The 57,671-nt window shown below is 53.0% G+C and carries 43 protein-coding genes (1 of these 43 cut by a window edge); 22 read left to right on the forward strand and 21 right to left on the reverse strand.

Going from position 1 to position 57,671, the window contains the following annotated elements:
* Positions 1–257, forward strand: partial view of an AAA family ATPase gene (locus tag DYH27_RS07120; RefSeq protein ID WP_013670893.1) — the 3' portion only. Its footprint begins 37 nt before the window's first position; only the last 257 of its 294 coding nucleotides appear in the window; its start codon lies off the left edge, out of view; the stop codon is at positions 255–257.
* Between the two features lie 162 nt (positions 258–419).
* Here DYH27_RS07120 and DYH27_RS07125 read toward each other — a convergent pair whose 3' ends face one another.
* From DYH27_RS07125 to DYH27_RS07150, 6 genes are all read right to left on the reverse strand, one after another.
* Positions 420–947 carry a DUF6646 family protein gene (locus DYH27_RS07125; RefSeq protein WP_025067156.1) on the reverse strand — a complete coding sequence of 176 codons (528 nt, stop codon included), beginning with the start codon at positions 945–947 and terminating at the stop codon, positions 420–422.
* 16 nt (positions 948–963) lie between these two features.
* Positions 964–2,412: a hypothetical protein gene (locus tag DYH27_RS07130; RefSeq protein ID WP_029216328.1), complete on the reverse strand. Its 1,449-nt coding sequence runs from the start codon at positions 2,410–2,412 to the stop codon at positions 964–966.
* Positions 2,413–2,585: 173 nt separating this feature from the next.
* Complete coding sequence (locus DYH27_RS07135; RefSeq protein ID WP_025067155.1) at positions 2,586–3,518, reverse strand: redoxin domain-containing protein; 933 nt, start codon at positions 3,516–3,518, stop codon at positions 2,586–2,588.
* Between the two features lie 118 nt (positions 3,519–3,636).
* Positions 3,637–3,852 carry a DUF6722 family protein gene (locus DYH27_RS07140; protein ID WP_244595156.1) on the reverse strand — a complete coding sequence of 72 codons (216 nt, stop codon included), beginning with the start codon at positions 3,850–3,852 and terminating at the stop codon, positions 3,637–3,639.
* 40 nt (positions 3,853–3,892) lie between these two features.
* The gene (locus tag DYH27_RS07145; protein WP_029754940.1) at positions 3,893–5,569 is read right to left on the reverse strand and encodes an ABC transporter ATP-binding protein; all 1,677 of its coding nucleotides are present in this window, start codon (positions 5,567–5,569) and stop codon (positions 3,893–3,895) included.
* 153 nt (positions 5,570–5,722) lie between these two features.
* Positions 5,723–6,613, reverse strand: coding sequence for an NAD kinase (locus DYH27_RS07150; RefSeq protein ID WP_029216327.1), 891 nt, complete (start codon positions 6,611–6,613; stop codon positions 5,723–5,725).
* Between the two features lie 134 nt (positions 6,614–6,747).
* On the opposite strand from DYH27_RS07150, the gene DYH27_RS07155 reads away from it, so the two are divergent.
* The 5 genes from DYH27_RS07155 (at position 6,748) to DYH27_RS07180 (ending at position 13,084) form a co-directional block, all read left to right on the forward strand.
* Complete coding sequence (locus tag DYH27_RS07155) at positions 6,748–7,317, forward strand: DJ-1 family glyoxalase III (protein ID WP_025067152.1); 570 nt, start codon at positions 6,748–6,750, stop codon at positions 7,315–7,317.
* Between the two features lie 15 nt (positions 7,318–7,332).
* The gene (locus tag DYH27_RS07160; RefSeq protein ID WP_025067151.1) at positions 7,333–8,037 is read left to right on the forward strand and encodes a 2-C-methyl-D-erythritol 4-phosphate cytidylyltransferase; all 705 of its coding nucleotides are present in this window, start codon (positions 7,333–7,335) and stop codon (positions 8,035–8,037) included.
* Positions 8,038–8,429: 392 nt separating this feature from the next.
* Positions 8,430–10,526, forward strand: coding sequence for an ATP-dependent DNA helicase RecG (recG, locus tag DYH27_RS07170; RefSeq protein ID WP_025067149.1), 2,097 nt, complete (start codon positions 8,430–8,432; stop codon positions 10,524–10,526).
* A gap of 274 nt (positions 10,527–10,800) precedes the next feature.
* Complete coding sequence (locus DYH27_RS07175; RefSeq protein ID WP_025067148.1) at positions 10,801–11,805, forward strand: peptidoglycan DD-metalloendopeptidase family protein; 1,005 nt, start codon at positions 10,801–10,803, stop codon at positions 11,803–11,805.
* 253 nt (positions 11,806–12,058) lie between these two features.
* Complete coding sequence (locus tag DYH27_RS07180; protein WP_025067147.1) at positions 12,059–13,084, forward strand: acyltransferase family protein; 1,026 nt, start codon at positions 12,059–12,061, stop codon at positions 13,082–13,084.
* Positions 13,085–13,167: 83 nt separating this feature from the next.
* Here the strand turns inward: DYH27_RS07180 and yfcE are convergent, their stop codons facing one another.
* A complete protein-coding gene (gene yfcE, locus DYH27_RS07185) occupies positions 13,168–13,707 on the reverse strand; it encodes a phosphodiesterase (protein ID WP_025067146.1) in 540 nt (179 codons plus the stop codon).
* Between the two features lie 505 nt (positions 13,708–14,212).
* Between yfcE and DYH27_RS07195 the strand changes: the two genes are divergently transcribed.
* The 3 genes from DYH27_RS07195 to DYH27_RS07205 all read left to right on the forward strand — a co-directional run bounded on the left by DYH27_RS07195 (position 14,213) and on the right by DYH27_RS07205 (position 20,222).
* Positions 14,213–17,401: a SusC/RagA family TonB-linked outer membrane protein gene (locus tag DYH27_RS07195; RefSeq protein ID WP_029216326.1), complete on the forward strand. Its 3,189-nt coding sequence runs from the start codon at positions 14,213–14,215 to the stop codon at positions 17,399–17,401.
* Positions 17,402–17,429: 28 nt separating this feature from the next.
* Positions 17,430–19,190 carry a RagB/SusD family nutrient uptake outer membrane protein gene (locus DYH27_RS07200; protein ID WP_025067145.1) on the forward strand — a complete coding sequence of 587 codons (1,761 nt, stop codon included), beginning with the start codon at positions 17,430–17,432 and terminating at the stop codon, positions 19,188–19,190.
* 102 nt (positions 19,191–19,292) lie between these two features.
* The gene (locus DYH27_RS07205; RefSeq protein ID WP_025067144.1) at positions 19,293–20,222 is read left to right on the forward strand and encodes a DUF7017 domain-containing protein; all 930 of its coding nucleotides are present in this window, start codon (positions 19,293–19,295) and stop codon (positions 20,220–20,222) included.
* A gap of 797 nt (positions 20,223–21,019) precedes the next feature.
* Here the strand turns inward: DYH27_RS07205 and tsf are convergent.
* The 4 genes from tsf to rplM form a co-directional block, all read right to left on the reverse strand.
* Positions 21,020–22,018 carry a translation elongation factor Ts gene (gene tsf / locus DYH27_RS07215; protein WP_004353939.1) on the reverse strand — a complete coding sequence of 333 codons (999 nt, stop codon included), beginning with the start codon at positions 22,016–22,018 and terminating at the stop codon, positions 21,020–21,022.
* 124 nt (positions 22,019–22,142) lie between these two features.
* Positions 22,143–22,976, reverse strand: a complete 834-nt coding sequence (rpsB, locus tag DYH27_RS07220; protein WP_004354039.1) for a 30S ribosomal protein S2 — start codon at positions 22,974–22,976, stop codon at positions 22,143–22,145.
* 340 nt (positions 22,977–23,316) lie between these two features.
* Positions 23,317–23,703 (reverse strand): 30S ribosomal protein S9, encoded by a 387-nt coding sequence (rpsI, locus tag DYH27_RS07225; protein ID WP_004354053.1) that lies wholly within the window; start codon positions 23,701–23,703, stop codon positions 23,317–23,319.
* An 11-nt stretch (positions 23,704–23,714) separates the two neighbouring features.
* The gene (rplM, locus tag DYH27_RS07230; RefSeq protein WP_004354069.1) at positions 23,715–24,179 is read right to left on the reverse strand and encodes a 50S ribosomal protein L13; all 465 of its coding nucleotides are present in this window, start codon (positions 24,177–24,179) and stop codon (positions 23,715–23,717) included.
* A 1,209-nt stretch (positions 24,180–25,388) separates the two neighbouring features.
* Here rplM and DYH27_RS07240 point away from each other — a divergent pair.
* The 6 genes from DYH27_RS07240 (at position 25,389) to DYH27_RS07270 (ending at position 31,197) form a co-directional block, all read left to right on the forward strand.
* Positions 25,389–25,901: a hypothetical protein gene (locus tag DYH27_RS07240; RefSeq protein ID WP_025067141.1), complete on the forward strand. Its 513-nt coding sequence runs from the start codon at positions 25,389–25,391 to the stop codon at positions 25,899–25,901.
* Positions 25,902–26,370: 469 nt separating this feature from the next.
* On the forward strand, positions 26,371–26,709 hold the full coding sequence (locus DYH27_RS07250; RefSeq protein ID WP_007367583.1) for a hypothetical protein: 339 nt from the start codon (positions 26,371–26,373) through the stop codon (positions 26,707–26,709).
* Between the two features lie 214 nt (positions 26,710–26,923).
* Positions 26,924–29,080, forward strand: a complete 2,157-nt coding sequence (locus DYH27_RS07255; RefSeq protein ID WP_025067140.1) for a TonB-dependent receptor — start codon at positions 26,924–26,926, stop codon at positions 29,078–29,080.
* Between the two features lie 196 nt (positions 29,081–29,276).
* Positions 29,277–30,014 (forward strand): DUF4625 domain-containing protein, encoded by a 738-nt coding sequence (locus DYH27_RS07260; RefSeq protein ID WP_013670871.1) that lies wholly within the window; start codon positions 29,277–29,279, stop codon positions 30,012–30,014.
* Positions 30,015–30,152: 138 nt separating this feature from the next.
* Complete coding sequence (locus tag DYH27_RS07265) at positions 30,153–30,620, forward strand: DUF4625 domain-containing protein (protein ID WP_029216324.1); 468 nt, start codon at positions 30,153–30,155, stop codon at positions 30,618–30,620.
* A gap of 115 nt (positions 30,621–30,735) precedes the next feature.
* Positions 30,736–31,197, forward strand: coding sequence for a copper resistance protein NlpE N-terminal domain-containing protein (locus DYH27_RS07270; protein WP_004353970.1), 462 nt, complete (start codon positions 30,736–30,738; stop codon positions 31,195–31,197).
* A 592-nt stretch (positions 31,198–31,789) separates the two neighbouring features.
* Here the strand turns inward: DYH27_RS07270 and DYH27_RS07275 are convergent.
* Positions 31,790–32,944, reverse strand: coding sequence for a DUF4369 domain-containing protein (locus tag DYH27_RS07275; RefSeq protein ID WP_025067139.1), 1,155 nt, complete (start codon positions 32,942–32,944; stop codon positions 31,790–31,792).
* Between the two features lie 423 nt (positions 32,945–33,367).
* On the opposite strand from DYH27_RS07275, the gene DYH27_RS07280 reads away from it, so the two are divergent.
* From DYH27_RS07280 to ispF, 4 genes are all read left to right on the forward strand, one after another.
* A complete protein-coding gene (locus DYH27_RS07280; protein ID WP_025067138.1) occupies positions 33,368–33,985 on the forward strand; it encodes a fumarylacetoacetate hydrolase family protein in 618 nt (205 codons plus the stop codon).
* Positions 33,986–34,316: 331 nt separating this feature from the next.
* The gene (gene porU / locus DYH27_RS07285) at positions 34,317–37,916 is read left to right on the forward strand and encodes a type IX secretion system sortase PorU (protein ID WP_025067137.1); all 3,600 of its coding nucleotides are present in this window, start codon (positions 34,317–34,319) and stop codon (positions 37,914–37,916) included.
* A 125-nt stretch (positions 37,917–38,041) separates the two neighbouring features.
* Positions 38,042–39,208 carry a type IX secretion system outer membrane channel protein PorV gene (gene porV, locus DYH27_RS07290; protein WP_013670862.1) on the forward strand — a complete coding sequence of 389 codons (1,167 nt, stop codon included), beginning with the start codon at positions 38,042–38,044 and terminating at the stop codon, positions 39,206–39,208.
* A 55-nt stretch (positions 39,209–39,263) separates the two neighbouring features.
* Positions 39,264–39,770: a 2-C-methyl-D-erythritol 2,4-cyclodiphosphate synthase gene (gene ispF / locus DYH27_RS07295; protein WP_004353924.1), complete on the forward strand. Its 507-nt coding sequence runs from the start codon at positions 39,264–39,266 to the stop codon at positions 39,768–39,770.
* A 178-nt stretch (positions 39,771–39,948) separates the two neighbouring features.
* Here ispF and DYH27_RS07300 read toward each other — a convergent pair whose 3' ends face one another.
* Both DYH27_RS07300 and DYH27_RS07305 read right to left on the reverse strand, forming a co-directional pair.
* On the reverse strand, positions 39,949–41,223 hold the full coding sequence (locus DYH27_RS07300; protein ID WP_025067136.1) for an NAD(P)/FAD-dependent oxidoreductase: 1,275 nt from the start codon (positions 41,221–41,223) through the stop codon (positions 39,949–39,951).
* Positions 41,224–41,422: 199 nt separating this feature from the next.
* Positions 41,423–42,664: a M16 family metallopeptidase gene (locus DYH27_RS07305; protein ID WP_025067135.1), complete on the reverse strand. Its 1,242-nt coding sequence runs from the start codon at positions 42,662–42,664 to the stop codon at positions 41,423–41,425.
* A gap of 140 nt (positions 42,665–42,804) precedes the next feature.
* Here DYH27_RS07305 and DYH27_RS07310 point away from each other — a divergent pair, with 140 nt between their 5' ends.
* The 3 genes from DYH27_RS07310 (at position 42,805) to DYH27_RS07320 (ending at position 45,579) form a co-directional block, all read left to right on the forward strand.
* Positions 42,805–43,734, forward strand: a complete 930-nt coding sequence (locus DYH27_RS07310; RefSeq protein ID WP_025067134.1) for a carbohydrate kinase family protein — start codon at positions 42,805–42,807, stop codon at positions 43,732–43,734.
* Positions 43,735–43,882: 148 nt separating this feature from the next.
* On the forward strand, positions 43,883–45,079 hold the full coding sequence (locus tag DYH27_RS07315; RefSeq protein WP_029216323.1) for an FprA family A-type flavoprotein: 1,197 nt from the start codon (positions 43,883–43,885) through the stop codon (positions 45,077–45,079).
* Entirely contained in the window at positions 45,076–45,579 is a 504-nt protein-coding gene (locus DYH27_RS07320) for an LOG family protein (protein ID WP_025067133.1), read from the forward strand. The genes DYH27_RS07315 and DYH27_RS07320 overlap by 4 nt, the downstream gene beginning before the upstream one ends.
* Positions 45,580–45,733: 154 nt before the next feature.
* Here DYH27_RS07320 and DYH27_RS07325 read toward each other — a convergent pair whose 3' ends face one another.
* The 7 genes from DYH27_RS07325 to DYH27_RS07355 all read right to left on the reverse strand — a co-directional run bounded on the left by DYH27_RS07325 (position 45,734) and on the right by DYH27_RS07355 (position 57,619).
* Entirely contained in the window at positions 45,734–47,872 is a 2,139-nt protein-coding gene (locus DYH27_RS07325) for a glycoside hydrolase family 97 protein (protein WP_029216322.1), read from the reverse strand.
* 735 nt (positions 47,873–48,607) lie between these two features.
* On the reverse strand, positions 48,608–49,489 hold the full coding sequence (locus DYH27_RS07330) for a carbohydrate kinase family protein (RefSeq protein WP_004354038.1): 882 nt from the start codon (positions 49,487–49,489) through the stop codon (positions 48,608–48,610).
* Positions 49,490–49,496: 7 nt separating this feature from the next.
* On the reverse strand, positions 49,497–50,654 hold the full coding sequence (locus DYH27_RS07335; protein ID WP_025067132.1) for an MFS transporter: 1,158 nt from the start codon (positions 50,652–50,654) through the stop codon (positions 49,497–49,499).
* A 229-nt stretch (positions 50,655–50,883) separates the two neighbouring features.
* The gene (locus DYH27_RS07340; RefSeq protein WP_025067131.1) at positions 50,884–52,572 is read right to left on the reverse strand and encodes a DUF4980 domain-containing protein; all 1,689 of its coding nucleotides are present in this window, start codon (positions 52,570–52,572) and stop codon (positions 50,884–50,886) included.
* A gap of 312 nt (positions 52,573–52,884) precedes the next feature.
* Positions 52,885–54,480, reverse strand: a complete 1,596-nt coding sequence (locus DYH27_RS07345) for a glycoside hydrolase family 32 protein (protein ID WP_025067130.1) — start codon at positions 54,478–54,480, stop codon at positions 52,885–52,887.
* Positions 54,481–54,497: 17 nt separating this feature from the next.
* Positions 54,498–55,892: a DUF4960 domain-containing protein gene (locus tag DYH27_RS07350; RefSeq protein ID WP_025067129.1), complete on the reverse strand. Its 1,395-nt coding sequence runs from the start codon at positions 55,890–55,892 to the stop codon at positions 54,498–54,500.
* On the reverse strand, positions 55,886–57,619 hold the full coding sequence (locus DYH27_RS07355) for a RagB/SusD family nutrient uptake outer membrane protein (protein WP_029216321.1): 1,734 nt from the start codon (positions 57,617–57,619) through the stop codon (positions 55,886–55,888). Before DYH27_RS07355 ends, DYH27_RS07350 begins: the two co-directional genes overlap by 7 nt.
* Between the last annotated feature and the right edge of the window lie 52 nt (positions 57,620–57,671).

Below are 57,671 nucleotides of genomic sequence, written 5' to 3' on the forward strand. Positions count from 1 at the left end.
ACCTTCAGACACCTGATGGAAAGATACTTCTGATAGATGGAGCACGACAAATCGGAAAGTCATATATCATCCGACATATCGACCAGAAGAAATTCAAGAATTACATCGAACTGAATATGGAAGAGGACAAGTTTGCAGCCAACACGCACTACAATGTCCACCAGGCATTTGTTCTGTCCAATGAGCAGACCGTAAACACGCAGGATGGCATTACATATATGCCTGTTTACTACATCATGTGCTTCAAAAACCAATAAGGAAGAGCATAAGCAGGACAGACTCCCTTGGTATCTCCTCTTAATAATATATAAGCACGGCACAGCAAGAAAAGCGTATGTCAAGCTGTCCCATGGCAGGCATCAGATCCTGCGCATTGGACAATTGACATACGCTCGTTTTACACAGCCGGATGTACTGCATCAGAATGTAAGGGTCAGGCCTACAGAGAGGGCCGTCTTCCCCTTATAGACAGGAGCATGGTCGGAGTTCTCGCCGAAAGTCTTGAAAAGGTTCTGGCGCACCTGCGCATAGAGACCGAACGTCTCACTGAAATTATAACGCACGCCGGCCTGCAGACCGCCCGTGCGCAGTCCGATGGATGCACCGGTATAGATGTCCATCACGGACGGCAGCTTCATCACCTCCGCCCAGTGGTAATCACCATGAAGACTGAAGTCGTAACCATCCAGGGCACCGTAATCATCGTCATCACGGTCCTTGAGAGGAATGACCGTTATCTGGCCGCCCAACGATACGAAGTCGCTGATGGCATAATCACTTCCTGCCTCGAAGCCCGACTTGCCGCCGACATTGGCATAGCCGGCATAAACCTTTATGTCTCCATCACCGTCCCAAGCCTGTGCATACACGGAACGGGGCACGCAGAGCAGGCAGATTACCATGGCGAACCACAGAAAGAGGCTGCCGTGTCTGAAAGAATTCTCCATTGTCGTCTTTTCCTTATTATTTAATTGTATACTTTGTGATGGCGAACACCTTACGCCTTTCACCTGTCTTCGAGTTCTTCACCACCTGTGTCCCATAGACAAGGAAGTTGTCTCCATACCAGTACTGCGAGTTGGAATAGCGCATCTTCTTGACATCCTCTTCATCATTGCCGGTCTCTATCATCTCCGACGTACGGTCCTGGATCACCTTGCCGTCAGCATTTCTGAAGAGTTTGGAAACCAGCCGGTTCTTGTCAGCAAAAAGCAGGTTCACATTGTTTCCCTTCATGCTTGCCGAGACAAAACGTTTCACATACATCGGCAATGTGCGCGGATCCATCGGGAAACACTCGTCCCAGAGCAGATTGCCGGCCGCGTTGAATTTCGCCAGGACGGCGTGCGTGTAGGCATACCCGGCAAATGTCGACATGACCATATTGCCCACCATCGTGGTACGGTACACCGGATAATAAGCCTCACCGAGGTAGAAATAATCCTTGCCGTCGGTCATGATGCGGTGCGAGGCCATCAGATAGTCCAGCGCATACTCCTTTCCTGCCTTCTCGGCTTTCGCCTTCTTGCGTTCTATCTTAGCCTGCTTGCGGCTGCTCATGTACTCGGTGAAATTCTTGAGATCAAGGAAATTGTAGAATCGGATGTTGTTGAACTGGTTGTTCTTCAGTTCAGAGAAGAAGATTCCCTCCGCTCCGCCTTTCTTCACTTTCGAGTAAGTTCCCGTGACAAAGAACCTGCTGCCGGCCTTGGAGACAGAAGCCGAGACGATTCGCTCGGGAATATCTGCCGTCAGGTTGTTTGTCCCCAACAGCTTTCCCTGCTTGTCCACACGCACCAGCTGCACATCTTCCCCGGCACGCACCAAGGCGTAGATAGTATTGTCTATCACGGTGTTCTCAAGGATAAAAATATTCTTATCCTTCACTTTCGGGAAGTGGATGTCGGCAAAATTACAGCTCCCGCTCTTCAGGTCGATGATGCCGATGCGGTCCGTTTTCTTCTGCGTCGAACTGAAGACGACGGATCCGTCCGAAATGACAAGGTTGCGCATCGAGCCTTTGCGGGTGTACTCTCCGTCCGTAACGGTACACTTGCGTGTCGCGGTGTTGAAGGCAACAATCATGAACGAACCGTCCCTCTCGCGCAGCACCGTGTAGAGCACGCCGTTCTCAACCACATTGGAATAATAGTACATCCCCTTGTCAATCAGCATGGAGTCGGCACTGACATACTTCATCGCCGTTGAATAATACACCGTCTTGAAACACCGTTTCCCATCCTTGGTGTCCCTGGCAAACGACTGGACTACCAGCCCCTTGTCACCGACAGGCAGCACCAGCTGGTCCTCATAGTCGGCCCGGTACGGATACTCGATACGCCCCGCCACCTGTGCGGTCATACTCACCGACTGCGCAAACAACGCAATCACACTCAACAGAAAAGTTCTCATTGATTTTACAGTTTATTTGTTGGTTTATCAGTTTTAATATATCGGAATGACGTTTCCCAACCGGTCGGGACCTGTGTCCCCGGCCGTTGAGAACATGATTCCCAGAGCCTGGGGATCATGTTCCCAAGCAGCAGGGAATGTTGAAGATATGTCCTGGCGAACGGGCTATCGGGCTATGCCTGGAAAACAATCGTCAGACTTGCCCTGCTCTGGACAGGGCGTCCTTTCTGTTCGGCAGGCTTCCACTTCGGCATGCTGTTGGTCAGACGGACCGCCTGCTCTTTATAGAATTCCATACATCTGTCCAGTACCCGTTTCTGCTTTGCTGCATCCATCTTGAGGAAATGCCTGCTTGTCCCCTTCACATTCGTCACCCTGACGACACGTGCCCCTGTGACGGAGCCGTCCATCTCGACATTGAAGACGACAGTCATCTCGGCATGTACCTTCGAGCGGATGGACTGGATAGTGTGGTACTGCCGCTGTGCGAAATATCCGGCAACGGCTTCCTGTCCGCCGTCGAAACTGGGGAGTACGTCTGTTCTGCTTGTCTGCGGAGCTGGTGCGACGGTCTCCAGCTTTTCCTTCAGCTTGTTGATTTCCACCGTTCCCATGACAATCCGGCCGTCAGGGCCAACGAGATACATCGAGGGAATCCAGTCAATCTTGTACAAGCGGTCAATGACGGTTGCCTTCCTGAACTTCTTCAACTCGCTCACCTGTATCCAATGCATCTGATAGCGGTCCCAGTAGGTCTTCGCCCATGCGTCACGGTCGGTATCGAATGATATGCCGATGAACTGCACGCCATGGTCACGGAACTGCTCGTAGAGAGCCTTCATCGCCGGAATGTCACGCCGGCAGTCAGGACACCAGCTGGCCCAAAAGTCCAACACCACATAACTGCCGCGATACTGGCTCAGCCGTATGTCCTTTCCGTCATACGTTTTCAACTTGAAATCCGGCGCAGGTGTGCCCGGTTTCAGCATATTCACAGCATACCTGGCATCCAGACCCGCTGCCTGCACGGTGTCTGTTGTCTGTGCAGAAGCCGTCGCTGCCGCCATGAAGAGCAGGCAGGCAGCCGCTAAGAATATTCTTTTCATAACTGTCCCTGTCTTTTTTTCTTTTTTGTCCGATCATCTATTAGCAACCAACACAAAAGCACTATGGCTATCAGCAATGCTGTTACAGAAGAATAAAGCAATCCCATACAGTTTCCTCCTATTTCTTGTTATTACGATTAGAATTATTACTTGTACTTGCCTGAATGAAGATAATGCCGATCGCCAGAAGCAATCCTGATATCAGCAACGCCATTATCGACATAAACGGTTCGCCGAACTCTTTGAATGCAGATGTAAGAGCTACCGCCGTCATCAGGTACTTGGCTATATCCAACAGCCAGTCCCCGAGTTTTTCTTTCAGCTTGTCAGTCATGCTGCAAATATACAACCTTATTCTGAATACAGCAAACGGCTTATTGTATTTTTTCTATTGTCAGCGTCTGGTCACAGTAATCTACGACCGCCGGACGGTGGGTGATGAAGATCACCGTCCGGTCGTGCCGGGAGAGTATGTTCTGCAAGAGCTGGCGTTCTGTCTGCGGATCAAGGGCCGACGTAGCCTCGTCAAAGATCATGACACTGCGGTCACGCAGCAGCGAACGGGCAATGGCAATGCGCTGTGCCTGTCCTTCGCTGAGGCCGCCTCCCAGCTCCGAGCAGAGCGTGTCGAGCCCTAAGGGGAGATGGAAGACGAAGTCGGCACAGCTTTTCTCGAGCACGGCAACCATCTCTTCTTCCGTGGCATCCACTTTTCCAAGCAGCAGGTTCTCACGGATCGTACCGCTGAGGAGCGTGTTGCCCTGCGGCACATAGACGAAGTTGGTACGCATGAGCGGTGTCAGCTCCATGCGTTCCTGTCCGTTGTAGATTTCCACCGACCCTTTCTTCGGCTTCAGCAAGGCGAGGAGCATACGCACAAGTGTGGTTTTTCCTGCGCCCGTCTCACCGAGAATGGCTGTGCAGGAACCGGGATAGAAATCGAAGCTGAGGTCTTTCAGTATCTCCCGGTCGCCGTCGTCATAGCGGTAATCCACGTGCCTCAGACGGATTCCGCACGGTCCGTCCAACTCTATCGGCTCTCCCTGTACCTCCAAAGGATCTTCTTCCAGCTCCATCAACCGTTCGGCAGCAGTAAACACGGACACGAAAGCGGGCACCAGCTTCGTAAGCTGGCGGGCAGGACTCTGTATCTTGTTCACCAGCTGCAGGAAGGCCGTCATGCCGCCGAACGTCAGCGAGTGGAGCGACATACGGATGGCAGCCCACGTGAAGGCGACAAGATAGCCGAAAGCGAATCCGAAGTTCAGGACGAGGTTGGAGAAGACCGAAAACTTCGTCCGGCGCACTACCCTGCTGCGGAGTTCGCGCTGTGTACCCTCCAGTCTGCCCACGATCATTTCGTCGCTCTCGAGCGTCTTGATGAGCATCCGGTGCTGGATGGTCTCCTGGAGAACGCTCTGGACCTTCGAATCAGAGTCGCGCACTTCTCGTGTCAGCCGCCTCATCTGGCGCACATAAACCTTGCTGACCAGGACAAACAGCGGTATCATGACGACGATGAGAATCGCCAGCCGCCAGTCCATTGACATCAGATAGAGAAACGCGCCGAGGAACATGGCCAGCGTAGAGATCGAACTCGGTATGGTTTCTGTGAGAAAGTTCACCACATTGGCGACATCAAACTCCAGCCGGTTCAGCACGTCGCCACTGTGGTGACGCTCCTTCCCATGCCATTCCGAGCGCAGGATACGGTCGAGCATACGCTGCTGCATACGGTTCTGCGCCTTGATGCCCAGCAGGTTCCGCACCCATACAGAGGCGATGTTCAAGGTAAAGTCGCAGAGAACCAATGCCGCCATGACGGCTACCGCCTCATAGATACTTCCCTCCACGACATGGGAAGCCACATCAATGGCGTGCTGGACAGCCCCTACCGCAGCCAGCGAGACACCCACACCGAGAATGCCTATCACTGCGTTCAGCACAGCCTGTTTCCTGTTCCCGCGCCACGCAAGCCACAGCCAGCGGAAGATTTCTCTGGTCGTATAATGCGTCCGCGGTATCTGGAAGAGTTTCTTGATCTTGTTCATGATTGCTTTTTCCTGTTCGTCAATGCTTTCCCCGACTTCTTCAACTTCCTTACAGATCCGGCCGCCCGGTCAGAAGGGACAATGCTACTGCCATGCCGCCCGGGAACATCAAGATCGTCAAAGACGGCAGAGCGGGACGGAAGTCTTCATCTTCTATAATCTCCGGACATCGGCCCCCCACATCAGCTTCTCGCGCAGTGTCGAAAAGAAACGCTGTCCGCTTCGCTTGACAATCCGGACTTTATGCGGAGCTTTCCTGATGGTCAGCGTCACTCCCTCCCGCAGCTTCTCCGACCTGCCGTCCACAGCCGCCAGGAAATTATGGCTCCGGCTTTCTACTTCCAGCCGGATTTCACTGTCGTCGCTGATGACAATCGGGCGGATGTTCAGACTGTGCGGCGCAACAGGTGTCATGCTCAGAATACCCGACTGGGGCACGATGATCGGACCGCCGACAGAGAGCGAGTAAGCTGTCGACCCTGTCGGCGTGCTGATAACCAAGCCGTCGGCAAGATAAGTGACGAGGTATTCGCCGTTGACACTTGTCCGGATGGAAATCATCGCCGCATTGTCACGCTTCAAAATGGCAATATCATTCAGCGCATAAGGGCATCCCTCGAGGGCCTCGCCGTCAGCCTCGAGCTGGATCACCGCACGCTCTTCCATCTCCGGCTGGCCCTCAAAAACCTCGTCGAGTGTAGTCCGGATTTCATCTGGAGTCACATTCGCAAGAAAGCCGAGACGGCCCATGTTCACGCCGATGATAGGTATCTGCTTCGCACCGACCCTGCCTGCCGCCTTCAGGAACGTACCGTCGCCTCCCAGCGAAATGACATAGTCGACATCGAAGTTCACTCCCTCGAACACGCCGGCTATGGAGACGCATCCCGCCAGCTTCTGCCGCAGTCCAAGGTAGAGGCTCTGGTCCAGATAGATTTCCGCATCGTGACGGACCAAATATTCTAACATATCCCATATCCGGACAGACTCCAGGACCTTGGACGCATTGCCGAAAACAGCGAAACTCAGTCTCCTTTTTACCATAAAATCGTGCCTTTTTAAATTCTTTTAGCCTGACAAGCTCTACTAAACCATAGATATTTAGTACATTTGCAACATACTTGCATTTGCAAAAGTAAATATTTTAATTGGATTTATTACTTAAAAACAAAACAAATATGGCAAAAGTGTATGAGTTTCTCGCCAACGGCTTCGAAGAGGTAGAGGCATTGGCACCTGTAGACATCCTGCGCCGTGGCGGTGTAGAAGTGAAGACGGTCAGCATAACGGGCAGCCATCTTGTGGAGTCTTCACACGGCGTACCGGTCAAGGCCGACCTTCTTATAGAGGAATTAGGCAATGCCGACGATGCCGATCTGCTGCTGATACCGGGCGGCATGCCGGGGGCAAAGAACCTGAAAGACGACTCCCGTGTCGGGAAAGCACTCCTCCGCCAGTCTGACAGCGGAAGACGTATAGGGGCCATCTGCGCCGGACCGATGGTGCTGGGAGCTCTGGGCCTCCTCAAAGGCAGGCGCGCGACCTGCTATCCGGGCTTCGACAAGTTCCTCACAGGGGCAGAATACACGAACGAACTGTGTACCGTCGACGGAAACATAACGACCGGGAAAGGTCCTGCCGCATCCTTCCTCTACGGCCTCAGACTGCTTGAACAGCTCACATCTCCCGAAAAGGCCGACGAGATAAAGAAGGGGATGCTGATCAACGAGCTGGCAGGCCTGCACTGAAAAGCAACGGACAGCATGAAATATGTCATCATCGTCGCCGGAGGGAAGGGACTGCGGATGGGGGCAGACATCCCCAAACAGTTCCTGCCCATCGGCGGGAAGCCCGTCCTGATGCACACCATCAGCCGCTTCCATGCCTACGACAGGAACATAAGGACCATCCTCGTACTGCCGAAAGAGCAGCACGCTTACTGGCAGGGGCTGTGCAGGGAACATCATTTCGACGGTGAATACCAGCTGGCTGACGGCGGTGCAAGCCGCTTCCAATCGTGCAGAAACGGACTGTCGGTGATTCCTGACAATGCGGAAGGGCTCGTCGCCATCCACGACGGGGTGCGTCCGTTCGTCTCCACAGAGACAATCGCCCGATGTTTCGACAGGGCAGAAAAGACGAAAGCGGCCATTCCCGTACTCCCTGTAACCGACACCCTGCGCTATACCGGCGACCCGACAGGAGGAAGAAACGTACAGCGAGGAGACTACAAAACAGTGCAGACACCGCAGGTTTTCGACATCCAGCTCGTCAAGAGAGCATACGGACAGGACGAAAGTCCTGCATTCACAGATGATGCCAGTGTCGTCGAAAGTCTCGGACAGGCAGTAGCAATGGTGGAGGGAAACCACGAGAACATCAAGCTCACCACGCCGTTCGACCTGCAAGTAGCAAAGACGCTCTTAGCTCTCAACGCATCATTTTCATTTCGAGAGCATGATGACTGATGCCTGAAGCAATGTCTACCGGATGAGAACAACAAGCCGGCAGAGGCTTAAAGCAGAAGCCTATGAGTGAAAGACCAATGCGTCAAAGAGATGCAGAATGCACGGCTGCAAAGCTTGGAAAAGCCCTTCCGGAGATTATCTTCATGGCAGATGGAGAATTATTTTCGTGAAGAAAAATGTTTCTCTTCATGGAAAGAAATATTTTTCTTCACGAAAAGAAATGTTTTTCTTCATGGAAAGAATCCGAAGCAGACAGGTAAATTCCCAAATGGGAGAGAGGGAGGGGCAAGACTGTTCCATTCACATCGCATCATCCAGAGGCATGGACTTCAGGACACCCTTGACATATACCCACAATATATGAATGATGACCTTCGAGTCATGAATTAGAAATGGACATACTATCGCAAGACATCATGTATCTGCAGGGCGTAGGCCCGAGAAAGAAAGAAATTCTGAGCAGGGAGCTTGGCATCCGGACCTACCGTGACCTGTTGGAATACTTCCCCTACAAATACGTCGACCGCACGAAAGTATATCTCATTTCAGAGCTTTCGCCGGATATGCCCTTCGTACAGATAAAAGGCAGGATCATCCGCTTCGAGGAGACAGAGACGGGGAAGCGCAGGAAACGGATCATCGCCCACTTCACGGACGGACACGGCATCTGCGACCTCGTATGGTTCAACGGAACGAAATACGTCTATCAGAACTATCAGCTCAACAGGGAGTATGTCGTTTTCGGAAAGCCAGCCGTCTTCAACGGCAGATTCCAGTTCTCCCATCCCGACATCGACGATGCCGCCCAGCTGCAGCTCAACGACATGGGGATGCAGCCTTTTTACATCACGACCGAGAAGATGAAAAAGGCCGGAATTACCTCACGTGCCATGGAGAAACTGACGAAGACACTCATCGGCAAGCTCAGTGAGCCTTTGGAGGAGACGCTGCCGCCCTTCATCACGAGCCACCTGCACCTCATTTCCCGGGATGCTGCCCTGCGCAAGATCCATTATCCCAGGTCGGTCGACGACACCCAGCGCGCCCGTGTCCGCCTGAAATTCGAGGAGCTTTTCTACGTGCAGCTCAACATCCTCCGCTATGCCAGCGACCACCGACGCAAGTACAGGGGATACATCTTCAACCACATCGGGGCACAGTTCAACTGGTTCTACACCCACAACCTGCCCTTTGAACTCACCGAAGCACAGAAGCGGGTGATGCACGAGATACGTGCCGACATGGCTGGCGGACGGCAGATGAACCGCCTGCTGCAGGGCGATGTGGGTTCGGGCAAGACGCTTGTCGCCCTGATGTCCATGCTCATCGCCATCGACAACGGTTACCAGGCGTGCATGATGGCACCTACGGAAATCCTTGCCGAACAGCACCTTCAGACCCTCAGGGACTTCCTGAAAGGGATGAACCTGCGCATAGAACTGCTGACAGGCATCATAAAGAGAAAGAGACGCCGGGAGGTTCTCGACGGACTGATGGACGGCTCCATCCACATCGTCGTCGGCACACACGCCCTCCTCGAAGACAAAGTGCAGTTCCACCGCCTCGGCATGGCCGTCGTCGACGAACAGCACCGCTTCGGCGTGGCACAGCGTGCCAGGCTCTGGAGCAAAAGCGAGAATCCTCCGCACATCCTCGTCATGACGGCCACGCCCATACCCCGGACGCTCGCCATGACCATCTACGGCGACCTCGACGTCTCCGTCATCGACGAACTGCCGCCAGGCCGGAAACCCATACAGACCCTCCACAAGTACGACGACCAGATGTCGAGCCTCTACAACGGCATCCGACAGCAGATACGCCTCGGACGGCAGGTATATATCGTCTATCCGCTCATCAAGGAAAGCGAGCGGATGGACCTCAAGAACCTCGAAGACGGCTTTTCGGCCCTGTGCGACATCTTCCCCGAGTTCCGGCTCAGCAAGGTACACGGAAAGATGAAAGACAAGGAGAAAGAAGCGGAGATGCAGAAGTTCGTCAGCGGACAGACGCAGATTCTCGTTGCCACGACAGTGATAGAAGTGGGTGTGAACGTACCCAACGCCAGCGTGATGGTCATCCTCGATGCACAGCGGTTCGGACTTTCCCAGCTCCACCAGCTGCGCGGACGCGTCGGACGCGGGGCCGACCAGAGTTACTGCATCCTCGTGACAAGCCACAGGCTGACGAAGGAGACCAGCAGGCGCATCGACATCATGTGCGAGACAAACGACGGCTTCGAAATTGCAGAAGCCGACCTCAAGCTGCGCGGACCCGGCGATCTGGAAGGAACACAGCAGAGCGGCATCGCCTTCGACCTCAAGATCGCCGACATCGCACGCGACGGACAGATTGTACAGATGGCGCGCGAAGAGGCGCAGAAAATCATCGATGCCGACCCCGACTGCCGGAAAAGCGAATATAACTTACTTTGGGACAGACTCAAAGCGTTAAGAAAAACTAACATAAACTGGGCTGCCATTTCTTAATGGAATAATACCAGAAAACGGCTGGGAACTCCTGTTTTTAAGACTTGACATAAATCATCCGCAGCCTGAAAAGCGTAAAACGATTTTGTTAAACAGGCTATAAAAACTGTTAAGCAGCAACTTTTCCGACTTTTTTCCATTATCTTTGCAAAGTCTTTTGGTCAGAATTGTATGCTTGCCTGAAACCAGACAACCCATCGGCCAATCGAAAGGGACATGAAAAGCAGTCCCGTGCCGCCACGGCATCTGAGTTCCGAAATAAAATAACTTGATTATGACTTTTAAAAAGATAGTTAGGACTTTTGCACTTACATCTCTTTTAACCTTGACAGCCCATTCTGCAAACGCACAGGACCTGCTCGCACGCCAGGCACCCATCGACCGCCGTGCCAAGGCACTTGACACCATGGTCATCACCCGACTGCGTGAGGCGGAAGAAATTGAAGAACCCGCATCCGACCTCTATAACGACTGGAACAACAACTACGCACACCGTGGAGGCAATCTCCCGGATGTCTACAAAATCGACCTCCGAGGCTACCATATGCCGACACCGAGCCGCGTCATCACGAGTAACTTCGGCCGTCGCTGGGGCCGCCGTCACCAGGGGCTGGACATCAAGGTCTATATCGGTGACACCATCCGTGCCGCCTTCTCAGGCAAGGTACGTGTCGTGAAATACGATGCCAACGGATACGGAAAGTACATCGTCATCCGCCACAACAACGGACTCGAAACCATCTACGGACACCTCTCCAAGCAGATTGTCTCACCCAACCAGACGGTACGTGCAGGCCAGCCCATCGGACTGGGCGGCAACACGGGACGTTCCACAGGTTCTCACCTCCACTTCGAGACACGTCTGGCAGGTGTCGCCCTGAACCCGGCACTCTTCTTCGACTTCGCCCATCAGGACGTTACCGGCGACTACTATGTGTTCCGCCGCAGCACCGTGGCACAGGAATCTGACCGTGCGACAGCAGCGCGCGGCACTTCTTCAAGCCTCGGCTACTCGCGCGAGAACATCCAGGGAAAAGGCAACCGAAGCTATAGCCCGCGGCAGGAGAAGACCTACAACACCGATTTCTCCAGCCACACGCCACGGACAGAGGCAGCAGCAGACGGCGGCAGAATCACTTATCACAAGGTTGTCAACGGCGAGACGCTGGAGACTATTGCACGGCAGCACGGCATCAGTCTCGAACAGCTCTGCCGTCAGAACCGCTTGGGAAAATTCACCCGGGTGGTAGAGGGACAGCTGCTGGCAATCAGCAAGTAGAAAAGTCGGCAGGCTACGATACGGACAGCTCCGGCAGACTGAGGTCTGCCGGAGCTGTCTGCATTTTACAAAACACCAACATTCATGACAGATCGACACCAGCCGGAAACAATGTCTACAGCTGCCAGAGACTGTACTGCCAAACATGAGGAACAACCTTCCCAGACGTCAGAATGGATACATCTGCTGTAGGCAGACCATTTTATCTCATATAGCCTTTGCCGTTTCCAGGCAAATTCATACCTTTGTCCGCATGATTATCCAAATGCAGAAAGCAAAGCCGCGGATAGAGGAGCTGGACTTCCTGAAGTGTGTGTTCATCACGCTGATGATTGCCTTCCACCTTGTCTATATAGGCAACACCTATCCTGTTGCCAAGCAGCTGGTATATACTTTCCATATGCCGGGCTTTCTGCTGGTGTCAGGCTATCTGTTCAATGTCGACAAACCGTGGACGGCTTTCGGGAAGACCCTGCTGTGGATATTCATCCCCTACGCCATGATGGAAACAGGATATACCGTGATGGCGTCGCTGCTGCCTATCCGGGAGCATATCGACCACCTGACACCTGGGCTGATTGTCGACCACGTCTTCCTCCATCCGATGGGTCCCTACTGGTATCTGCATACGCTGATGCTGTGCGGAGCGTGTTATTATTTCGCTTTCAGAAAGCCTCGGGGAAGATTCGCCCAATCAGTAAGGAAAAAGTCGCGCTTCCCCGAAAGCCTGATGAGCCGGGACAACCAGTGGCTGCTGGGCAGATTCTCACTTCTTGCCTTGTTCCTCTGGCTGCTCTCCCATGGCTGCGGTCTGCTCTCGACAGCCAATGCCGCCTACTTCTTCACAGGAGCTGTCATCCGCCATACCATCGGCGACTTCCGCCGTGCCTTCCCCATAAGCTGGTGGACGCTGCCGCTCCTCATCGTATGGTGTCTTGATACAAGCCATTACCATAAGGAGTCGCTGGCAGGTGCCTGCATCGTCTATCTCGTCGTCTGCTCCCTGCTGTGGATCTACCGGCTGCAACTCCCCCGAAGGCTGCGAAGACTGTCCCTGTTCATCGGGCGCAACACCTTTCCACTCCTGCTCTTTTCCCCTGTCTTCACGATTCTTGCCAAATACTACCAGCCCCTTCTGCTCCGCACAGAGCCTTCCGGTATGCTGTTCCTTGCCGTCAGTGTCGCCTTTGCCATGGCCGGATCTTTCGGGATAACGTGGCTGATGGACAGAATGGGGGTGTCGGGAGTTTTCTTCGGGAAAAGAGGGCTCAACCGGTAAGCCGAAGATTCCGTCCTCCTCTCCAGACACCGGCACATGACAACGGGCCGGCCCGAATGCCCATGCAGGGTGCAAGCTCTTTCTTATATCCTTTCCTGCTTCATCGGTTCCCCGTCCAGCGTATAGGCGGTGAAGACACCGTGCTCATAGGTCATGAAGGTCGGGACATTCCCACCTTTCGGGAATGTGATGGAACCGAGATTGCAGACAAGCGTATTGTCCTGGCGTGTAAGTTCCCAAAGGTGCGTATGTCCATAGACGATCGCATCGATGCTGCCTTTCGGCATCGACACCTTATTATATATATGCCCATGGGTAAGGAAGAGTCTCCTGCCCTCGTCAACAAGCATCAGGTAGTCTGCCATCATCGGGAACTCCAGCAGCATCTGGTCGACCTCCGCATCACAGTTTCCACGTACAGCCACAATGTCTCCGGCACGTCTGTTCAGCGCTTCGACAATTCCCTTGGCATCGATTCCTTCAGGAATGGAATTGCGCGGACCGTAGTTCAGAATGTCCCCGAGAATGCAAAGCATATCGCAATGCGAACGGTCGTAGAACCGGAGCACTTTCTCGAGTGCCGGCAGACAACCGTGGATGTCTGATACCAACAGATATTTCATTTCGTTATGGTAATTGGTTACGCACGCAAAGGTACGGTTATTTTCCTGTAAATCCTTGACGGCTGACGACATATTGTTATCGGACAGGGCACATAGCATCCCTTCCCGACACTTCCTTCACCACAGACTGCTTCCATCCCGACGACATATTGCAAGGGTGTGGACGCTCAACACGCCTGGTGTCCGCCGACAACACTATATGTGACGGGCACCGGCACGTCGGCAGAAGGTGGAAAAACCGGTTCATTCCAGCCACTATATTGCATCCCAAGAAACGAATGACCGACTTATATGGAAAACAGTTGCCGGACAACGACACAAGAACAGCACCGAACGAAAAAGCCACACTGCACATACCGTTGTTCCGTAGATAAAAAAAGGAAATATACTTTTTTTTAAGAAATCATCCGATTTAATTTGTTTGTTTAAAACTTTTAGCTATATTTGCGCCATAAAAGTCTATTACTTATAACCTAACATGATAATAACATAAAGGACCTGCCTTATGAATATGAAAAGACTCATTTTATGTTCCTTGTTCATGCTGTCAGCCATTGTCAGCTTTGCCCAGCAGCTGTTTACATCCAAGGGTGTCGTCGTCGACGAGACCGGCGAAACCGTCATCGGTGCGACGGTGCAGATTGTGGGCGACAACAAGTTGATAACCGTGACCGACACTGAAGGACGTTTCACGCTGGGCAATGTGAAGCCCGGATCGAAGATGGAAATCAGCTATGTCGGCATGAAGACCTTTTCGGGCATCGCCAGGCCCGAGATGAAGGTGACGCTGGTCAACGACAACTCTACTCTGGACGAGATTGTCGTAACAGCCTTCGGAGAGCAGAAACGTTCCGCTTTCACGGGTTCGGCCGCCATCGTCGACTCGAAGAAAATGGAGCACAAGCAGCTGAACAACGTAATGAGCAGCCTGAAAGGTGAAGCTGCCGGTGTCCAGATTATAGACAACAGCGGTGAGCCGGGAGCGACACCCGCCATCCGTGTACGAGGCTTCAGCAGCATCAGCGCTGGACAAAGCCCACTGATCATCGTCGACGGTGCGCCCTATGACGGCGGCTGGAACAACATCAACCCTGCCGACGTGGCCTCCGTGACGGTGCTGAAGGACGCCTCCTCGACGGCTCTCTACGGCGCACGCGGTGCCAACGGCGTCATCATGGTGACGACCAAACGTGCACAGGCAGGCAACGCCCGCATCACGGTCGACATGAAATGGGGTGCCAACACCCGCATCAAGCGAGACTACGATGTCATCAGCAATCCTGCAGAATATTATGAGTATTATTACAAAGCACTGTATAATTACCAGCTCAACGGACTTGGCCTGACACCTGCACAGGCAATGGTAGAGGCCAACAAACAACTTTTGTCTCCACCTAGCGAGGGTGGTCTGGGCTATCAGATTTTCACTATACCTGACGGTGAATACCTTATTGGAGCTGACGGCCGTATCAACCCACACGCAACGCTGGGTCATGTCTTCAACTACAATGGGAAAGAGTACATGGTAACCCCGGACAACTGGGAACGACTGGGATTCCGGCATGGGGCAAGAAAGCAGTACGACATCAGCCTCACCGGCGGCAGTGACAAGATGCAATACTATCTTTCTTTAGGCTATCTGGACAATGAGGGCATCGCCTACAACTCAGACTTCAACCGAATAACGGTACGTGCCAAGGCCGATTACGAGGCACTCAAATGGCTGCGCGTAGGTACGAACGTGAACTTCAGCCGCACGAAGTACCATTCGATTACCTCTGACGACAACGGCCTCTTCTATCAGATCAACAACATGGCTCCCATCTACCCTGCATTCATCCGTGATGGTGCGGGCAACATCATGACCGATGAGAATGGGCCGATGTACGATTACGGAGATGGTTCATTGATTGGATATGCACGCCCCATCCTGCCCAACAACAATCCTCTGCAGGAGAACAAGCTGAATACAAGCAGCAGTAAAAACAATATGTATTCTTTCTTCGGATATGCAGACATCATGCCGATTGACGGACTGAAGATTACACTGAACGGAACCCTGACAAGCTATGATTCGCGCGGGACAGATGCGACACAGCCATTCTATGGATATAGCCGCACAGCCTACCCGACAGGTTTCGTGTCAAGGTCAAGCGACCAGACATACTCTTACAACTTCCAGCAGCTTGTCAACTACCACCATGAGTTCGGACACCATCACATGGAAATACTCCTGGGACATGAGTTCTATCGCAGCCGTTATGAGAACCTGTTCGGTGCAAAGACCGGCATGGCATCTTACTTTACCAACCAGACACTGGCGGGAGCCATCAAGCTGGACACAACAGGAGAAAGCGGAAACAGCGCATACGAATCAGAAGGATTCTTCGCCCGCGGGCAGTACGATTACGACCAGAAATACTTCGGCAGCCTGTCTTACCGGCGTGATGCTTCAAGCCGCTTTGATCCAGACCATCGATGGGGCAACTTCTACTCGCTTGGCGGTGCATGGATCATCACAAAAGAAAAGTTCATGAAGCCTCTCCGCTGGCTGAACATGCTTAAGCTGAAAGCCTCTTTCGGACAGCAGGGCAATGACAACATCGGCGACTTCCACTATATTGACACTTATTCCATCGTGAACAACAATGGTAAAGTCGCTCTTGTACTGAACGAAAAAGGCAATCCTGATATCACCTGGGAAACCAACAACAATTTCAACATCGGTTTCGACTTCGAGCTTTTCAACAGCCGTCTACGTGGAAGCGTCGAGTACTTCTACAAGAAGACAACAGATATGCTCTGCTTCGTTGAAGCCCCGAATTCGGCAGGCTACAAGGGTTCCTACGACAACATCGGTGACATGGTGAACAAGGGACTGGAGGTGGATCTCTCCGCAACCGTCCTGAAGAAAAAGAACATCAGCTGGGATGTCAACGTAAACGCAACAACTTACAAGAACGAAATCGCAAAACTGGCCGATGCTCTCAAGGCCGATCTGGTCGTAGACGGACATCCCGGCTATGTCTCCGGAGACAGACTGTATGCAGAGGGACTTCCGCTATACACATGGTATATTCGTCGTTATGCAGGATTGTCAGAGAAAGGAAAGTCCATGTGGTACTATACGGACAATGACGGTAAACTGCAGAAAACAGATGTTTATGGAAACGCGACCTACTATAACTGCGGCAGTCCACATCCCGACCTCTATGGCGGTTTCGGGACGACGCTGAGCGCATACGGATTCGACCTCTCCGTGTCTTTCAGCTATTCTCTTGGCGGAAAGGCCTATGACTTTGGATATGCGAGCCTGATGGGTGTTCCTATCGGAACATCTGGAGGATGTGCCATTCACAGGGATGCACTGAACGCATGGTCGGCAGACAATCCGACAAGCGATATTCCCCGCTGGCAATACAACGATCCGAATACGGTATCGACAAGTGACAGATTCCTGGTCAGTGGAAGTTACCTGACTTTACAAAGTATCAACTTCGGCTATACGCTGCCTGACAACTGGATCCAACGCATAGGTCTGTCCGGTATCCGTGTCTATCTGGCAGCAGACAATGTCTACTATTGGAGTAAGCGGAAAGGCTTCGACCCACGCGGCTCCTTCTATGGAAGCAGCAGCACAGCCGACTACAGCCCGACACGCACGGTTTCAGCAGGTATAAAGCTAACTTTCTAAGATCACACCAACTAAAAATCACAGAATTATGAAACGCCGTATATTAAACTATATCATACCGTTGGCCATGGCAGCAATGCTGCCTGGACTTAGCGGGTGCATTGACTCCGTCGACCCTTCATCAACATTGACATCCAAACAAGTGAAAGACCTTACTTCTTCCCAACAAGGTCTGCTGAATGGAATCGTCTCTTATATGATCAAATTCGGCTCCTGGGGAGACGGCAGTTTACCTCTGAACGACTGGGGTTATCCCTGTCAGATGTTCTATCGGGAAATCCTCGGTTCCGACATTCCCGTCTACAACAGCAGTTACAGCTATTGGCCGGCTGTCGAGAATGGCAATGATTCACGTTACAAGGCTTATTATACTTACGATTATTATTACAGCCTCATAGCAACCTGCAACAATGTTACAAGTGTGATCGACCCTGCCACAGCCTCACCGACATCGAAAAACTATCTGGGCATCGCCCTGGCATACCGTGCCATGGCCTATCTGGACATCGCACGCCAGTTCGAATTCAAGAAGACAGGTATCGCAAGCCTGGATGACAAGGCAGAGAAAGACAAGATATGGGGGCTTACCGTACCTATCGTTACGGAAAAGACAACCAAGGAAATGCAGCGCCACAATCCACGTGCCCCTTTCTATACGATGTACCGCTTCATACTGACCGACCTCAATCATTCCGAAGAGTACCTGAAAGACTACGTGCGGCCGAACAAGAAGATGCCTGACCTTAGCGTTGTTTATGGACTGAAAGCACGGCTATGGCTGGAACTGGCGACCCGTTTCGACAGGTCTCCTGCCGACCTCAATACGGCCGTGGCTGCAGAAGATTCCACAAGTATCACATACGACAGACTGGGTGTGAGGACAGCCCGTGAATGCTACGAGAAGGCACGCAGCTACGCACGGCTGGCTTCAAATGGCTACAGCCCTGTCACGGAGACGGAATGGCATGATCCAAAGAAAGGCTTCAACACACCTAACCAGGCATGGATGTGGTGTCTCGGCTATAGTACCCGAGAGGAACTTACATATATGTATTATACGTTCACAAGCACCGTGACAACAGAGACTGACTGGGGCCTGACACGTGCATACGGGGCTTATCGCATGATAGGAAGCTGGCTTTACAGTCAGATAGGCCAGGCGGACTGGCGACGCTATTCGTGGGTGGATCCCAATGCAGCAGGGACACATGATGGATATAAGCAGTACGACTCTCTTACAATAGCAGGGCATAAGGTACCGTGCTCCTTGCTGAACGAGGAAGAATGGAAAGAACTTCCTGCTTATGTGAACACGAAGTTCCGACCCGCAGACGGTAACAGAGTCGATACTTATGCAGGGCAGTTCATAAGTCTTCCATTGATGCGTGTAGAGGAAATGATGTTCATCGACATGGAATGCACGGCCCACCTTGATGGTGTCGCTGCCGGTGTCGCTGCCCTCAACTCATTTGTCAACACCTATCGATACACAGACAACTCCTATCGGCCCAACGCCACGACCATGGAAGAGTTCATCAAGGAAATGATGATTCAGAAACGCATCGAGTTCTGGGGAGAAGGCATTACCTATTTTGATTACAAACGACTTGCATTACAGGTCAGACGTAAGGATAACACAAACTATGAGCCCATTGCACTCATCAACTCAAAGCCTGGTTATGTCTGCCCATGGATGAATTTCTTCATTCTCGAATATGAGTCACAGAAAAATGTTGCCTGCAAACCGAACCCGGATACCTCCGGCAGCTTGACAGTAACGAATCAATAACAACCTGAAGATTTGACCAGCCAAATCGGTAAATAAAAGACAGACCCTGAAGACGAGCATCTTGCTTCGGCCTTAGGGTCTGTTTTCTTTATTCTGAATGATATGGAGATAAGAGACATCTTTGAACTTCGGAAACAGGGACGGACAGAGGAGGCATACGCCGCCATACTGCCGATGTATGCCGCACACAAGGGACACTACACGACGATAGCCATGTTCTGGGTGGGCGTGGACATGATGAAGCTCCGTTACCAGCAGCGCAGGCTGGAGGAGGCATACAAGATATTCAAGAGCCTCATGAGGCTCTACCCTACGATGGACGACAGAGACCTGAAAGGACAGAGTGCCATGATGCGTGCGGCCCTGCTTGTCTTCGACCACCACCCGGGCTTCTCCATGCTCGACTTCATCACGCGGTGGGACATCACACGGCTGACGGAAGACGACTGGACAAGAGGGCTGAGCAACGGACACCCCGTTCCCTCCATCGGAATGCGCATCGTCGGGAAAGTATTCAAGGAGGTAGAGGGCCGGCCGACGGTCGACATGGCACTGAAAGCGGCACCGATACTGGCCGAAGCACTGAAGCACAGTCCTTACAACATGAACAACCAGCGTTACAAGGCAATGGTCTACCGCATCATGGGCAAGAAGGACAAGGCAATCAACATCTACATGCACCTGATCAGCAAGCACCGGCAGTCCTACCTCTTCCACGAACTGTCTGAACTCGTCGATGACGAACGCTACAAAACTGCCCTGCTGTGCAAGGCCATCACATCACAGAAGGAAGAGAAGTTCCGGCAGCGTATGCGCTTCACCCTCGCCGGACTGCTGTTCGGAAAAGACAAACACCGTGCCCGCTACGAGCTGGACAAGTGTATCGCCGTCCGCAGACAGCTGGGATATTCCATCACATGGGAGATGCAGAACCTGGCGGCAAGTCTGGCAGAAGTCAGCCCCGTAACGGATGCTGACGAGAAGAGCTTCTACAGAGAGCAGGAAGCAGTTCTCCGTGAACTCATGCGGTGATGTTCCCTCCGGCTGTCATCAATCGCTGCACGGATACAGCAGCCGGAAACCGGGCACGGGGCATATAAGGTATGTCCTGGAATCTCCGCATCGGACTTATTCTATACAGACATGGGCACTTTGTTCGCCTTTGCCCAGACCCGCAATGGGAACTATCATTTACACACACTGATTCTTTACTGTCAGCGTATCGAGGGTAAACACTGATGGTGTTGACGGTGTACACCAATGGTGTCAAGGCTCAGTACGGATCACGTTAAGCATTATAATTTGCAGATGATAATCTTCAGGTGAATAGAAGTAGTTTGTTATTCCTGAAAATAAGCTTTCTGAATAAACATCATAACCCCCCGATAAAGAGTCTGCTGCAGAAGAATATACTTTAGAATCAAACATAGTCTGCCATTTATCCACGGCAGATGCGCCTGTGATCGATCTGCTGTGAAATTATTTTCCTGTCACTACCGTCACTCAGCAAACACACATAAAATACTAATAAACAATGTGTTAGTGAAGAGTGTTAAAAGTGACAGCAAATGAGAAATAAACTTTTTCAGTAAATAGTTGGTAATTCTGTCCTCATTGTCAGCATCCTTCCACTCTAAACTTTAGAAGATTTTTTATAAGTAGAATAAGGCTACCCACGAAAAATCTACTGTCCCGCATCTTCTGCCCGCCCGGGAGACCAAAACTACAAAGGCGGTTCTCTGAAACCGCCATAACAGAGAAGAGCCGCAGAAGCCTGACGGCTTTCCTGCGACTCTCCATATCCTTAGTTCTAAAGAAAAGTCTCCTGCTTATTCAGCAGCAAGTGTGAAGCGCTTGTAGGCAACCACCTTGAGGTCCTTGCTCTGCGCCTTGAGCCATTCGCCGACACTCAGTTTGTCGCCGTCGCCGAACTGGAACTCCTGATCGATGAGGCAGTTCTCCTTGAAGAACTTGTTGAGACGCCCCTTCGCAATGTTCTGGATCATGTTCTCATTGAGGTTGGCAGCCTTCTCGGCAGAAACGGTCTTGCGGATCTCCACAGCCTTGTCAGCCTCCTCACGAGTCAGCCAGCCCTTTTTGATGTTCGACTCGATGTGGTCGTCGCTGTCGACGAGGTTGGCATTGATGCCTGCCTTCTTGATAGCAGCAACAACAGCCTTCTCAACCTGCTCTTCCTTGGTCTTCTCAACAGCAACCTTGAACTCCTCGTCCTTGACAGACTGCGGAACAGACGCCTCGTCGAGTGCTACCGGCTTCATGGCAGCCACCTGCATAGCCACCTTGTGACCGGCCTCTTCGTTGTTCTCGTTGAGCTGAACCATCGTAGCAAGGGTGTGCTTGTTCATGTGATCATAAACAGAGACGTTGCCGCCCTCCAGGAAGTTGTAGCCATCAAGTTCCATCTTCTCACCCGTGACACCGGAACGCTGCTGGACAGCAGTAGCGGCATCCTCGCCGTTGGCGAGCTTCAGTGCCTTCACCTCGTCGAGGTTCTTGCACCTGGCGGCAACAGCAGCATCCAGAATCTCCTGGACGAGTGCGATGAAGTCCTTTCCGTTGGCAACGAAGTCGGTTTCGCACTTGACAGCAACCATAGCTGCAAAGCCGTCAACCTGCTTGACGAGCACACAACCGTTGGATGTCTCACGGTCAGAACGCTTGGCAGCAATAGCCAGACCACGCTCGCGGAGCAGATCCTTAGCCTTGTCGAAATCGCCTTCAGCCTCTGTGAGAGCCTTTTTTACATCAGCCAGACCGGCACCGGTCATGGCGCGGAGCTTCTTGATATCTTCAATAGATACAGCCATTTTCTTGTTTTCCTTTCTAATGTTATTAAATGTCGTGGGCGTTGATGAGGGATGATGGGCTCCGTGCGTCATGATGACATGGAAGCTCATTAGCACTCACCAGCGCCCACTATGTTTTCAATTGTTACTCAGCAGCTGGTGCTTCTTCCGCAGCCTTCGGAGCTTCTTCTGCCTTTGGAGCCTCTTCAGCCTTGCGTGCAGCACGCTTCGGCTTAGCCTCTGCAGCCTCTTCAGCCTGCTCTGCAGCAGCCTTCTCGTCAGCCTTCTCTGCCTTGCGCTCCTCAAGTCCCTCTGCGATGGCATCGCAGCAGGCGGCGAGGATGACCTCTACGGAATCCTTTGCGTCGTCATTGGCAGGGATAACGTAGTCGATGTTCCTTGGGTCAGAGTTGGTGTCGACGATGCCGAATACTGGAATACCCAGACGGTTGGCCTCCTTGACAGCGATGTGCTCCTTCATAACGTCTACCACGAAGAGGGCAGACGGCAGGCGGGTCAGGTCGGCGATGGAACCGAGGTTCTTCTCCAGCTTGGCACGCTGGCGTGAAATCTGCAGCAGCTCACGCTTGGAGAGGTTGGCGAATGTTCCGTCGTTCATCAGTTTGTCGATGTTCGTCATTTTCTTCACTGCCTTACGGATTGTAGGGAAGTTGGTCAGCATACCGCCGGCCCAACGCTCGTTGACGTATGGCATGTTCACAGCTGCAGCCTTCTCGGCTACAACTTCCTTAGCTTGTTTTTTAGTAGCGACGAACAGGATCTTCTTACCGCTTCTGGCAAATCCTTTGAGTGCCTCTGCAGCCTCGTCGACCTTGGCTACGGTCTTGTGAAGATCGATGATGTGGATGCCGTTGCGCTCCATGAAGATGTAAGGAGCCATTGCCGGGTTCCACTTGCGACGGAGGTGGCCGAAGTGGCATCCTGCCTCCAGTAACTGGTCAAAATTTGTTCTTGACATTTCGTTTGTTTTTGTTTGTTTACTTTCTTTTTAATTCTTTCTTGGCGAATGAGCTTCGCCAGGCCTGTTAGAATCAACCGGCGGGTAGTCCCCCGATCAGGAGTCGCGCCGGTTTAGATACTAAACCGTTTGATTTGAGATTTGAGATTTGAGATTTGAGGTTTGAGGATTGAGATTTCCATTGCTGAATCAGCTGATACTGTATCGCAACGCTCAAATCCTGATACTCATTTTTAGCATTCAAAACTCAAAGCTCAATGTTCAAAGTCCAAAGTTCAATGTTCAAACTTCAAAGCTCAAACTTCAAAGCTCAAACCTCAAACCTCAAACCTCAAACCATTTATCGCTTGCTGAACTGGAAGTGAGCACGGGCCTTCGGCTGACCTGGCTTCTTGCGCTCAACCTTACGGCTGTCGCGTGTCAGGAATCCGTGGTCCTTCAGATTCTTCTTGTCTTCAGCGTTGATCTTGACCAGTGCACGAGCGATGGCGAGACGCAGAGCCTGGCTCTGGCCTGTGAAGCCGCCACCATCGAGGTTGGCCTTGATGTCATACTGCCCCTCTACACCAAGCAACTGCAGCGGCTGCTTAACCACGTACTGCAGGATAGCTGATGGGAAGAATTCAGTTAAGTCTCTCTTGTTGATAGTGATCTTGCCGGTACCTTCAGAGAGGTAAACGCGCGCTACTGCGCTCTTACGGCGACCAATTGCATTTATTACTTCCATCTTTCTCCTTATTATTTATACTGGTTAATATCAATTGCCTTTGGCTTCTGCGCCTCGAGACCGTTGAGTTCTGTCCCCTCGATAACATAGAGGTTATCCAGCAGGTGACGACCCAGGATTCCCTTCGGCAGCATACCCTTTACAGCGTGGCGGATCATCTTGTCGATGCCGTTCTTGCGCTTGCGGAGCTGTTCTGGAGTGTTGAAACGCTGACCGCCCGGGTAACCAGTATAACGTGTGTAGACTTTATCCGTCTCCTTCTTGCCGGAGAACACGACCTTGGCTGCATTGATGATGATTACATTGTCACCACAGTCTACGTGTGGAGTGAAAGTCGGCTTGTACTTTCCGCGAAGCAGCTTGGCTACCTTAGAGCAAAGGCGACCTACAATCTGATCGCTGGCATCGATAACGACCCACTCCTTCTTAGCTGTTTCCTTGTTGACGGAAATAGTCTTGTAACTTAAAGTGTCCATTCTTAAAAATTAATAATTTTACTACTAAAAAACGTTTTCTTTTTACGGCTGCGCTTGACCTAACCATGCTGCCCGGCCAAAGACAGCACTATTAACACAGACCGTACGGGGGTTCTAAGTGTACCCCACCATAATAATCGGACTGCAAAGGTACTCATTTCCAACCTCATTCTATAAGGAGCAAGGGACCGACGTTTGCTTTTTACGATTATTTAACAGAACTGCCCAGGCGGCCTTCCAGAATCACTCCTATGCTGAACGTCACCGACAGGCTGGACTTTCAAGTCCGACGGCTTAATCCGCTGTAGGGCGTTACGACGGCCTGCACGCCATTCGATATGCAGTGTTTTTATCGGATGCTGACATCCATCAGCATAGAGGAAACGGCAGACACGGAAGAAGAAATAACTTTACAATTATTATTACCAATACGGCAGACAATCCTCTTCAAGACCGCTGCAAGAAGTGCAGGAAACCATCACTGCATCGCAACCGGACCCTACCTGCATTCCAAGCAACGCCTGTTTGCGCTTCAAGTAAGGCCTGACAGCACGTCAAGTAACGCCCGTTTGCAATGCAACCAGGCACCTTTTCCAATAGAGGTCGCAGCCGACTGATTGACAGCATCTTACAGGAAGCACAAAACGGGGAATCTTCTCGTCTCCCATCTGTTCTTTCCATTTCTGCGGGAAGCATAAGCGAAGCCGGCCTGACGACGTTGAAGAAAGTAAATTATCAAGACAAAAACAAAAGAATATCCACCTTATTTATATAACATGCATCCAAGCAGAAACGAATCGACGTGGGAAGTAAGACCGCCAAGGAAGTGGCTTGCGGGCAAAGGAATTGATGAGCTGTAAGGTAGGCAGGTTAGGGAAACCTGTCCCAGTCAACCTTTCCGTTCTGCCTCAAAGCTATCAGTACAGCGCAGAACAGGAGGACCAAACCTCGTTGTTAAATTTAGTTAATCAATAGAACATTCATTACCGTCTGTAAAAAAAACTGCTATATTTGCAATATAAAACATTACGGAAAGAAATCTTCTCTCACCGAAGTCTGTCGATTTAACGCTTAGCGGTAACAAAGAGGGAAAGGGATTTTCATTGCTCTGGCGACATTGAATATCGGCTGCCAGCGCAAAGCTCCGGGTGACAGAATCCTCAGAATATGCAGATACGGAAAACCGAACAACTTAAAAGATATGTCATTATGAAAATGAAGAAAGCACTTATTCTCGCACTGCTGACAGTGCTCACCGCCACGGGCTATGCACAGACAACCAAGTTTGCCATGACAGTTGGAACTGACCTGGGACTTGCCGGCAAGAACTACAAGATCGTCACGCCCAACGTCTCTGCAACTTATGACCTTACACCCAAGCTGTCGGTAGGAGCGAGGGTAGAAGACGCCATCACCCTGGCAAAGATACAAGGTATCAAGACCTACGACTACCTTGCGACGCTTGGCGGACAGGTAAGCTATGACGCATTCCGCATCCTCACGATGATAAACGTGCAGCCTCGCCTCATCGTCGGCCACACGATCGGCGGCGGGCACGACAGAGGCTATATGTACTGTCAAGGCGGTATCTACCTGAAAGCAGACAGGAAGAACGGCGTGATGTCGGAAATCGGTTTCGGCATCCGCCACAACAATTACCGCGGAGACCTGTACAAGGACAAGACCTCCTTCTTTGTTTCTTACGGTTTCGTACTGCGATAAAGAATATGGAGTGTTTCCTGCAATCGTGAAAAGCGTCTCTGTCATCTTTTCCGCACGATCCTCCCCAAAGTGACGGGAAAGAGACCGTATTGAATTAGAAGCAAAAAGTCCGGCCGACAGCTGTTCTCCCTCGGGGAGCATTGCCCGGTCGGACTTTCCTGGTTTATATCTGTTGATGACTGCATTGATGGCGGAGGAATCCTGCCGATGCTGCAAGTCTCTACGCTGTGCCGGGCTGCCGGCCGTATCATTCCGGGGCATAATCCTGTCGGCAACAACACAGACAAAGGACGGAAACAACAGTGTCAGTATCCGGTGCGGCCCTATGTTCTGTCCCGGGAAAGGCTGAGGACTGCGGGACGGGAAAGACTGTACCCGCTTGTGTTAATAATATCAAAAAGCAGTCCCATTATTTGCTTTGTGGGAAAATAATAAATATCTTTGCCAAGAAGTAAAAAGGATTTTGTAAATGACCAGGCAGAACCGGAAAACAAGACATACGCTTATAGCGTGGCTGCTGTTGGCACTTTTCATGCTGCCGATGGTTGTCAAGTCTGTACACGTATGCCAGGTGGAGACGGAGCTTTCCGCCGGCCATCAGACTTCCGGACAGCACAGCCAGAGCCACAATGCCGGTAGCTGTGCCATCTGTCATTTTGCCTTTTTCAATTACATGAGAGCTACGGACATCCGGCTGGATGCGGTAGCTGTCATCTTCTTCGGCTTTCTCTTCCTTTCCGCCGTTACACCTTATCGGCGTCCGGAGGTTGAAGTCACGAGTCTCCGTGCTCCTCCTGCCGACTTTTAGAAGACAATTCCCATATTGAGGAATCGTCTGACACTGATGCAGTCAAAGGAGTCATGGCGGTGTAGTGTGTCCTTACAGAAAGGAAGACCATGCCGTATCCACACCATGGAACCATAACACTGCACCACGTCATCAGCTTGTCGCACAGCCATCTACGTGCCTGTGACAAGCATACAGACCCGTCATTTCATCAAGAATTCATAAACACATGGTAATGAATAAGGCTATTGGGGCTTTTGTTCTTTCGTCTGTGTGTGCGGTTGCCAGCGCAGGCAATCATCTGTCAGCAGCAGTTCCCCAGCTGAAAGGGAATGATGTCGACAGCAGTATCGTCATGCAGGACGTAACCGTACTGGGCAACAGGCAGAAAGACCTTCAAATGCGTTCGTCCGTCAATACCATCAGCATTGACAGGCAGTTTCTGCAGAACAACTTCGCAGGCAGTCTCATGCAGACGCTCAGCAACATCCCCGGCGTAAAGGCGATGAGCATCGGCTCCGGGCAGTCGAAGCCGACGATACGCGGCCTGGGCTTCAACCGTATGGTTGTAACAGAGGACGGCATCAAACACGAAGGGCAGCAGTGGGGCGACGACCACGGTCTGGAAATAGACCAGTTTGCCATCGACCGTATCGAAGTGACCAAAGGACCGGCCGCCCTGCTTTACGGATCGGATGCCATCGGAGGGGTCATCAGCCTGTACGGCAACTACATCCCGACTGCGAAGTTCCAGGGAAGCGCATCGCTGTTCATGCGCAGCAACAACGAGTCGGTCGGTCTATCAGCCCGTCTGCAGGGTGCCGGAAACCATTTCTACTGGAAAGCCAACGGGACATTCATCGACTATGCCGACTACAAAGTGCCCACAGGCAGCATCCAGTACTATTCCTACGACATTCCGCTGCATAACCACCGGCTCCGCAACACGGCCGGCTTTGAACGCGACGGGAGCATGACGTTCGGTTACAGAAGCCACAACTTCCATACAGAACTGAAGCTGTCGGATGCGTACAGCAAGAGCGGCTTCTTTGCCAACGCACACGGACTGGAGGTGAGACTGTCGGACATCGACTACGACAGGTCGCGCCGGGACATCGACCTTCCTTACCAGAGTGTGAACCATCTGAGGGTCATGAGCCATACGGTCTACGAACAGGGAAGTATTGCTTTGGAAGCCGACCTCGCCTATCAGAACAACCATCGCAAGGAACTTTCCGAACCGGTGTCGCATGGCTATATGCCGGTTCCGTCCAACAGCCTGGAACGTGAGTTCAAGAAGGACACCTATACGGCCAACCTCATTGCACGGCTGTCTCTGGGAAGCAGGCATACACTCACCGCAGGCTTCAACGGCGAGTACCAGCACAACCGCCGTTCAGGCTGGGGCTTTATCATGCCGGACTTCGAGACGGCATCATTCGGTACATACGCTTTCGACCGGTTCACGGTCAGGAAAGACCTGATACTGAATGCCGGCGTACGGTACGACCACGTCAGGACAAGCATCCACAGCTACAGAGACTGGTTCAAAACGCCCGTCAGTGCCACCGACTCCGTCTTCAAGGAACGTTCGGAGGATCTCCGCCGTTCGTTCAACAGCCTCACGTGGTCGGCCGGCGTGAACTATTCTGTCGGCCAGTGGATTCTGAAGGCGAACGTCGGAAAGAGCTTCCGTGTCCCGATTCCGAAGGAACTGGGCACTGACGGTGTCAATTACCACATCTTCAGATACGAAAAAGGGAGTCCTGGTCTGAACCCGGAAGAATCCTACCAGCTGGACGCAGGCATCCACTGGGGGAATGACAGGGTGACGGTTCAGTTCGACCCGTACCTCAATTATTTCCCGAACTACATCTACATGAATCCGACTCCCGACTACTACGAGGGTCTGCAGTGGTATTATTACACGCAGAGCCGTGTCATCCGCTGGGGCTTCGAGCTGCAGACAGACTGGAAGATACTCCCCTCTCTGGATGCAGAACTGAAAGGTGAGTATCTCTATGCCGAACAGCTGTCTGGAGAAAAGAAAGGGTACACGCTCCCCTTCTCGACCCCCTGGTCGGCAGATGCCACCCTGAAATACGGATTCTGCCGGAAGAAAGCCGGTAATGAAGGCTTCGTGGCACTCAACCTGCACGTTACCGGCAGACAGAACCGCATCGTTCCGCCGGAGAAGCCGACATCAGGTTACTACACCATCAACCTCAATGCAGGAAAAGACTTTGCCTTCGGAGACAAGAACCTACGCCTGACCCTCAATGCGGAGAACCTCCTCAACCGCAAATACTACGACCACACGAGTTTCTACCGGCTCATCGACGTGCCGGAACCGGGACGCAACGTGGCGTTGATGGCGACTTTCGAGTTCTGAAGCATACGATTCCCGGAAGTGGAACAAGATATAACACTTGATCTTACAAACCAACCTGAGACTGTCGAGGAATCATCATGGTGGACGGGGCACATCGCTCCTGTCACTGTGATATCCTCACAGCCTAGACAAAACGAAACGAACAGTGAACTTATATTCAAACCAAGGCGGAAGCCTTCAAAAAACAAATCAAACAATGAAAAAGCTACTTTTTACGGGTGCTATGGCACTCCTGAGTGTGATTGCACTGGCATTTACGTCGTGCAGTAACGATGATGACGATCTGTTACAGAGCAACATCGAGTTCAAGAACGTAGAGTTCGGGCACAAGAACAGCAAGACCGGCACGATCGGCGATGACCTTCACCTGGAATGCGACATCAAATCAGGCTCAAAGATACAGTCCGTTGAAGTCGTACTCACCAAAGACGGGAAGAATGTCATCAAGAAAACCTACACCGACAGCAAGTACGTCGGCGTGCTGAACACCACGTTCCACGAGCACATCGACCTCCCCGAGACACTCGCCGAGGGCAAGTACCAGTGCTTCATCATCGTCAAGAATGAGGAGAAAAAGATTGACTTTGTCAGTGCGGAAATCACGTTGAAGAAGAAAGCCGTTGACCCCAAAGCACCGAAGATAGCCAATCTCAAGGTAGACAAGATGGAGAGTACGGTGAACGGAAAAGTCACTTTCACGGCCGACATAGAGACGGTCGCCAAAGTGAAAGAGATTGAAATCGAGTTCCACGGTGACAAAGAGAAGGAAATAGAAGTGGACGATCTCAATGGGAAAACGGGCAAGCTGACCTTCAAAAAGGAGGTGACGATTCCCGCTGAATGCAAGGCTGGAAAGTACCACATCCACTTCACTGTGAAGGATGCAGAGGGTCGTGAGACGACAGAAGAGATCGAAGGCTTCACGATCAAGTAACCGACAAGAAAACAACCACACAGCGTAGGAAGATGCGTCAGACGGACCAGCCGGCTGCCTTGCGCATCCTCACCAGCCTCCGCTCCAGCCCATAAACAACTGCCCCCGGCAGCTTCCTACGCAATAAACGAACAAACGATGAAGAAGATTCTATTCAGTCTGGCAGCCGCAGCAGCACTGCTCCTCACGGCCGCCTGCGGCAACGATAACATAGCAGATGATATGCCTGTCATCACCGATGAGGGCATCACCGCCAACCCGGTAGACTGCCAGGTGTACAACCGTGGGGACAAGATTCCTTTCCGTTACCGCTTTACCGACAACGAAGAACTGGGCAACTACAACATCGAGATACACAACAATTTCGACCATCACACCCACGGTACGCAGGCCTCATCGTGCAGCCTGGACCCTAAGAAGAAGGCGGTGAAGCCCTGGATCTACAATCAGGACTATAAGATTCCACATGGCTTGAAGGCCTACGATGCCAGCCAGGACATACAGATTCCGAAGGACATCGACCCCGGCGACTACCATTTCATGATCCGCCTGACCGACCAGAAAGGCAACCAGCAGCTCCGGGCCATGGCGATAAAGATAAAATAAAACCGATGCAATAAAGACAAAATAAAGGTTAAAACATTCTTGTTTTTAATTTCAAATGTAATATCTTTGCACCTCGGGAGTTAAATAAGCATTTACAAGCTAAAACAGTATAATTATGAAAAAAATCATGTTAATGGTAGCTGCCTGCGCAGCTATGGTAGCCTGCAACAATGGCAAGACTACTGCAAACAACGAGAGCAAGGACAGTACACAGGACTCTTCCGTAGCAGCTGACTCAGCTGTTTACGAGGGCATGACCCCTGCTGCCGACGTTGCCGGCATCAAGTACCGTGTCGCACTCGCACAGGATTCTACAAACGGTTTCAGCGTATCAGAGTCTTACATGAAGTCGGACACCGAGGCTGATACCACTTACAACTATACAGGCAAGTACCAGATTGTCAAGAAGGATGTAAAGGGCAAGAGCAACACTTACTATCAGTTCGAGCTGGGCAAGGACAACAAGACCAACTTCCTCGTCGTGAACGACTCGACGCTCCGTCTTGTCAACTCCGACTTCGAGGAGCCGGCTGTCAACTCGAAGGACATGAACTATGACCTGAAGCTGAAGAAGTAAACAACAGCCGGTCAGAAACCGGCCGGAACACAAAAAGACAAAAGGCCTGCCAGGGTTTCACACCCTGTGCAGGCCTTTTGTCGAATCAGTAGATATTTTGTTGGGGCTAAATTCATTCGATCTATAAAAAAAGTTCCTCTAAAATTATAGTGGTAGGATGTTGACAATAAGGATAAAAACCGACGATTATTTACAACAAAAGTTTATTTTTGATTTGCTGTCACTTTTAACATTCTTCATGAACACATTGTGTATTAGAAAGTTACATATTCTCAAAGAGTGACAGTAGTGACAGGAAAATGAATTCATAGCCGATCCATCACAAGCGTATTTGCTATGGATAAAGGTTAAAACAATGGTATTCCCCCTGAAGCTCATCCTTCCAATAGCTGACACAGTCCGTACTGAGTCTTGACACCCATGGTGTTAAGCAAATCCTCACCACATATCCCTGTTGGACAAAGGGAAGCGAGGGCAATCCTTGCCACCTCCATTCCTCTGCAATAAGACTACGGACAGATTTATCAGAAAGTACAGGGAGCTTCCTCACGATCATCCCTGCACTTCCTTCAGCACAGGAGGCGGACGACCTTTACAGCAGTTTCGCTATCTCCTCGTCAAGATTCCTGATCTGCGAAGGATTCTTCACGATGTTGTTGCCGCGGTCGATAAGATAGATGATCGGGAACGCCTGTGCCGGAGCGGTATATGCCTGGCTGATACCCGTGTCGTCATAGACGTTGATCCAGGGGAGACTGGCCACCTGCTCCTTCCAGAAATGTGCGTTGTTGTCCAACGAGACCATGTAGATTTCCAGTCCGCGGTCGTGGTACTTGTTATAGAGGTCACGCATCTTCATGATGTATTCCGTCGACCCCTTGGCGGCAAAGACATGGAAGTCGAGCAGTACAACCCGCCCCTTCAGGTCTGTCAGATGCCGTTCGATGCCATGGTTGTCACGCAGCGGAAGGTCTATCACCCCCAGCTCCTTGGCCTCCAGTTCCACCGGTCTGTTCTGTGCCTTTACGATGCGTTCGTCTTTCATGCCCTTGATCGTGATGTTGTGCAGGTTCTGCGTACGTTCGGTACCGGGATAATAGGTGTCCCAGCTCGTTGCAACGGCACCGAACACCTTGTTGTCGTTCGCGTCCTTGGCAGGATCGAAGATCAGACGGGCCTGGTTGCCGACGGCAATGTACTGGAAGAGGGCAAAATAGCTGTAAGCACGCATCGGCTCCTTGAAGATATAGTTTCGTGACACGTCCCGCTTGTAGTCGGTCAGCATCACGTTGATGATCGAGTCGGCCAGTTCGGGACGTTCGGCAAGAATCGTCTGGCAACGCGCCTGCAGGCCGATCTGCTTCAGAGCCAGTTCCTTTATCTTTTCATTCTCGTAAGAGCCTTTCACTGTGTAATCGGTAGCCATCTGTGGATAGGAGGCTTTCACCTCGACTGTCTCCGTCGAATCGATGCCGATGTTGATGATCTGTCCTGCTATACGCAGCCGGTAGAACTCGGGATTGTCCATCTTGTCACCTGCAAACGAAAAACTCCCCTTTTCATCGAGCTTGACAGAGTCGACGGTCGAGAATCCATCCAGTCCGTTGTGTTCAAAATAGAGCACAGAGTCCTTGGCATTTGCGACGGAACCCGTCACGTGGAACTGTTCTCCTGTACAGCCTGTCTGTACCGCCAGTCCTGCAGCCACTGCTCCAGCTGCCAGTATTCTTCCGATAGAATGCTTCATTGCCTGATAGATATTACGTTTTTGTTTATATGCTTTGTGCAAAGGTAACGTAAATTGATAAAACAGCAAAGCAAATGCCTCCAAATATCGTACGAATCCAGATAAACTGCCGAACTTTCCCATCTCTGTTCCGACAAAACATACAGATTTCCCGACAGTCCGGAGCGCATTGTACCGGTAGACCGGCCTGCCGGGTATCGACAGAACGTACACAACGAACTGGCTGTTAACAATATACGTCCCTTCCACTTGCTTTGTCACATAAAATTCGTATCTTTGCAGTGACAAAAGGAAACGGACGGGTTCCCCCTTTGCAAGACACAGGAGGCTGTCGGCCCGGGGAGTACAGGGTGCAGCTTCCGCAGACTTCGGAACAGCCCGTCATGGTTTCAACAGACACGAATCATTAAAAGAGAACACCGGATGAAGATTTTCGCTGTCGGCATGAATTATGCCGGGCACAATAAAACACCGAACGAAACGTTATCAGGAAAGGAGATGCCTGTCATCTTCACCAAGGCAGATTCCGCCCTGCTGAAAGACGGGAAGCCTTTCTTCATTCCTGATGATCTGGGAACGATAGAGTACGAGACGGAACTTGTCGTGCGCATCTGCCGGCTGGGAAAGACCATTCCCGAACGCTTCGCCCACCGCTATTATGATGCCGTGACAGTGGGTATCGACTTCACGGCACGCGAACTGCAGCAGAAGCTGAGGGAGCAGGGAATGCCCTGGGAGCTGTGCAAGGGCTTTGACGGTGCAGCCGCCCTGGGCAAGTGGATATCGAAAGACAAGTTCCTCGACATCCAGCGGCTGCGCTTCCGGCTGGCCGTCAACGGCCGGACGGTACAGGAAGGGTGTACGGCCGATATGCTGTATAAAGTAGACGAAATCATCAGTCATGTCAGCCGGTATTTCACCCTCAAGACAGGCGACATCCTCTATACGGGCTGCCCGTCGGGCTGCGGTCCGGTCCATATCAACGACCATCTGGAAGGGTATGTGGAAGACAGAAAAGTCCTCGAGTTCAACTGCAAGTAAACGCACCAGGCTGTATGGGCAAGGCATAGACGGACAGGGAACATTGTTCCCGACGGTCGGGAACGGCATTCCCAAGCCTTGGGAACAGAAGTACCAGGCCTTGGGAACAGAAGTACCAGCGTCCGGGACGAAGCCTCCGGCAGCCGGACAGCCTTCAGCACAGCCTCCCTGCCGGCAGACGTGCGTCCCTCTACGCCATACACACAGGGGATGTCCGACCGGTCACCGGACGCAGGCCCATGCCGTTCTGTCAGGTCCGGGGACGCCTCAAGCCAGGCAGTACGGAATCTGCATGGATGTAAACAGACACAGAAAGGAATACTAACATAGAATGACAAAAGTATCGAACAAGCTGATGACGAAACGTTCAGCAATACTCTGCCTCCTGACTCTTCTGGGCTGTATAAAGCTGTCGGCCCAGCAGCAAAGGTTCTTTAACCTGACGGTTGAGGACGTGAAAATCGACTCTGTATTGCCGCACTTCCATTATGCCATTCCTGTGGGTGAGCAGTACGCCGACTCCGTCTACGAGCTGGAGATACGCTACCCGGAGTTCATGGACATGAGCAAGACCGACATCGAGCGATACAATGCACTGACTGCCGTCATACCACCCTCACTGCCCGAGATTCACCGCCAGATGACGGTGGAACGCAAAAAAGGCGTACTGGAAATCTCGCTCATGCCCATCGTACAGCGCAACGGCAGAAAGCAGTTTCTCATCAGTTTCATGATAGCGCTCACCTCCCGGCCTAGAACGAAGATCGCCAGAGGGAGAAAAAACATTGCCACCCGTACAGGCGTCATGCAGCCAACTTCCGCTGCCAGCCGCTATGCGGAGCACTCCGTCCTTGCCAGTGGCAAGTGGGCAAAGATACGCGTTCCGTCCAGTGGGGTGTACCAGCTGACACCGGAACTCATCCGCCGTGCAGGCTTCTCACACATAAATAAGGTGAAAGTCTATGGCTATGGCGGCAACCTGCAGGACGAAGTGCTGACAGCTGATTTCATCACTTCGCACGACGACCTGAAGGAAGTCCCTACCTATGACGCAGGCGGCAGGCGGCTCTTCTATGCCCGCGGCCCTGTCAGCTGGGAACAGAACACATCGTCCAGGAGAATCCGGAATCCTTATTCTGATTATGGCTGTTACTTCCTGACAGAGGACGACAGCGGCACACCGGCCGTCATTGCAGACAGCACGGAGTTCCTCAACAGCTTCTACCCCGCTGCCGACGACTATCACAGTCTGCACGAGGTGGACGACTTCAGCTGGTATCACGGCGGACGGAATCTCTTTGAGAAGACACCGCTGAAGCTGAACGAGAGCAAAGTCTTCACCTTGGCCAACAAGGCACATACCGCAGCCGGCAGGCTTACCGTAGCCATCACGACAGGCACCTATGCCTCGACGGTGAAGCTGGAGGCGAACGGCAGAGACCTCGGTGAAATAAGAATAGCACCCCACGACTCGTTCGACAAGGGTTATGAGGAGGTAAGAAGCTATGCACTCGACAACCTCCGCGCTGTCGACAGCATCAAGATTACGACTACAGCAGGCGGTCCGGCACGGCTCGATTACATCGCCATGACCTATCCGGCACCAGCACCGGCACCCTCGTTGAAATCGAACTTCCCGGTACCGGAATACGTCTACAACATCACCAACCAGGACCATCATGCAGACGGACCGGCCGACATGGTCATCATCATTCCGGCAAGCCAGAAGCTCTTGGAACAGGCCGAACGGCTGGCCGACTTCCACCGTACGCACGACAACCTTACGGTACGTATCGTTCCGGCTGACGAACTGTACAACGAGTTCTCCAGCGGAACGCCGGATGCAATGGCCTACCGACGCTACATGAAGATGCTCTACGACCGTGCCTCCGGCGGCAGCCTGCCGAAGTCGCTCCTGCTCTTCGGCGACTGTGTATGGGACAACCGAATGCTGACCCCTGCGTGCCGCCATCTCAACCCGGACGACTACCTGCTGGCTTACGAGAGCGAAAACTCCTTCAGCGAGACCGACTGCTATGTCAACGACGGATGGTTCACCCTCATGGACGACGGTGAGGGCAGCGACCTCCTGCGCCGTGACAAGGAAGACCTCGGAGTGGGACGCTTCCCGGTGACGACTGTAGCGGATGCCAGAACCTTGGTGGACAAAACCATCCGCTATGCCGAAAACAAGAACGGCGGCAGCTGGGAAAACACAATCATGTTCATGGGTGACGACGGCAACAACAACTTGCACATGACAGATGTCAACGAGACCGCCGAGACCATCATGGCAGCCTATCCCGACTATCAGGTGAAGAAAGTGATGTGGGATGTCTACACCCGTGTGTCGTCTGCAACAGGCAACACTTATCCCGAGGTGAGCAGCATCATCAGACAGCAGCAGGCACAGGGAGCACTCATCATGGACTATGCCGGCCATGGCAAGGAGGATCAGATCTCCCATGAAGCGGTGCTCCGGCTGACCGACTTCGCCGGCTTCACCAATGCCAACCTGCCGTTATGGATTACCGCCAGCTGCGACATCATGCCTTTCGATGCCACCATGCCGACCATCGGCGAGACGGCCATGCTGAATGCGAAGGGAGGGTCGGTGGCATTCTGGGGAACGACCCGCACGGTATATGCCTACTACAACAAAGCCATCAATACGGCTTTCCTCCGCCATGTGCTGAGCTTTACGGACGGCAGACCGACCAGCCTGGGCGAGGCCCAGCGGCTGGCAAAATGCGAATTGATCAATGCCAACAGCGACCTCACGCCGAACAAACTACAGTACGCTCTCCTGGGCGACCCGGCACTCTCGCTGAACCTGCCTACCCTTCAGGTCAAGGTGGAGACCATCAACGGACAGACACCGGAAACATCCAACCCGATAGCTCTCAAAGGCGGTTCCATCGTGAAGGTAAAAGGCTATATAGCCAAGGACGGTGAGAAACAGACCGACTTCAACGGACTGCTCACAGCTACCGTGCGTGACACAAGGGAACTGATTACCTGCAAGAAACAGGAAGAGACGGCCGAAAAGGCTTTCAAATTCTACGACCGGCAGAAAGTGTTGTACAACGGAACGGACAGCATCCGCAGAGGTGAGTTCACCTTCACCTTCGCCGTACCGCGCGACATCAATTACGCCCCGGGCACCGGACTGATGAACTTTTCTGCCATCAATGAAAATCACACGCTCATGGCCCAAGGGCACGAAGAGGGCTTCGGCATCGACGGATCAGAGACTGTCTACAACGACTCCATCGGTCCGTCCATCTATGCTTACCTCAACACACCGTCGTTCGTCGATGGCGGAGAAGTGAACTGCACACCTTACTTCTTCGCACAGATTACCGACAAGGACGGCATCAATGCGTCCGGCAACGGCATCGGACACGATATGCAGCTGACGATCGACGGCAAACTGACGCAGACCTATGTCCTGAACGACAACTTCCGATACGACTTCGGCAGCTATACATCAGGCTCGACAGGCTACAGTCTGCCGGAACTCTCCGAAGGACACCACACCCTCCAGTTCCGTGCATGGGACATCCTGAACAACCCATCGACCGTCACCCTCCACTTCAAAGTCGTCAAGAGTCTGGCCCCGGAAATCTACAGTGTCAACGCATCGAAGAACCCGGCTACCACGGAGACGACCTTCATCGTGACACACAACTACGTCGGCTCCGACGTGGATGTCGACATCGAAGTCTTCGACATGAGCGGCCGTCTGCTCTGGCACCGGGCTACGTCAGGAGCGGCATCAGGCAATGCCATCACGGCCGACTGGGACCTGACGGTTGACAGCGGGACACGCCTCCACACCGGGGTCTATCTCTATCGTGTGCGGATCAGCAGCAATGGGGCCACGAAGGTGTCCAAAGCCAAGAAACTCATTATCCTGGACAATAAATAATGTATGGCTGACGTTACAGTCCATGAGATTATATCGAAGGCGAAAGGCTCTCTATGCCTCCCATCCTTGGTACCGTCTCATGGATTTTCATTTAGCAACAATCAACAAGCAACCCAACGTAAAGAATGAATAAGACACTTCGTATCGCCATCCTTTCAGTGACGGTACTCTCCGCTTCCACAGCCTTTGCACAGGACAGCAAGAAGGAGATGTTCAATCCTGTCAATACGGCAGTGACCTCGCAGACCATCGCGCCTGATGCCCGTTCGGCAGGTATGGGTGATGTCGGTGCAGCCACCGACCCGGACGTGAACTCACAGTACTGGAATCCTGCCAAGTACCCTTTCACCATTTCCCGTGCCGGTGTTTCACTGAACTACACGCCTTGGCTGCGCCAACTGGTGAACGACATCGACCTCGCTTACCTTGCCGGTTACTACCGCATCGGCGACTACAGTGCCGTGTCCGCCTCCATGCGTTACTTCTCCCTGGGTGAGGTGACGACCGACGACGGCAACATGACCATCAATCCCTACGAGATGTCATTGGACGTGGCTTATTCCCTGATGCTCAGCGAGCACTTCTCGCTCGGTGCCGCTGTACGCTGGATCTATTCCGACCTTACCTACAGCTACAAAGACGACACTTCACCGGGTTCTGCCTTTGCTGCCGACCTGTCGTGCTATTACCAGAACTACATCAACATCGGTGAGCGGGAGTGCCAGCTGGGACTGGGCATGAATATCTCCAACATCGGATCGAAGATTACCTTCGGCGGCGACAACCGGTCGGAATTCATCCCGACCAACCTCCGTCTGGGTGCTTCGCTGATGGTTCCCATCGACGAGTTCAACCGTTTCACGATTGCCGCCGATGCCAACAAACTGCTTGTTCCGACCTATCCGAAGCGCAATGCCGACGAGTCGCAGGTCGATTACGACAACCGCCTGCAGAAGGATTACTATGATGTCTCGTCCATATCGGGTATCTTCAAGAGCTTCGGTGATGCGCCCAACGGGTTCTCCGAAGAGATGCAGGAGATACAGTGGAGCGTCGGTGCGGAATATACCTACAATGACAAGTTCTCTCTCCGGGCCGGTTATCACAATGAAAGTGAGAACAAAGGCAACCGCAAGTACTTCACCGTCGGTGCCGGCTTCAAGATGAACGTCTTTTCTCTCGATGCTGGCTACGTCATCGCGACAGCCAAGAACAACCCACTCGACCAGACCCTCCGCTTCTCTCTCTCATTCGACATGGACGGCATCAAGGACCTCTTCAAGAGAAAGTAAAGTCTCCCACTACCGCCCATCATCGCCTATCACAGCCCATCACCCCCCAATCCTCATGCAGAATCCCCAATCCCCTTCTATCCCATCCTTCCGCGTCGGAATGGGATACGATGTACACAGACTCGTTGAAGGACGCGACCTCTACCTCGGCGGCATCAAGATCGAACACAGCCTCGGGCTGCTCGGTCACAGCGATGCCGACGTGCTCATCCATGCCATCTGCGACGCACTGCTCGGAGCTGCCAATCTGCGCGACATAGGCTATCACTTCCCCGACACAGCCGCTGACACGCTGGACATGGATTCGAAAGTCATCCTCCGGAAAACCATCAGGCTTCTTGCAGAAAAGGGGTTTCGTGTGGGCAACATCGATGCTACCGTATGCGCTGAACGGCCGAAAATCAATCCGCACATCCCGGCTATGTGCAAATGTTTAGCTGAGATTATCGGCTGCGACCCTGATGCCGTCTCCGTCAAAGCCACCACCTCCGAGCGGATGGGCTTCGTCGGACATGAAGAGGGGATGGCGGCCTATGCCGTCTGCCTCATCGTGAAGGACTGATCCGAAATAGACGACAGGCATTTCCAACAAGAAGGCAGACATCCTACCCACAGCAGCCCCCTTCTCATTCTTTTCCCGATAAGGGAGAGGACGAGAGGGGGGCTGCTGTGGGTAGGATGCCTGCTTTTTGTCTTTTTGTTTCCTGTCGGGTCTGCCGATCAGCCGGCACGGCATCCTGCTATCCTTTCGCTTTCAGGATCAGCCGGAGGCTCTGTTTGTAATTCAGATAGTTCCACACCCAATTGAGCAGGATGAACGCTTTGTTCTTCACGCCGAGGATGGAACGCAGATGAACGACGAGCCACAGCACCCAGGCAGCAAAGCCGCCGAACTTCCGGCCGCCGATTTCCGCAACGGCATGGTTACGCCCGATGGTCGCCATCACACCGAGGTTTCTGTATTTGAAGGGCTTTCCCGCCAACCCTTTCTGTGCTGCCTTGAGGTTTTCCGCCAGGGTCTTTGCCTGCTGCATGGCCACCTGTGCCAGCTGCGGATGGCCGAGCGGATAATCCTCATCGCCTTCTATCAGGCTCTGGTCGCCGATGGCAAAGACATCCTGCACACCCTTCACACGGCAGAACCGGTCGGTAAGAATCCTGCCCGCATGGCCGAGGCTCTCCGCCGGCAGGCCCTCAATCGTATTCGCACAGATGCCGCTCACCCAGATAACCGTCCGGGCAGGAATCTCCAGACCGGCACTCGTCTTCAGAATCCCATCCCTGTATTCCGTCGCAAACTGCGGCTGACGGATGTGTACGTGCAGTTCCTTCAGGTCGCGTTCGGCACGTGCCGACGAGACCGGATCCATAGCGGCAAGGAGACGCTTGCCCGCATTGACGAGGTAGATGTGCATCTGCGAGGCATCAAGGTCGGGATAATCACGTGCAAGGATGTTCTTCTTCATCTCCGCCACAGCCCCCGCAATTTCTACCCCCGACGCACCGCCTCCGACGACCACGATGTTCATCAGCACCTGTCTGCGCACAGGGTCTTCCTCCGTCTCTGCCTTTTCAAGGTTACGCAGGATGGTGTTGCGCAGCCGCATGGCCTCGCTCACAGACTTCATCGGGAGTGTGGCAGCCTCAATCTCCTTGTTGCCGAAGAAGTTTGTCCGGGCACCTGCCGCCAGAACAAGGTAGTCGTAATGGATGTCGCCTACGGAAGTCGCGATCTTCTTCCCGGCTGCATCCACCGCCTTCACCTCTGCCATACGGAAGAAGAAGTCTTTCTGTCCCTGGAAGAGCCGACGGAAGGGGAAAGAGATGCTGCTCGGTTCGAGACCGGCCGAGGCGACCTGATAAATCAGGGGAGGGAATTGGTGGTAGTTGTTCTTGTCGACCAGGACCACCTGGAAGTCACTGCCGACCAGCTTGAAAGCCAGTTCCAGTCCCCCCAGTCCGCCACCTACGATGACGACCCTCTTCTTGTCTGTGTGTTCAATGTTTGCTTTCATTATCCCTGCGATGTATTATATGCTGTTTCTATTGTATGTGTTCTACCTGAAGACACAGAAAATATTGTGCCAAAGACTTTACCTGGTACGGATGTTCCCGATGGGTCGGGACCATTGTTCCCAGGGGCTGGGAGTGCCGTTCCCAAGGCTTGGGAACACTGTTCCCAGGGCCAGGGAACTGTCTGTGCTGTGCAGCGGCTCACTCATAGACCAGCGTCGTCAGCCGGTCCTGCGGGAAGAGTTCACGTGCCACGGCCTGCACTTCATCTGCCGTAACGGCATCAATGTCACGGAAAAGAGCCGTGATATCTTTCTTCCAGCCATAGTGCAGAAAGCCCTTCCCGAAGTCAAGAGCAAGGTTTTCCCGGTTGTCGCAGGCAATGCCGACCTGCCCCTTTATCTGCTGCCGGGCCACAGTCAGCTCGTCATCGGTAAGAGGAACAGACATGAAGCGGTCGAGTTCCATACGGACAAGGCGCATACACTCGTCGACATCGCCGGCATCACAGCCGAAATAGATGCTCCAGACACCTGTCGTGGAATAGTTCACCATCGTGCTCTCCACCGTATAGACAAGTCCCCGCCGCTCGCGGAGTGCGAGGTTCAGCCGTGCGCTCATGCCCGGTCCGCCGAGGATGTTGTTCAGCAGATAGAGCGCCATGCGCCGCCGGTCGTGTACACAGTAGGCCCGGTTGCCGGTCATCACGTGTGCCTGGTGGGTGTGCCTGTCAATCCTGACAGTCTGCGGGTGGTAGACGTTCAGGTCAGGGAGGCCTGCCTCTTTGACACTTCCGGAACCGTCGGCCCCGGTCACATTTGTGCCGTTCTCCCTTGCCAGGAGGCGGAGAAGCGCCCCGAAATCAATGTCGCCGTAGACAAAGAAGACCGTATTCTCCGGACGGTAATGCCTGTGGGTGAAACGCAGCGCATCCGCCGTAGTGAAGGTCCGGACACGGTCTGCCGTCCCAAGAATATTGTGGCCCAACGGATGCCCGCGGAAGACGAGGTTCTCGAAGTCGTCGTAGATCAGTTCCGCCGGACTGTCGTTATACGACTCTATCTCGTCGCAGATGACTTCCACCTCCTTGTCGATTTCCTTCTGAGGATAGACACTGTGGAAGACGATATCCGTCAGCAAGTCAACCGCACGGCCGACATGGTCCTTCAGAATAGACGCATAGTAAACGGTATCGGTCTTGGTAGTGAAGGCGTTGAGGTCGCCGCCCACCTCTTCGAGACAGTTGATGACATCAAGTGCCGAACGCCGCACCGTTCCCTTGAAGGTAACGTGCTCGCAGAAATGGGCCATGCCCTCTTCACCGGACTGTTCGCTGGCAGAACCGGCGTTCACCTGATAGCCGCAATAGACCACCGGAGACGCTGAAGGTAGAGCGATGATGCGCAGTCCGTTGCCGAGGACTGCCGTCTGGTAATTTGTCATAAGATGCAAAATTAAGAAAAAAGAATGAAAGGGCGCAGACTTTGAAGTCCAAACAAAAAAGAACATGATTCTTTTTGTAGTCCGCCCAATTTACACTATATTTGCACAGTAAAACCAGGCATAACATAAGTCACGATAAAATGCGGAAAGTTATTGGTATCGGCGAAGCCGTACTGGACATCATCTTCAAAGACAACAAACCCGTCGAGGCGGTTCCCGGAGGTTCTGCCTTCAATGCCATCACGTCGCTGGGACGCTGCGGGATCAGCACATCGTTCATCTCCGAGGCCGGCAACGACCACGTCGGGAAGTACATCATCGAATTTCTGAAGAGCAACGGCGTCAATGCCGACAATGTGACGACTTTCCCCGACTCCAAGTCGCCCGTGTCGCTGGCGTTCCTCAACGAGAAGAATGATGCCGAGTACATCTTCTACAAAGACCATCCCCACGACCAGCTGGAATTCACCTATCCCGACATACAGCCCGATGACATCGTGCTCTTCGGATCATTCTATGCGGTAAACCCGGTCATCCGGCCGCAGCTGGTGGGACTGCTCGACTATGCACGGTCGCATGGAGCCATCATCTACTACGACGTCAACTTCCGCCCGGCTCACAAGGACGAAGTAATAAGAATCACGCCTAACCTGATAGAGAACCTCGACTATGCCGACATTGTCCGCGGCAGTCACGAAGACTTCGCAACGCTCTACAAGAAAGAGGATGCCGACAAGGTCTACAATGCGGAAATCTCCTTCTACTGCAGGCAGTTCATCTACACCCACGGCAGCCAGCCGGTAGAGGTGCGTGGCGGCAGGGACATGAAAAAGGCTTATCCCGTACCCGACACGAAGGTTGTCAGCACGATCGGTGCCGGCGACAGCTTCAATGCAGGCTTCATCTTCGGTATGCTGAAACAGGGCATTACCCGATCCGACCTTGAACGGGGACTGACCGGGGAACAGTGGGACAGCCTCATCGGCTGCGCCCTGTCGTTCTCGGCCGACTGCTGCAAGGACATCTTCAACTACGTCAGCAAGAAATTCGGGGAGAAAATGAAGAAGTAGGAATTATGGGAAGCCAAAGGAGTCAAAGCCAATGGTGATGCGGGATGTAGATGCAACAGGAATATACGGCAGATGGACCCATGCCCTTTGCCTCCCGATAAACCCTTCAGTTCCTCCTCCACAATAAAGAACCAAATCCAATATAAAAATGATAGAAATTGCCAACAAAGTTTATTACGTAGGTGTCAACGACCGCAACAAGGCGCTCTTCGAGGGATTATGGCCGCTGCCCTACGGTGTCAGCTACAATTCTTATCTCATTGACGACAAGAAGGTATGCCTCATTGACACGGTAGAAGTCGACTTCTTCGTCCAATTCATCGAGAACCTCCGCGAAGTGTTGGGCGACCGGCAGATAGACTATCTGGTCATCAACCACATGGAACCTGACCACTCCGGTTCGCTGGCACTGCTGCGGAAGTACTACCCGGACATCCAGGTCATCGGCAACAAGAAGACCTTTGACATGATGGCAGGCTTCTACGGCATCAAGGACAACACGATAGAAATGAAGAACGGCGAGGAACTGTCACTGGGCAGTCACACCCTGCAGTTCTTCATGACACCGATGATTCACTGGCCGGAGACGATGATGACACTCTGTAAAGGTGATGTGTCGCACCTCTTCACAGGCGATGCCTTCGGCTGCTTCGGCGCATTGAACGGCGGTTTCATCGACCAGGAGATTGATACGGAATGGGCATGGCTGGAGATGGTGCGTTACTATTCCAACATCGTCGGCAAGTACGGAATACCGGTCCAGAACGCATTGAAGAAACTCGCCGGCATCCACATCGACTACATCTGCTCCACCCACGGACCGGTATGGCACAAGTATGTGGACAAGGTCATCAGCCTGTACGACCGTATGTCGAAGTACGAAACAGATCCGGGACTGGTCATCTGTTACGGTACGATGTACGGCAACACAGAGCGCATGGCAGAGCAGATCGCCCGTTCGGCATCCCTCGCCGGCGTAAAGGACATCCGCCTGTACAACGTCTCCAAAACCCACCACAGCTACATCCTGCAGGACATCTTCCGCTTCCGCGGGCTGATTGTGGGCGCTCCTACCTACAATGCCGGACTGTACCACGAGATGGACGTGCTGCTCCAGGAGGTCGCCAACCGCGACATCAAGCACCATCTCATCGGCTGGTTCGGCTCTTACTCGTGGGCTTCAAAGGCGGTTGCGGCCATCGGAGAATGGAACGAGAACCGTCTCCACTTCGAGAAGGTGGGCGAACCGGTAGAGATGAAACAGGCTCTCACGCCGGAGATCAAGGCCGAGTGTACACGTCTGGGGCGTGAGATGGCTGCCAGACTGCTGGAGGAACCGGCATGAACGTCGCTGTATTCTGCTCGGCGAACAACGACATCGCCCCCGACTACTTCCGTGCTGCGGAAGAACTGGGACGATGGATCGGCGAGAACGGACACACCCTTGTCTACGGCGGCGGCAATAGCGGACTGATGGAATGTATCGGAAAGGCGGTGCATGAAGCCGGCGGACGCACCATCGGTGTCGTTCCCCGTATCATGGAGGAAGGACGCAGAGTGAGCGACTATGTGGATGTAGAGATTCCCTGTGAAGACCTCAACGACCGCAAAGCCATCATGATGGAGCGGGCTGATGTCTTCCATGCGCTACCCGGCGGCATAGGAACACTCGACGAAGTGTTTACCGTCGCAGCCTCGGCCACTATCGGCTATCACCGGAAGAAGGTTGTCCTCCACAACGTAAAAGGCTTCTGGGACAGTCTTGTTCTTCTGCTTGACGACCTGCAGAAACACGGTATGATCCGTGGCGATTACCACGATTTCATCGAGATAAAAGAGCCATAGCACCATCTGTCCCAAGGCGAGACAGACCAGACAAGTCCGCCGGTCCTGACCGTCCGGGACGGCATCGCCCTTCATAAGAACCGTACAACGGAAATCCCCCCTCCACCTGGCTTTTCAGGTGGAGGGGGGATTTCCGTTGTATAGAGCCGGCCTTTTACAGCGCCTTCAGGCTGATGGCGAAGCCACCGCCACGTGCTTCCCAGAGCTTGAGCACATCGCCCTTCTTCACCGTACGCTTGGTGATGGTGTATGCCTTCGGGTTCTTCTCGTAATCTGCGCCTTTGGCATCTGCATAGACTGTCGCCTCGTATCTGCGGCCCTTGTCGAGGAAGTCGAGCCTGACCGTACTCTGGTGAGCAGCCAGTCCGGTCTTGCCTCCTATGAACCAGTTGTCAGTCCCCTTGGCCTTACGGGCTACGGTAATGTAGCGTGCCGGTTCGGCCTCAAGATAACGGCTGTCGTCCCAGTCGCAGGCTACATCCTTGATGAACTGGAAGGCATCGTTGTACTTCTGGTAGTTCTCCGGGAGGTCGGCAGCCATCTGGAGCGGACTGTACATCGTCACATAAAGGGCAAGCTGTCCGACAAGCGTGGTGTGTACATAGCTCTTGTTGTTGCACCAGGTCGACAGCTGCGTCTCAAGAATTCCCGGCGTGTAGTCCATCGGACCGCCCTGCAGACGGGTGAACGGGAGGATAACAGTGTGGTTGGGGTCGCTGCCGCCGAATGCTTCATACTCCGTGCCCCGCGCCGACTCGTTGCCGACGAGGTTAGGCCATGTACGGCAGAGACCGGTAGGACGTGTCGCTTCGTGTGCATTCACCATGATATGATGCCTGGCAGCCTCCTTGACGACACGGAGGTAGTGGTTGTTCATCGACTGTGAATAGTGATGATCACCGCGCGGGATGATGTCGCCTACATAGCCGGTCTTCACGGCATCATAGCCGTATTTGTTCATCAGATTGAACGCATCCTCGAGGTGACGTTCATAGTTGAGCGCACTGGAAGAGGTCTCGTGGTGCATGAGAAGTTTCACACCCTTCGAGTGGGCATACTCGTTCAGACCCTTGAGGTCGAAGTCAGGATAAGGCGTGACGAAGTCGAACACATCCTGCTTCCAGTGGCCGAACCAGTCCTCCCAGCCGATGTTCCAGCCTTCCACAAGCACCTCCTGCATTCCGTTGGCAGCAGCGAAGTCGATATACTTCTTCACGTTGGCAGTGTTCGCCGGATGGCGGCCGTTGGGCTTGGCGTGCGCATAGTCGGTCTGCCCGAGCTTCACGGAACTGAACTCATCCGTATAAGCCCACGGCTTGCCGCCTGCTATCATCTCCCACCACACACCGCAGTACTTGGTGGGATGAATCCAGGAAGTGTCCTCGATCTTGCAGGGTTCGTTGAGGTTAAGAATGAGGTTGCTTGCCAGCATATCCCGTGCATCGTCGCTTACCATCACCGTACGCCATGGGGTCTCGCAAGGTGTCTGCATAAATCCTTTCAGACCTGTCGCATCAGGCGTGAGCCACGACTCGAAGGTCATCGTTTTGTCGTCGAGGTTGAGGTGCATAGTAGCATAATCAGCACATGCCGCCTCGTGGATATTGATGTAGAGACCGTCGGCAGACTTCATCTGCAAGGAGGTCTGTACACCCGTTTCCGAGAACACGTCTACAGAGGAGTTGCCCCAGTTCACGGCATCATGGAAGCGCGAACGAATCTCCGAGAGCTTCGACTCCTGTGTCTCCTGCTCCTGCGTGTCATAGTCGCCGGGAAGCCACCAGGCTGTGTGGTCGCCGGCCATGGCAAACTGCGTATGCTCCTCTTTGATGATAAAATAGTTCAGTTCGGGCTGCTGCGGGAACTCATAGCGGAGTCCCATGCCGTCGTCATAGACACGGAAACGGATGATGATGTTGCGTCTGCTGGAAGGCTGGCTGAGGTCTACCTCCAGCTCGTTGTAGTGGTTGCGGATGGTAGCCGTCTCGCCCCATACCGGCTTCCATGTCTCGTCGAAAGTAGTCATCCGGGTGCCGGTCTTCTCAAAACCGTCCATGAGGCTGGTTTCCCTCATGCCCTTGCTGGCATGCCTGTCCTTGGCCAGTTCAAGTCCTAAGTGTGAAGGTTTCACGACAGCCTTACCTTTGTAAGTCATCTCGTAGGTCGGCACGCCGTTCCCTGTCAGCGAGAAGGTAACAGCGATATTGCCGTCGGGAGACTTCACGGTCTGCGCATCGGCAATGCTTGCCATCCCCATCAGTAGCCCCAGAAGGGCAATGTAGGTTTTCTTCATTGTTCTGTTAAAGTATAATATGGATACCAATGTTTAAGTTCGATGATATGCAAAGTTAATAAAAAATCACAAAAAAGAAAAAGAAACAGCCGTTAAGTTATCTTTTTCAGAAAGATTAGGATTTCAGGGGATCATCTCCCATCATTGCTTCCCTCTCCCCTCTCCCAAGCCCATCACTACCCATCACCGTCTATCATCGCCTATCATTGCCCATCACCGCCCATCATCTGCCAAGCCACCAAGACTTCCAACGGTGACCAAGGACTTACGATTATTAATAGCGACAGGACCGAACCGGCCTCCCCTGCAGATGTGCTGAGGCCTGCCACGCATTGTGCTGACGGTGAACACCAGTCGTGTTGACGGCCCGCTCCTCATAATAACATTGCCGGGACGGGAGCAGCTTGTAGCCGGAGAAGAGCTGTGCCGGCACAACCAGTCTGGTCAGGGGGGCCGAAACAATGCTGAATTGTCCGTTTAAAAAAGATTACGCATGAGAATTATACCGTTTAAGTTCTGCCGGACGGCATTAGAAGGAAACATATTGCCCGTTAAATCTTAACTGACAGCACACGAAAAAGCCCGGACTGACCGCTGGAAGAACGTTTCTTCCGCTGTCAGCCCGGACCGTGCATGTTTATCCTAAAACATCTTTTACCCGATGGCTATTGTTTGTCTGTGTCGAGTTGTTGTTATCCCACCGGACAGACAGCTGCATACAGTGGCAGCACTTTTTTACTTGATTCTGTCGATCAGTTCCTGCGGCAGCTTGGGCATGGCACCGTTCTGCGTGCAGACGTAGGCACTCACCTCTACGGCCAGCTTGTGAGCTTCAGGGATAGGCATGCCGGCGAGGATGGCGGATGCAAAGGCACCCGTGAAGGAGTCGCCGGCCCCGACGGTATCGGCTACCTCCACCTTCGGGGTTTCCTGATAAGACTGCAAGTTGGGAGCAAAGACATAGGATCCGTTCACGCCGCAGGTAAGTACGAGCATATCAAGGTTGTACTTGCCCAGCAGCAGCCAGCACTTGTTCTCCATGTCGAGTCCCGGATAGCCGAAGAGCCGGCCGATCGTCACCAGTTCCTCATCGTTGATCTTGAGGATGTCCGCCTGGTGGAGCGAGTGGGTAATCACCTCTTTCGTATAGAAGTTCTGGCGCAGATTGATGTCGAAGATCTTCAGGCAGTCCTTCGGCGTAGCGTCCAGGAATTTCTGGATGGTCTGCCGGCTCACGCTGCTGCGTTGTGCCAGAGAGCCGAAGCATAAGGCACGGCAGTTCCGGGCCGCTTCTTCTATCTCGGGCGTGAAGGGGATATTGTCCCAGGCGACGCCCTCTTTGATGTCGTAGGTAGGGACACCCTCGCCGTCGAGTTCCACCTGCACGGTACCCGTCTGATAATCTACCTCGGGCATGAGGTAGCGTACCCCTTTCTTGTCGAATTCATCGAGTGTCTCCTTGCCGAGTGCGTCATTGCCGACGGCACTGATGGCAAGCGACTCATGACCGAACTGTCCGGCGTGATAAGCGAAGTTGGCAGGTGCGCCGCCGAGTTTCTTTCCTTCCGGAAGACAATCCCACAATGCCTCTCCGAGGCCTACGATTACTTGTTTCATATTGGCTTTATTTGTTCATTTTAGGAATGTACGTAAACAGATAGCATACGCCGACCGCCATTACAATGACAGCTCCGATCTGTCCGATGGCATCGCTGGCAAAGCCCATGAGGAGCGGGAAGACAGTGCCGCCGAAGAGTCCCATGATCATCAGTCCGCTCACCTCGTTCTGCTTTTCCGGCACACTCTGCAACGCACGGGCGAAGACCATCGAGAAGACGTTGCTGTTGCCATAACCGACCAGGGCAATAGCCACGAAAAGGACAGCTTTCGACGTTCCTACCGCCATGCCGAGCATGGAAAGCGCCATCATCGTAACGGAGATGATGAAGAACACCCTGTTGTTCATCACGCGCAGGAAGAAAGAACCCGTCAGACAGCCGAGGGTACGGAAGATGAAATAGAGCGAAGTGGCGAAAGCAGCGTCATTCAGCGTCATCCCGAGACGCTCCATGAGAATCTTCGGAGCGGTGGTGTTCGTACCGACATCAATCCCCACGTGGCACATGATACCGAGAAAACTCAGCAGGACAATGGGCTTCCCAAGAAGGCTGAGACACTCCGTGAACGAGCTTGCCTTGCCTTCTATAGGTTCTTCCTCAATAGGGGTAGAGAAAAGCAGGAGGCTGGCCAGGACACCGATGACGAGGTAGATGGGAAAGAGGACACGCCACCCGAGGCCGAAAGCCGGAATGCTTGCCTGTGCTCCCCACATGGCAAGATAAGGTGCCATGAAGGATGCTATCGCCTTCACGAACTGCCCGAAGGTAAGTGTCGATGCGAGGTTGCCGCCTTTCATCACCGTTGAAACCAGCGGATTCAGCGATGTCTGCATCAGTGCATTGCCGATACCGAGCAGCGAGAACGACACGAGCATCAGTCCGTACGACTCGCCGAAGACGGGCAGGAGCAGTGAGAGCAGTGTGACGACAAGGCTGAGCAGCACCGTCTTCTTGCGTCCGATCTTGTTCATCAGCATTCCCGTCGGGACGGAGAAGATGAGGAACCAGAAGAAGACGAGTGACGGAAAAACATTGGCGGTGGAGTCTGTCAGATGCAGATCGTCCTTTACATAGTTGGATGCAATACCCACCAGATCGACAAAGCCCATGGCAAAGAAGCAGAGCATGACAGGCAGCATTGCGAGTTTATTGGTTTTCGACATAACGTTTAAATTTTTAGTTTGTTTCGTATTGATTGTATGATTGTCGGCGGTCATGAGTCGGTCAGCCTGTTTTGACTGTCGCGTCCAGACCGTCTCCGTTTCGGTTGCAAAGGTAGGCCTTTGCGGTGGAAGCGGCTTGGAAATTCCGTTCATTCAACGCAACAAATGTTACGCGGTTGATTTTTTACAGCTGAACGAACGGAATGCGATATGCCGGCAATGATGCCGGCTACTTCTTCAGGGCATGGACTGTTACCTTGCAGCCTTTCGCCGTAATCCTGTCGTAGGGCCTTGACGGAAAAACAAGGTTGGTCATCGCCATCCTGCCCTCCCCATCGAAAGCCTCGATGCTGCAACGGTCGATGAAGATCTGCAGCGTCTTGACCTTTCCACAGGTCGGCGCAACAGTCGTCGCTTTGAAGTCGTTGTTGAAATCAGCCTGTCCACTCGCATTGCGGTCCATGCTGAACGTGCCGTTCTTGCCGTCATACGCCATCACCACTTTCTCTCCCTTATCGTTGCTCAATACGATGGATGCATTGTCCCTGATACCTGTCACCTCCAGATAAGCGGCAGCCTGCAGTCTGCCGGAAGGCTTCTTTTCAAATGCCGCATAGACCTCCGGAGCCGGTTTCACGCTGACATAGTCTTCCCCCCCATAGCTGAACAGACCAAGTTCGCGCGGCAGACCGTTGGCAGACCGGTACTGCTGTGTCGGCACCTGATTGGCATACTGCCAGTTGCTCATCCATGGAAGGACGACAATCCGGCCGTCAGGAGCATTGCTGAAAGACACTGTCGCATAGTGGTCCTTGCCGTAGTCCATCCACTTTGTCACCTCCGGCTTTGACTCGCAGGTGAACTTATGGCCGTCGAACGAACCGACAAAATACTGGGTGGCACTGCCGCCGAACGGTCCGCCGGGGTTGATGTTGCAGACAAGGACCCACTTGCCGCTCATCTTCAAGAGGTCAGGACACTCCCATACGCCCCCATGATTACCGTATCCTTCACCGAAGCTGCTCTCGTATTTCCAGTCCTTCAAGTTCTTGGAACTGTAGATGTCCATCTGCTGTCCGGCAGCAAGGATGAGAATCCACTGCTGCGTCTCTTCGTGCCAGAAGACATTGGGGTCGCGGAAATCGGGTACATCACTTGTAATGACAGGATTGTCAACATACTTCCTGAAAGTCCGCCCGTTGTCCGTGCTGTAAGCGATACTCTGTGTCTGTGCAGCCCCGGCCGATGTATAGAAAGCGACGACAGCATCCTTACCGAATCCTGCTGTATTCTCCTTGTCCACCACACAGCTTCCACTGAAGACAGTCCCAAGAGCATCTGGCCGGATAGCCTCTCCCTGATGCTGCCAGTGTATGAGGTCGGGCGAAGTACTGTGCGCCCACGTCATGTTCTCCCACTGTGAACCGTATGGATTATATTGGTAGTAGAGATGCCATGTCCCATCCTTATAGAACATACCGTTCGGGTCGTTCATCCAGCCGTAAGCCGGTGTATGATGGTATTCAGGGCGGAACTTCTCACGGTTCTCCGTATCGAAGAAACTCGTCTCCTTGATTTCTTTCCAGCAGGCAAAGTCACGGATAAGTCCCGTCGTACGCCTGTCACCGGTAAACTGGATGTCGAGCAGAACGTCACCTCCGAACTCGCTTACATCCAGCGGAACGGTGTAGTCGGTCTTGTTGACTGCCAGTTTGCAGTTGAGTTCCTTGACCACCTGGTTGTCTTTGATAATCCGGATATGTGCGAGACCCTCGTCTTCCTCCACAGGGAGGAGAACAAACTTCTCGGCAGTCTTCACCCGCTTCATAGCGTGGTTCTGACTTAAGAATGTCTGTGCGTGCATAAGCGTCGTACTTGTAAGCAGGCAGACTGCCATGCTTCTGATCTTTCTGTTCATTATAGGTCGTTTATTGAGTAATTCTGGTTTTCTGTCGGCAAAGATAAGCATTAATCAGACAGATAGGTTGCAAAAATCGTTCACACAGTGATAAGTTTTGTTACATTCAACAATACTGGCACTGTACGAACGATTCTTCCTTGTCTATCCATCCAATATCCTGACACGCCCCAAGACCTCTCCGAGACAGCCGGACAGACTCTGAATGCATCCGATATGCCTATCAGTAATTCTGCTTTCCCAAGCCTGAACAATGGACATCGTGTCTTCTTTGCCGATGAAATGGATGTTTTTGTTACTGGTTCATCGGGGTTAATACCGGCTCACGGAAAGATTGCTGACGGTGATGCTGCCACCATAGTTGTTGATGCTCCAGCAGTTCTTCTGTATTCCGTAGATGCGGTTGGTGTAACAGCACATGTCGTTGATATACATCACGGCGATGCTGTTGTCTGTGCAGATGGTCACATGATAGACGTTGTCAGCAGGCCGGGTGAAGTTATATCCATCGATTCCAGCGATGAAACCGCGTCCGGCCTTGCCCTCTTCTTCGAAGTTGACCTTGCGCACCTGGTCGTTCTCTGGGTTGACTACCATGGAGTAATACTTCTCCGAGTCGCCGCCACGGACGAAAGACACGCCGAACTTGTCCGTGTTGCCGGAAGTCGTGACGGTAAAGGAAATCCTGTTATGATAGCCCAGCCGGCTGAAGAGTAGGTAGGAATCGCCCGAGAGCTTATAGCCTCCGTCAATGCTCTCCACGCCCTTTTCACTCTGTGCCATCACCTTCGTTTCCTGCTTCTGGCTGTATTTTCTGCCGACAGCCTCCACTTCCCCAAGCGTCAGCGTGCCGTCAGCGTGCTGGACAAGACGGTGGACGACAAGATTGCCCGCCCATTCAGGTTCGCCAGGCGCAGCGCCGACAGCCGTATTGTCCTTGCCGGGGCGGGTAGGACACCAGCCCCAGATGTAACGGTTCTGACCGTCGCCGGCGGTCTTGCCGGCGTAGAAGGCACGGCTGTCGAGGAAGCCCTCGTGGCTGTCGGGCCACAGACCGGCATCGTTCCGGGTGCAGGCTTTCAGCTCTTCAAGGCTTTTCCCCTTGAAATACTGTACACGACGGATCGCAGAATGCTTCTCACTGTAGACGAGATACCACCAATCGCCCATCTTGAAGACATCCGGGCATTCGTAGAAACGGTCCCACATCATCGTCATGAAGGTACCGGCACTGGTCCATTGCCTGAGGTCCGGCGAAGTAAACTCGGCCAGATGCCCTTTGCTGCCCTGCTGTGTCGCCACCAGCATGTGCCAGAGATTATCGTCGCCCCTGAACACGAACGGATCACGAAAGTCGTTCTTGCTGTATCCGTAGTCGTCACCCTTGAGCCGGAAAGTGCGGTTCTTCGTCCATGTCTTGAAGTCGGCCGACGTCGCCATCATCACCATCTCCCCGTTGTCAGCCGCCGTCGGCTGATAACGATGCCCGGTATAGAAGGTATAGTAAAGTCCGTCAGCATCGTTGTAGACCGTCGACCCTGTACCCAAAGCGGCATCCTGTTCGTTGATGCCACCGCAGTGGATCAGCTCGCCGAGCGACTGATAGCTGGCGGCATCCTTTGTCTCTACCGCCCAGATGGGGTGATAAGTACCCGCCTGGTTGGGGCGGAAATCCTGCAGATAAAGCACCTTGAAGTCCTTAGCCTTCGGGTCGTAGAAAGGCATCGGGTCGCCTACATAGCCTACGGCAGGCTTGTAGTAAGTCGTCTGTGCCGGTTCATCCGTCGACTGGAAATAGTCTGTCGTGTTCCAGTCTTTTTCTTCAGCGACAGTCGTTTCGTCGCTGCAGCCCGCCAAAGGGGCTGCCAATGTTGCGGCAAGAGCGAGTGAATATATCATTGTTTTCATTTGCTTCTGTTCTGTTGTTAATTGTTCATAAGGTAGTTGAAGGCGTTCAGGGTCATCCTGGCGATGTTGTCGTGATAGTAAGAAGCCACGTCGTCAATACTGTACCAGTCGTAACAGCCGGAGCCGATACAGAGTATCTTTCCCTTTGTCCCGTTGGCCGAGAACTCCCATGCCACTACGGCACCGTCACCGCCGTAAGCAATGTCCTGTGCGCCGGTCTCTGCACGCCACTTGCCGTAATCAGCGTAGCCTCCCCAGTCGGCACCGATGTGCCACTGGGCAGTAGAGTTGGTGATGCGGTAGCCGGCATCACAGGTATAGACCACGTTCGGCTCGCCATTCTTCATGACGAGGTTCTGGAAGAGCGGGTGATTCGTATGTCCCTGGATGAAGAAGTTCCATGGGCCGTTCACCTTTTCGGCATCCGCCTCGTTCTGCCCCCAGCAGTTGTTCGGAACAGCGTTGTTGGCGACAGCACCGATTTCCGCCGGCATATTCGTTGCATAACGGGTGAAAAGGAAGGAGCCGCCGTTGTTGTAATAGTCGCGCAATGCTACAGCAGCATCGACAGCTTCGGGGGCAGAATGCTCGAAGGCTTCCTTGCCGTCGACACCGCCGTCCTTGTGGTAATGCCACCAGATGACCTTGCATGCGCTGAGATCGACAGTACCGTTCTTGATGTCCTTGAACGACACGTAGAGTGAGTTGGGGATGTTCTGCAGCATCCATTTGCAGGCGGTCAGTTCCTCCGGGTTGAGGTCGTTCATCGTAGAAGCCAGTCCTACGAACACGGCCGACGGCTTGCCGATAGCCGTTACGGTCACGGTATAAGTGGCAGAGGCGGTGTTGTTCCTGACCGTATAGGTCACAGGAGACGTGAAGTCTGTGGCAACGCCTGATGCGGGGCTGACAGTCGCATGGGCACTGAGCGTCAGCGTAGGCGTCAGCGCATGAAGGTCGAGCGTGTTCGGGACATAGACGGCAATGGTCTTGTGTGTCTCGTCGATCACTCCGTTGTAGATGCCGTTGATCTTGAACGACGTGATCTTGGCTTCGTCACGCATCACCCTGAGTGTCCAGTCGAGGAACACATCACCGTTCCTGACGCTCAGCAGCTGGGGTGTCGTCATGTTGAGCTTGTCGCCCTCCTTGATGTTACTGACCGCTCCGCTGCTCAATCCGAGCCGGCTGACCGTCATGTTCGAGATGTCGTAAGTCTCCGGAACACGCACGGTAATCGTGCGGGTCGTCTGGTCGACTGTTCCGGCATAAGTGTCCAGTGCGACAGTATCCACCGAACAAAGTCCATTCAACTGCAGGTCGGAAACATTGTCATCGCTGCAGCTGCCCAAAGCCAAAAGGGCGATGAGACCGATGAAAAGTGTTGTTATCTTCGTCTTCATGATTACCATTCTCCTATGTTTTGTGTGTAATGTCCGTTGGAAGCCGCTATCTGTGCATAAGGGATGGGCAGGTACTCGTTCTTGTTCCTGGTGAAGTGGGCACTGCTGTAGATGGAGCAGTTGTCAGCCTCTTCGGCAAAGTACTTGTTCAGGACGGTCGCAGCCTCACCCCATCTTACGAGGTCGAAGAAGCGTTCCGACTCCATTCCCATCTCCAGACGGCGTTCCATCTTGACGATACGGAGGGCTTCCGCCTGGTTGTATGTACCTGTATACGGTGCGATGTTCAGCCTGACACCGTAGTCCGTCTGATAGTTGCTGATAGCCCCCGTGCTCTGCTTGGCACGGTTGCGGATTTCGTTGACGAGGCCGATGGCTTCGTTGATACGTCCGTCGTTCAGCTGTACCAATGCCTCCGCACGTTCCAGAAGCACGTCGGCATAACGGAAGACGATGCGGTTCTCCGATGTGCCCCACCATGCACCCTTCTTCAGATAAGGACTTTCAGGGTCTACATTCTGCTTCAGGGTGACATAGTAGCCGTAGAGTCCGTTGCTCCGGCTCCATACGGCACTGCGGTCCATGATGTACTTGGCATTGAACTCGTAGGGCAGTCCGGGGATGCCGACCGTCAGGAAAAGGCGCGGGTCGGCATAGTCGGTTGTCTTGTCATAGTCCTTGTTATTGAAAGTACCGATATAAGGATGCCCGTCAGCATCCGTACGGTAAGCGTTGACAAGATTCTGGCTGGGCTTGTAGAAGTCGCAGCCACCGTCCGTCACACCGGGGATGTTCGGCACGATCAGTCCGTAACTCCAGTTCAGATTGCCGTTCTTCGTGCCGTCATTGATGGAATATTGCATAGCCCACAGGCTCTCCTTTCCGTTCTCAAACTGCGGCTCAGGACGGAAGTTGTTGTGGAAGTCGCTCTCCAGACCATATCCTCCGGCTGCGTAGATGGCAGGATCGCTGAATTCGACAGCCTTCTGCAGGTCCTCCTTGGAAATGGCGGTCACCTCATTCGAGTTCTCGTCGTCCTGATGGTAAGCCTTGTACATATAGACCTTGGTGAGGAATGCCGCAGCGGCGGCCTTCGTTGGACGCCCCTTGTCTGCCTGACGGACAGGCAGCGTCTTGTAGGCTTCCATCAGGTCGTCGATGATCAGCTGCCAGCCCTGGTCGTTCGTATAGGCACGGTTGGAGAGCGTGTTGTACTGCTCCGTACTCAGGGTAGCATCCATGATGAACGGTATGTTCTTGTACAGACGCTTCAGAAGGAAATGCCCGTAGGCACGGAGGAACTTCATTTCGGCCAGACGTTCCGCCTTCTGCGGATAGACGGCTGCATCGGTCTGGTCGAGCAGTGCAATGGCCGTATTCACACGTGAGATGCAGTTGTACAGCCGCTGCCACATATCGCTGATGTTCCAGTTCGTCGTCAATACGCCCTGCTCCACCTCCAGCTGATGGAACACGTCGCCGTCGCTCGTGCCGTTGCCGCCCTTGTAGGCATCGTCGCTGCGTACATCGAAGTTCCACATGGAGAAGGAGGAGTTGATGTCCTCTGCCGAGATGTAGATGGCATACGCCGAGATGACAAGCTCGTCAACATGGTTTGCTTCCTTCACCTGTTCGTCGCTCAAGGTTGCCTGCGGCTTCTGGTCGTCCAGGAAGTCTGAACAGCTGGTCATGCCTAACGCTGCAAGCATAAGTGCTGAATATATTATCTTTTTCATTGTTGTTGTTTAAATTAGGATATTACTGCTGTCTGAAAGACTGTCTTCTTTC

Source organism: Prevotella denticola, assembly GCF_900454835.1.
Lineage (GTDB): Bacteria > Bacteroidota > Bacteroidia > Bacteroidales > Bacteroidaceae > Prevotella > Prevotella denticola.

Bases quoted from the DNA above. Each gene is read 5' to 3' on its own strand.
- DYH27_RS07275 (WP_025067139.1), bottom strand. From the start codon at position 32,944: ATGAAGCATTCTATCGGAAGAATACTGGCAGCTGGAGCAGTGGCTGCA.
- DYH27_RS07195 (WP_029216326.1), top strand. From the start codon at position 14,213: ATGAATATGAAAAGACTCATTTTATGTTCCTTGTTCATGCTGTCAGCC.
- porV (WP_013670862.1), top strand. From the start codon at position 38,042: ATGAATAAGACACTTCGTATCGCCATCCTTTCAGTGACGGTACTCTCC.
- tsf (WP_004353939.1), bottom strand. From the start codon at position 22,018: ATGGCTGTATCTATTGAAGATATCAAGAAGCTCCGCGCCATGACCGGT.
- porU (WP_025067137.1), top strand. From the start codon at position 34,317: ATGACAAAAGTATCGAACAAGCTGATGACGAAACGTTCAGCAATACTC.
- DYH27_RS07130 (WP_029216328.1), bottom strand. From the start codon at position 2,412: ATGAGAACTTTTCTGTTGAGTGTGATTGCGTTGTTTGCGCAGTCGGTG.
- DYH27_RS07270 (WP_004353970.1), top strand. From the start codon at position 30,736: ATGAAAAAAATCATGTTAATGGTAGCTGCCTGCGCAGCTATGGTAGCC.
- DYH27_RS07355 (WP_029216321.1), bottom strand. From the start codon at position 57,619: ATGAAAAAGATAATATATTCAGCACTTATGCTTGCAGCGTTAGGCATG.
- DYH27_RS07150 (WP_029216327.1), bottom strand. From the start codon at position 6,613: ATGGTAAAAAGGAGACTGAGTTTCGCTGTTTTCGGCAATGCGTCCAAG.
- DYH27_RS07180 (WP_025067147.1), top strand. From the start codon at position 12,059: ATGATTATCCAAATGCAGAAAGCAAAGCCGCGGATAGAGGAGCTGGAC.
- DYH27_RS07315 (WP_029216323.1), top strand. From the start codon at position 43,883: ATGATAGAAATTGCCAACAAAGTTTATTACGTAGGTGTCAACGACCGC.
- DYH27_RS07325 (WP_029216322.1), bottom strand. From the start codon at position 47,872: ATGAAGAAAACCTACATTGCCCTTCTGGGGCTACTGATGGGGATGGCA.
- yfcE (WP_025067146.1), bottom strand. From the start codon at position 13,707: ATGAAATATCTGTTGGTATCAGACATCCACGGTTGTCTGCCGGCACTC.
- ispF (WP_004353924.1), top strand. From the start codon at position 39,264: ATGCAGAATCCCCAATCCCCTTCTATCCCATCCTTCCGCGTCGGAATG.
- DYH27_RS07350 (WP_025067129.1), bottom strand. From the start codon at position 55,892: ATGGTAATCATGAAGACGAAGATAACAACACTTTTCATCGGTCTCATC.
- DYH27_RS07200 (WP_025067145.1), top strand. From the start codon at position 17,430: ATGAAACGCCGTATATTAAACTATATCATACCGTTGGCCATGGCAGCA.
- DYH27_RS07255 (WP_025067140.1), top strand. From the start codon at position 26,924: ATGAATAAGGCTATTGGGGCTTTTGTTCTTTCGTCTGTGTGTGCGGTT.
- DYH27_RS07205 (WP_025067144.1), top strand. From the start codon at position 19,293: ATGGAGATAAGAGACATCTTTGAACTTCGGAAACAGGGACGGACAGAG.
- DYH27_RS07330 (WP_004354038.1), bottom strand. From the start codon at position 49,489: ATGAAACAAGTAATCGTAGGCCTCGGAGAGGCATTGTGGGATTGTCTT.
- DYH27_RS07300 (WP_025067136.1), bottom strand. From the start codon at position 41,223: ATGAAAGCAAACATTGAACACACAGACAAGAAGAGGGTCGTCATCGTA.
- DYH27_RS07125 (WP_025067156.1), bottom strand. From the start codon at position 947: ATGGAGAATTCTTTCAGACACGGCAGCCTCTTTCTGTGGTTCGCCATG.
- DYH27_RS07155 (WP_025067152.1), top strand. From the start codon at position 6,748: ATGGCAAAAGTGTATGAGTTTCTCGCCAACGGCTTCGAAGAGGTAGAG.
- DYH27_RS07135 (WP_025067155.1), bottom strand. From the start codon at position 3,518: ATGAAAAGAATATTCTTAGCGGCTGCCTGCCTGCTCTTCATGGCGGCA.
- DYH27_RS07335 (WP_025067132.1), bottom strand. From the start codon at position 50,654: ATGTCGAAAACCAATAAACTCGCAATGCTGCCTGTCATGCTCTGCTTC.
- DYH27_RS07305 (WP_025067135.1), bottom strand. From the start codon at position 42,664: ATGACAAATTACCAGACGGCAGTCCTCGGCAACGGACTGCGCATCATC.
- DYH27_RS07340 (WP_025067131.1), bottom strand. From the start codon at position 52,572: ATGAACAGAAAGATCAGAAGCATGGCAGTCTGCCTGCTTACAAGTACG.
- DYH27_RS07260 (WP_013670871.1), top strand. From the start codon at position 29,277: ATGAAAAAGCTACTTTTTACGGGTGCTATGGCACTCCTGAGTGTGATT.
- DYH27_RS07160 (WP_025067151.1), top strand. From the start codon at position 7,333: ATGAAATATGTCATCATCGTCGCCGGAGGGAAGGGACTGCGGATGGGG.
- DYH27_RS07345 (WP_025067130.1), bottom strand. From the start codon at position 54,480: ATGAAAACAATGATATATTCACTCGCTCTTGCCGCAACATTGGCAGCC.
- recG (WP_025067149.1), top strand. From the start codon at position 8,430: ATGGACATACTATCGCAAGACATCATGTATCTGCAGGGCGTAGGCCCG.
- rpsI (WP_004354053.1), bottom strand. From the start codon at position 23,703: ATGGAAGTAATAAATGCAATTGGTCGCCGTAAGAGCGCAGTAGCGCGC.
- DYH27_RS07320 (WP_025067133.1), top strand. From the start codon at position 45,076: ATGAACGTCGCTGTATTCTGCTCGGCGAACAACGACATCGCCCCCGAC.
- DYH27_RS07145 (WP_029754940.1), bottom strand. From the start codon at position 5,569: ATGAACAAGATCAAGAAACTCTTCCAGATACCGCGGACGCATTATACG.
- DYH27_RS07250 (WP_007367583.1), top strand. From the start codon at position 26,371: ATGACCAGGCAGAACCGGAAAACAAGACATACGCTTATAGCGTGGCTG.
- DYH27_RS07140 (WP_244595156.1), bottom strand. From the start codon at position 3,852: ATGACTGACAAGCTGAAAGAAAAACTCGGGGACTGGCTGTTGGATATA.
- rplM (WP_004354069.1), bottom strand. From the start codon at position 24,179: ATGGACACTTTAAGTTACAAGACTATTTCCGTCAACAAGGAAACAGCT.
- DYH27_RS07265 (WP_029216324.1), top strand. From the start codon at position 30,153: ATGAAGAAGATTCTATTCAGTCTGGCAGCCGCAGCAGCACTGCTCCTC.
- DYH27_RS07175 (WP_025067148.1), top strand. From the start codon at position 10,801: ATGACTTTTAAAAAGATAGTTAGGACTTTTGCACTTACATCTCTTTTA.
- DYH27_RS07240 (WP_025067141.1), top strand. From the start codon at position 25,389: ATGAAAATGAAGAAAGCACTTATTCTCGCACTGCTGACAGTGCTCACC.
- DYH27_RS07310 (WP_025067134.1), top strand. From the start codon at position 42,805: ATGCGGAAAGTTATTGGTATCGGCGAAGCCGTACTGGACATCATCTTC.
- rpsB (WP_004354039.1), bottom strand. From the start codon at position 22,976: ATGTCAAGAACAAATTTTGACCAGTTACTGGAGGCAGGATGCCACTTC.
- DYH27_RS07280 (WP_025067138.1), top strand. From the start codon at position 33,368: ATGAAGATTTTCGCTGTCGGCATGAATTATGCCGGGCACAATAAAACA.